Origin of the sequence: Primorskyibacter flagellatus, assembly GCF_900176485.1 — a bacterium.
Classification (GTDB): Bacteria; Pseudomonadota; Alphaproteobacteria; order Rhodobacterales; family Rhodobacteraceae; genus Primorskyibacter; species Primorskyibacter flagellatus.
The window spans coordinates 1-56513 of the sequence record NZ_FWYD01000019.1 but is presented as its reverse complement, the minus strand read 5'-3'; the positions used below and the strand labels follow the sequence as shown (position 1 = coordinate 56513).

Below are 56513 nucleotides of genomic sequence, written 5' to 3'. Positions count from 1 at the left end.
CCGGTGCGCTTGTCGCCGCCTGTTTCGGCTTCCAGTAGAGGCAATAACCGGTGGGAACATTCGTGCCGCTTTCCGCGAAACTTCCAACGGGCAGATCCCGCCATGTTCCGATGGTGTTGCCATGATCATAATGGGCGCTGGCGGGCAGAATGCAGACCAGACGGCCACCGGGTTTCAGAAACTTCACGGCATGGTCCAGATGCTTCCTGTAATGCCGCCCATAGAAGGGCGGGTTCATCACGATCACATCAAACGATGGCTCCGGCGCGACCTGGAGAAAGTTTGCGACCATCACGTGATGCCCCTTGGCGCGGGCCTGCGCGGCGCGGACGGCGTCATACTCAACGCCCGTCACGACAAGGGGTTTGCGGAACCGGTGATCTTCGGGATCATTATGCCAGTCGGCCAGCACGTCCATGATCCGACCATCGCCGCAGGACGGTTCAAGAATGCTCTCGCCACCGGACAGGTGCAGGGCGTCGATCACGGTTTGTGCGACCTTGCGCGGGGTGGGGTAGAACTGAAGGTCGCGGGCAACCTCGGTGCTTGGGCGTTTTGCCTCGGCCTCTGTCGGGGCGTCGGGCAAAACCTCGCCATAAAACTCGGCCAGCCCCCGGTTGATGTCCAAAAGCCCCGCCTTGTCGAAGATCAGATGCGCGTTGCCGTTCTTGAAGACGCGGATGATCCCGCCGCAAAAATCAGCTTCGCCATACTTCTCGGCCTCGTCCATCACGTCTTCAAACGCGCGGTAGCTGTAGCGGGCTTCGCCGCGATAGACGCGCAAGGCGTTCAACGTGTCTTTGACGCGCTCGCGGCCCCAGCTGTTCCAGCCCGTCGCATATTGAATGATGATGCGCTTGGGCAGGCCAGCCACGCCGATTTTCACCCTGGAATGGCTTTTATAGGCCGGGTCCAGATCGCAGAAACATTCGGCCAGACCTTTGAGAACGTGAAACCTGGGATCGAGCAGATACTCGCCAAACACTTCCGCGATGTTTTCCAGCGTGAAGGGCAGGGGCGTTGTCAGCTTCAATTCGAGCTGCTTGCGGTCTTTGGCCGATGCGACCGCCTCGATGTTCAGCCCCTCATAGACGTGTTTCCATGCCGACCGCAGAAGGGCAATCCGCACATCGCGCTCGTAAAGGCTCGGGGCAGTGGAAAACACGGCGCTGCCATAGGTGCCGCCGATGCAGCCGGCGGCATTGATCGCCGTTTCAGCGGCGTTGAAGGTCTGGATCGCGGCCGGGATGGCTTCGGACTTCGCGTCATATTCCGCCACGATCTCGGACAGGCTGCGGCGCAGGGCAGGGGCGCAATGCGCCTCCTGCTCGGGAGTGTTGCCGATCTGGGCAAAGGTGCTGTCGTGTTTCATGCCGCGACCTCGCCGGTTTTGCTGTCGCGTTCGGCGCGATAAAGCTGGTGGGCTGCCTTGTCGTTCAGACCAAAGGAAAGCCCGTTCTGGTCGGCAAAGTGGCGCAGATCGCACAGGGCATAAATCAGCAGAGACCGCGCGTCTTCGGTGTCGTCATAGACGGCCGCCAAGGCGTCCTTGATCCGGTCACTCTGGCGTTCGGCCAGCTGGCGGGCTTCGGTCGTGCCGTAGGTCTCGGCCTCGGGCGCGATATGCTGGATCGTGACGCCGCAACAGGCGACGCCGGTGGTGCTGTCTGCATCCAGCAGGCGCGTCAGATCGGCGTGGATCATGTCGCTTTGCTCGGTCAAAGCCGCGTCCATCGGGCAATCGTAGATCAGTTGAGCGGTGACGGTGATTTCTTCTCGCATGGTGTCGGTCCTGCAAAATATAGGGGGGATAATCGGCGCGGCGTCAGATCAGGCCAGCCAGAATAAGGGCGGATTTCATGCTGTTTTCGGAGCAGATTTCGCACCAGCCGCGATCTTGGTCAGGCTCAAGATTGCTCGTGTAGCCACAGCCTGGGTTGGTGCAGATGGCAGGGCACAGGCTGTCGAAAACGCTGTCTTCGAGCAGGGCGTCGGTGGTGGTGTAGCCTTCGGTCTCGGCCAGTGTTTCGAGCAAATGCGCGTCGCTCATACGGATCTCCTTCGTGGCGATGCCCGGTTCGGTCTTTGCCGAAAATCGGGGCGGGGTTTCTGGCGAGGAAGCGCTGTGCGCGCCCCTCTCCTGAAAGCCTGCCTACCGGCGAGGGCAGGGGGGGAACCGCCGCAATGCTGAAATCAAACCCAAAGGGGAGGGGGATCACCCGGCCTGCACGAAGCCCCAGGCGCAGGAAGGTCGGGGAAACCCCTTTGGGTGCAGGTGTTCAGGGTTGCGGTGGGGGACCGGCGGTCCCCAGACGCACGGGCCATAGCCCGTGCCACAAAGGATCGGGGCGTTCGGAGCTTGCGACGAAACCCCCGCGCCCCATGCGACCGTCACCCGAATGGGCCGCTCACAAACCCGCAGCCGACCATGAGACAAACTGCGCGCCCTGGCTCGGATGAGACAGGGCCCGGGCTATTGGATCAGGGAGGATGGGGCCGAAGGGTGCGGGTCGAAGGCCAGCCATGCTGGCCGCAGACTAGGGCGCGGTGACATGATCGAGGATCATGGCAGGGGCAGCATTTTGATCCTCGAAGCAATCGCTCATCACATCGAGCGAAACACTATTTTGGGTCAAAAAAGGTTGAAACTGGTCGCGGAGAAAACTGTCCCTTCACTCCATGACCTAGCAATTCTGAGGCAGATATATTCACAACAAATCCGTCTATTTTCCCTCCCAGGCGTTCCAGAACGAACAGCAAGTTGCCGGTAAGGTACGAAATGTCTATTGCAGTTTTTTTGAGACTTTCCTTTTCTAATAGCATTGACTTTCCTCGCCCCTTTCGAGCCGGTTCAACTACATACGGAACATTATTTCCAATCATATCGCCGGTACAATATTCCAACCCTGGTCGGTATAGTCCGTGAGCAAGCTGGCAACGTACATCGTAGGCAGCGATAGCATCTTGCGACACCTTTTTCACAAGCCCACACACTTCGGGAGCCTTCTTAGTGGCACAGAACAAAAGAGCTTTTTCGGACAATTTTCTGCGTTCATTGAAGCTTTTCATTTTCCATTTTTTGGGAGCTGGAAAAGACGTTTGCGAAACGATTTCGTGGGTAAAATTGTCCATCAATTGTTCGAAGTATCCCCAACTAGCCATGATCTGTCCGACGCGGAACAAAACGTCCTTCTCCACGGCCAAAGGCATGAAATATTGACCTTTACGCAGGTCATCGACGTGCATAGCGTCCCCGTAGGTCAGCCCCACAGTCAAGTTTTCGGTGTCATCCACGAATAATGCCCTCACGGTTTAATTGGATTGCTCTCAACCGACATTCCCAAAGCGGAACGCATTTGTGCCACGCTGCGGTTTTATTACTCAGCGGTCAACCAACTCGACAGTTTAGACTCACAGTGTTCGACTGGCGGCCTGAACGTGATTGTTGGTCTGGGAGACATGTTGACCTCGTGTCCGCCAATTTTGATCGCCTGAGTCTGGAGCCTTGCCCACGACTCGTCAGCCATCTTGTTTTGCAGATCAATGTTCTTGCCGAAGTACACATTGAAAGCCTTCCTTCGCCCCGCATGTTCTTCTAATGTTCTCAGATGATCCGCGAAACCTTCCTCGCCCCTCTCTACACTCTGCGCGTGGGCAGCATCGGAGCTGCGCACGCGGCCAGAGTGAGCTGCATGTGCGGGGCAGGTCCGTGGTATTTACACAGCTTTTGGCTGCGCCAGCGGTATACAGAGCATGAGTTTCTGCGCTGGATAATGGGCAGTTTGACCTGCCCTAAATGCGGCCAACGCGACTGCATGGCCTGGGTGGTGGTCGAGGCGCTTCCCGGCAGAGCGGAAGCGGAAATGCCGGGGCAGAGCAAGGATGAGTAGGGGCGGCTTGTGCCGCCCCAGGCCCGCAGGGGCTTAGGGGTGATCGTCGCCGCCTTCGCCGTCCTTCGGCTTGGACTGGAAGGCAACCAGTTCGGTCACGGCCACCGGGAAATCCAGCTTGATCGAGAGGAAGGTTTCGCCGGTTGCGGTCTTGGTGTTCTCGAACACTGCGCCGACGCGGCGGTAGGTGGTCTGCTCTTTGCCGTCTTTGGTGAATTTGACGGGAACGGTGAGGATGAAGTTGGTCATGGCCGATCTCCTTTGTTTCGATGGCTTGAAAGGAGCGGATCGTGTCAGGGCAGGGCGCAAGCTGAAATGCGGAGGGTCCGCCGAAGGTGGAAGCCGTCTTTCTGCTTGCCGAAGCGTGAGCTGAGGGCACGGCCTGGCCGCGATCCGCGATAAGGCATCAGTGAGAAACGAAGGGGGTCAGCTATGTCCGGATGCAATCTGCATTCCTGCCGCGTTTCAGGCAAAGGCCAAGAACAGACCGCATCAGGGTTTCGCGTCTCTGTGAGTTCACCATGACCGGAACCGGCGGCATTGAATCGAGCGTGATAAACTCGGGGTAAACCAAACGGCTGCTATTGCTGGACAATCAAGAAGGGGCGGTGCGACACTCACCTCCCACCGGAATGAAAGGCAGAACCATGCGGCTCCTACTCATCCTTGCTCTGCTCTGGCCTGCCATCGCCACGGCGGAAGTGATCGCCTCGTCCTCGATCTACGTGGTGGACGGCGACACGGTACGGGCCAAAGGCGACAAATTCCGGCTGGTCGGCTTCGATACACCGGAAACCTACAAGCCGCGATGCGAGTACGAGCTGGCGCTCGGCCGCGCGGCCACGAACCGATTGCGGCAACTGATGGCGAGCGTGCGAAATGTCGATCTGGTGATCTTGCCGGGACGGGACAAATACAACCGCGGGCTGGCGCGGCTCTACGTTGGCCGCAATGACGTGGCGGATATTTTGGTCAGCGAAGGACTCGCAAGGCGATACAATGGTGGGCGCAGACAAAGCTGGTGTGGTTGATCGACCCATGCCGCGAAAGCGGCTGCCGCGCGCATAGCGCGGGGCCGGGCGGACCTGGGCGCGGCCCTGGGCCGAGCGGCCAAATCTGAATCCTCGTTCAGATCGAAACAGCCAAAAAGAAGCCCCGCCGAAGCGGGGCCAGTGTTTTTCTTCACCACAAAGAAAACTGTTATTCACATAGTAGCAGACCAGCGCATGTCTTACCAGTTTGGACCGGCCAAAATTCCGTCAAACGCACGGCGCGAGCGTGATGCGGCATCCATGCTGATCTGTCGGCACAAGAGCGAAAGGCAGGGCATCGAGCGTGATCCGCCCGGTGCTGTAGCTGTGTAGAAAGTCCAGAAGATAGACCGGATCGGCGGGGTAAGGCGCGCAATCCCATGCGCGGCGCAGCACTGCCCTTTCGTTTGCGGACAGGGCGGCGAGGCGGGCGCGGGCTTCAAGCCATTTGCGGGCGCGGCGGCTGCGATCTCGGGCCTCTTGGGTTGTCCATTGATCGGCACGGGCGCGCATCACATCATCCTCGGACGGTTGCGCCTCGGCCACCAGGTCAGCCAGAAGGGGCAGAGCCTCGCGTTCAAGGCGCTGCTTTCGGCGCAGCGCGGCACGCTTGCGGGACGTGTCGGTGAACGGGTGGCGGGGCCAGCGTTTGTGTCTCATGGCGCATCATCCAACTGCGCGGCGTGGGCATCGAGCCGCCCCATCAAAGCTGCGATGAGGTCGCGCAAGGATGCTCGGTCGGCCAGATGCAGGGCGGCGCGTTCGCCAGCCGTCAAAGCACTGGTCGCCGGTGCTGGCGCGGCGGCCGGCATATCGGCGGCAAGGCCAAGCCCGGCCAGCTCGCCTGTCAGCGGGCGCAACATCGCAACAATCTCGTGATCCTCGGCGCGGTTCGCCTGTGCGGATTTCAGGATCAGGTGCAAGCTGTCGACCATCTTGATCACGCGGCCTTTGTTTGTCTCGTTCTGGAATGCCATGTCTCAACCTCCTGCGAAGTAGGGGCAGGGCGCGAACGCCCCGCCTGCGATTTCATTCCATGCCTTCGGGCAACCAAGCGTCGATCCGCGCGGCCTGCTCGTCGGTGATGCCAAGGGCGCTGCGCATGGACGCATCGCCAAACAGGCTTTCCAGCTTCTCGGCCTTCTCGCCTTTTTTCAGCTTGGCAAAGGTGGTGGCGGTGGGGTGATCTTCGGCAAGGTCCAGAAGATCGCACCACAGATCGTTGAGATAGGGGCCACCCACGCGCTTGAAAAAGTTCTCGGCGGTGGGCGTCCAGACCTCGCGGATGCTCGGCTTGGTTTCCTTGTCCACCAATGCGGCCAGCTTCTCGTCGCCGCCCCGGTATTGCGCGGCAAGGAACCGGGTCAACTCGCCGCGCACATGCTCGGCTCCCTTCTTGCGGAAAGCCCGGAACGACGCGGCAAGGTCTTTGGTCTGCCACATATCGCGCGGCGGGTTGCTGGTCAGCCTTTCGTCCAAGCCGTAGCCTTCGGCCTCGGTGGTGGGCCAGTTCGGAACATCCGTAAGCGACACGCCAAGCGGGTTGTTCCAACGCAGATCGTGGCTCAACTGATAGGCCAGAAGGTCGAGCAACAGATCAGGATTACGCAAAACCGCGTGTTGCCGCGCGCCCTTGGCGATGCGGGACAGATCGTCGGCCAGTTTGGCGGAGATAGGCGATTTCGGCGCGGCCTCGGTCTTGTGGGCCGATGTTCTCAGAAATCCGGCCTCAATCGCGGCGGGCCTATCTTCGCGGGTAATAAGCCCCTCGATGGTCTGCACGCTGCCGCTCTGATCGACATGGATCACAACGCCGGAAACGGCCTTCTGCTCGTCGCTGAACGCGCCTGCCAGAATGTTTTCCAGAGCGGCAAACTCGGCTTGGCCTGCCTCGTCCAGAACATCCGCCTCCATCATTTCGGCCAGTTCGTCATACCGTTCGGCCTCGGCTTCGGTCAGGTCGCCTTCCTCGGCATAGATGCGGTCCAGCTTGCGATCTTCAATGAAGTTCCAGCCGATATAGGTAATGTCCGACGCCTCGGCCCATTTCCAGCCTACGGCGGTCAGGGCCTGGGCCTCGGCGTCCAGCTTGGCCGCGAACAACTCGTCCAGAAGGGCCACATCGTCCAGAAAGGTCTGCTCGGCAAACAGGTCACTGATCATGCGACCGCCTGCGGCCTCGTAAGCGTCCAGCCCGACAAAGACAGCGCGGCGGTCGGTCTGCCGCACGGCGTTGGGTTTGAGCATGTCCTTGATGCGGTGTTCGCTGTAGTTCTGACCGCGCACCTGTTCCAGCACGGCCAGCGTGTTCGCCTCGTCCTCGCTGATGGTGAAGGCGGCGGCATTGGAGAGGCTGATGTCTCCGGCTTTCAGCGCGTCCAGCACGGGCGCGGGAAGGCTTGCCAGTTTGAGCCTGCGGTAAACATGCGGCTCGGTCACGCCGTAGGCCACGGCGATTGCGGGCACGGTGACGCCGCGCCGCTCCATCGCGCCAAAGTCGCGGATTTCATCTGCCGGGTGCAGGGCTTCGCGTTGCGCGTTCTCGCTGGTGGCCCAAAACGCGGCGGTATCAAAATCGGGGGCCATGCGGACGGTCACGGTCTGAAACCGGGGATCGTCCTGCAACAAGGCAAGCGCGCGAAACCGCCGGCCACCTGCCACGATGCCAACCTTGCCTGTCTCGTCGCGCAAGCCTGCGGGGTTCTGGATCAAGCCAAGCTGGCGGATGTTCTCGGCAAGGGCTTCGATCGCGTCCTCGCTCACGATGCTGCGCGGGTTCATGTCGTGCAGATAGAGGTCTGCAAAGGGGATTTGCTCGTCGGTGGCGGCAATGATTTTGCTTTGGTCTGTCATGGGTCTGTTCCTTGGTCTGTGGTGAAGGGGTGGGGTGCCGCACCTTGTCCGGTGCGGCGGGTCCGCTTGTGCGGCGCTAGTATTCGTGGCGTTGCAGAATGGTCAGAACGCGGCGGGTTTCAGAGGTATCCGCCGGGGCCTCGCTGCCGTATTTGTAAGCGCGGTCGTAGAGGTCGATCTTCCAGAACAGCTTGACGGTTTCGCCTGCGCATTCGATTTCAAACGCGCCAAAGCTGTGATCGCCGTAAGGGTCATTGTCCTCGGTGAAGGTGTCGAATGCCTGCACGGCCCGCATGATCTGAACCTGTGCGCCTGCGGACAGGCAGGCCACGCTTTGGGTCACGACGATCTTGCCGGGGATGGTAAAGTCAGCGCCCCAGGTCTTGCGGAATTGATCGTTCTGCTTGGCAATCACCTGCGCTTCGGCCTCGGCCTCTGTCAGTTCAACAGCGTCGGTCATGCTGCCTCTCCCGTGTGCAAAGTGACGTTTTCCACGCGGCCTTCGTGGAACAGGCGCGATGCCTTGCGAAACGACGCGGCATAGTCGTTCTGAGGCGGGGTGAGCATGTTGAGAATGGCAATGGGGCAACGCTCGTTGTTCGGACCCATCGTTTCGTCAACGAATTTCCAGCCGACTTCGCTGTCGGTGCGGTGCTGCAATACGGTCATGCAGATCACGTCGCGGCGGTCGTTCTCGACAACCTCGACAGCGGCATAGGTGACAAAGCCGTAGCCATGCCCGATCACATGCCTGTCGGTCGAGAAGGCCAGCACCTTGATACCAGCGCGTTCAACTTCCTTGAGCGCATACCGTGCCGCTTCGGCGTCGGTTCTCACGTGATGATAGGCGGTCGTGTAACCCATTGGGCAACTCCTTCGTGGTGGTGCCACGTTTCCGGTCTTTGCCGAAAATCGGGGCGGGGTTTCTGGCGAGGAAGCGCGAAGCGCGCCCCTCTCCTGAAAGCCTGCCTCCCGGCGAGGGCAGGGGGGGAACCGCTGCAACTCTGAAATCAAAGCCAAAGGGGAGGGGGATCACCCGGCCTGCACGAAGCCGCAGGCGCAGGAAGGTCGGGGAAACCCCTTTGGGTGCAGGTTTTCAGGGTTGCGGTGGGGGACCGGCGGTCCCCTTACGGACGCGCGGAACGCGCGGCCCAGGATGCAGGGGCGTTCGGAGCGTGCGACGAAACCCCCTGCTTATGTGATCTGCGCTGGCGCGGATCTCCGATCCAGCATTCGTCAGAGCTTTCCAGCCCGCCCCGGACAAGGGGACGGGGCAGGGTCTTGCAGGCGACGAGCTGGACGCGCCAACATAAAGCGAAGGATGGCGAGGCGACTTGTGGGAAGGTCTGACGCCGCCCCATGCGACCGGCACCCGAAAGGGCCGCTCACAAGGCCGCAGCCGACCATGAGAAAAAGCCCGCGCCCTGGCTCGGATGAGACAGGGCGCGGGCTATTGGATCAGGGAGGATGGGGCTGAAGGGTGCGGGGCGAAAGCCGAATGCCGGCTGTAGCCTAGAGCGCGGTGACATGATCGAGGATCATGGCAGGGGCCACGGCCCAACTCTATGTTTTGGTACAATTCTCAATCGGATGTTGTATTATCAGCCTTGCAGGTTCGCGCGCCTTCCCGCGCCGCCTGAACTCAAATCCAGCAGAGGCGCAGATCAATGACAGCAAAGGCTTTTCAGCATCGCGGCGAGCAATACGAGACAGTATTCAAGCCCGGAACCTACGGCGATTACTTTGAAACGACAGATAGCGCGGGCAAGCACATCGAAAGCGTCTTGGCGGAGGCGGAGGGCGACATAGATGGCGCGATCACCGCGCTCAGGCGCCGGTTGGACGAAGGGAAAATCAGTTATCTGCGCGAAGCTCTGCGCGTGACAGCAGCGGCATATAAAGAAACTCAGACGCTCAACAAGGATGAGGGAAGATGAAAGACAATGTTATCTCACTCGATCAATGGCGCGACCTGTCAGATCTGGTCGGCGGTGACTTGTTTCGTGATCCCTTTAAACTGGAAGCAATGCGGTTGGTTCATCGGCAGTGCGGATCGGATGTGACTTGGGACAGATTTTGCTATCTGGTGCACACAGAAATCAGAGGTGAGCTGGCCGTCGCGCCCACGGGGAAGGGTAAAGGTTTGCCGAGCGGATCAATACCATTCCAAACTCCCAGATAGACGCTTTATGGCACGCCGGGCTCACTGGTCAGTGGTCCAATTTCTGCTATCGCCCAAGAAGCGTTCGTATCTCTGTGCGGTGATCTGCATTTCCTCGAAGATGCGCGTTCGTTCGGCATCGAGGCAGGCGGTGTATCGGGAAGCATCGCGAAAATACTGATTGAACTCGTCTTTGAACTCTTCGCGGTATTCCTGCGCCAGCTCCGGCGTGGTCAGCTCCGGTGCTATCGGCGGATTGCACCATTCGGCGGTGGCGGCGCCTGGGCCGAAGGCGGCGATCGCCGCGACGATGACGGGAAAAGCCTTCACGGGTTGATTGTCCCGTCTTTGACCGCCTGTCCGTGGACGGCCCGTTTCGCCGCAAAAACGCTTGCGCCGTAGGTCTTCCGGATCTCAGAAACGCGCCGGTCATAGGCGTCATTCCCGATCGCTTTTCGCAGGTTGTGCTCGTGGAAATCCTTGTTGGCGTGGGGCGCGGGCTGCGCCATGAGGATCAGCGGATCGGGACAGGCCGGGGCAGGGGCCTCCGCTTTTCGTTGCGGTTTCTCTGCCGCCTGAAACTTCGGTTTCGCCTTGCGGACAAAGGCGATCAGCCAAGACAGCGGCGCGTAAGCATGGCGGTTCCGGGTGTTGAGCATGTGGAAACCGGCCCACAAGAACTGCGTGTCCATGCTTTCGGCTTCTGTGCCTTTCTTCGCCGTCTCGATCACGGTTGCGAACGGCGTCTGGTAAACCGACCCAGCCCCTTCTGAAATCTGAATTGTCGAAGGCGTATGATTATTACTTTTTGTTCTACTATAAGGAGAAGGCGGAACTGTGGTTCCGGTTACTCGTTTTTCCGCAGGAATCTCGGCCTGTTCCGAGGCCACGGATTCCGCGGCTTCTGACGCGTTATCCTCGGGGTCATAGACCTTGGTGAAGGCGAACAGATGGCGGGCGTGATGCCGACGTTGGATGGTCAGGCCGAAAAGGCGCGTCAGCTCGTCCAGGGCGTGCCGGACCGCGCGGTCACTGAGATCCGTCATGGCCTGCAATTCTTTCATGGTGAAGGCGGCAAAGCCTTTCGGCGCGCCGCGAAACACTCCGTCATAGCTGATGTAGCCGGCCAGGGTATTGGCGATGCGCAGCGCCGCCCCTGTCATGGGGGTGCGCGCGAAAAGGCGCATGAAATCCCCGCTATGGGGGATGGTTGATGTGGTCACTGGTCTTGTCCTCGCTTGTTAAAGCGAGACGGTGACGGGCAAATTTTTCTTGTTCGCACAGGTGCGGTTTTTTCTTGCTCGTCATGTAGGGAGAGGTTAGAACAAGACCTGAGAAGTTATGGTCGATCCCGGGACGGCAATCCCTCGGCTCTTAAAACCCCCCCCCGCAGGTTTCCGCCTCGCGGGGGTTTTCATTTGTTCTGTGCTGACTGCTCCGATCTTTTTGATTCTGGATTATCGGTTAGAAACTTTCATACAGCTTGTTGATGCGTGTCGCAATTATAGTTGTCGGCCAAAACCTGCGCACAAGGGCTAGTAGTTGACCTGCTCCTTGTCATAATTGCCCTGATAATCGCGCCATTCGACCAGGACGCCCCGCAGGTTTCGGGGGCAGCGACGGTCGCGGCCCTCAAATGCGGCCGGAACTACTTCGGAATCGCGCCACGAAAACCGGCCTTGGCTGTCATAGGTCCCGATGCGTATGTCTTTGTAGGAGTGGCATTCCTCGCCCCACTCTCTGACGCGTACCTGGCTCACCCGGATCGAGCGGATGAAATCGAACGCGGGGCCGGACACGTCAATGTCGGCAGATTGAACGGGATGAACCATGGTGCTGTCCGAAAACGGCAGGTTGTCCGTCTCGCGGTAGACGGCGGGTTGAGGTTTCAACGTGAAGCCCTCTGGCGCGGGCGCAGGAAAGGATTGCTGCGGCACGCTTTCGTCCATGAGAATTTCGTAGATGCGGTCGGCTGTGAGGGTGGAGGGATCTACCTCGAACGACGCGCCCATCGGACAACGCCAGATTTGCAGCGGAGGCTCGATCGGAAAGGGCGTGATCCGGCGGATGAATGTGGCGCGGGCCGCAGAGCATTCGGGCGAGCTGGGCCAGCCACCGGCGAGGCAAAGCAGGATCGCGCAGTCAATGGGATATGCTTCGGCTGGCGCAGGGGCGGCAATCGTAGCGGAGACTGAGATGGCTGCGGTGAGCGCAGTCGATCTTAAAAAGGTCAGCATAGTTTTCCCTCGTCACATGACTCTATAGTAACGATATTAACTCTATAGAGTTATGTAGCGCAAAAACCAACGCTTTGGCAACGCAAGAACTGTGGTCCTTTGCAGGACGGGGCGAAATGACACTGCAAGCCGCGTGAGCTATGAGGCTGTGTGAGAAGTGGCCATTTTGGCATCGAAGCGTATGCTCTTCTCCAGAAATGGGAGGGAGATCATGGCGCGCGTTGGCTATCCTACAGACCTTACCGATGAACAATGGGCGCTGATTGCGCCGCATCTGCCGCTTCCCCGTCCTGGCGGCAGACCTCGGCGAACGGATTTGCGGGCCGTGGTCGATGGGATCCTTTATCTGCTGCGCACAGGATGCCAGTGGCGTCTTCTTCCGCTCGATTTCCCGCCTTGGGGTACGGTCTGGTCATATTTCCGGCAGTGGCGGATCGATGGTGTATGGGGCCGTTTGCATCGGGCGCTCTACCGTGCCGCCCGGAAAAAATCGGGCCGGCGCCCTGATCCCACAGTTGTCATCATGGACAGTCAATCGGTGAAGACGACAGAAAAGGGGGCGTTCGTGGCTTTGATGGGCATAAGATGGTCAAGGGGCGAAAGCGACAGATGCTCGTTGATACACAGGGCTTTCTTATTGCCTGCCGCGTCGAGCCTGCGGGCATGTCGGATCGTCGGGCAGCCCGTTTCCTGGCTGGCGGGTTATCCCCGCTATGGCCGACAGTCCATACTGTGATCGCAGACGCTGGCTACGAGAGCAAAGGGCTGTCACAAGACCTGAAGGATCGAAACGGATGGAAGCTGACGATCGTCAAACGCAAGGAGCAAGCGTTTAAGATCGCCGGACTTAACTGGATCGTTGAACGCAGTTTCGCCTGGCTTGGCCGGCACCGTCGACTGTCAAAGGATTACGAATATCGGGTACAGACGTCCGAGACGCTCATCACGATTGCCGCATGCGCCCAGATGGTCCGCCGGATCGCACCGCGTTGACTTCTCACACAGCCTCTCAGTTGTGGAGCTTGTCTACTGGAACAGGCGTGAGGCTGCGTGGGTGTTACCGCAGTTGACGGGATAGACAAAAACGGTGGTTTTTGCCGATGACAGAAAGGGTTGAGTTTTGGCGCATCCTGCGCTGCGGAGAAGGTCTGGAGTGAGCCCTTTTTGCAGTTCACTGCACATAGCGCGAAGGGGCGCAGTCCATCTTGGTTCACTTCACGGCGATTCTGAATCGGACAACTCAGTCTCAGACCGTTTCGTCCGCATGTCCGCAAGAATTTGAACGCGCGGTTCATGCCGCTTGCGATACAGAAACCGTGCCCAGAGGGCGAAGGCCCATGACATCCAGCCCGCGTCGATTTCAATGACGTCGCGCAGCCTGGACCCTGACTGCTGTGGTTCCACGGTCAGAGTGTGACGCCACGATTTGACGCCTGCGCCCTTTTCAGACGACCGCAAAATCATTGCTTCGTCGTCGCATTCCAGGACTTCCATGAAATACGGCTGAGGCGGTAACTTCCCGAAAAGCGACACCTGCACGGTAATTTTCTGGCCTTGGTATACGCGACCGCTCGGCAACCCTTCGAAGCTGACAACCCCATCCATGATGTCCTTGAGTGCATCGAGGTCCGTTGCCACCGCCCAGACCTCCTTCGCCGGTGAGGCGTATTCGTGTTCGAGGATGACGGTCTTCACAGTCGCTCCTGTGGTTCAAAAAGCTATCCCTGCTTGATTGACCTAAACCGGACATCTGCGCAACCGCAGCGAAAGCCATCTCTGTCCCGCACACCGGACACAAACCCAGTGACAGAACCTGCACGCCAAAAACGGTTCTCTGATTGCGGCCTTGTCAAGCGGGTGAGCGGTTTGTCCGTCCGGGGTCATGGTTCTCTCCGAGGTCGCGGATGCGCCTCATGATGGTGTTCGGTGGTGGATCGTCTCCAATGTCGTTTGCGGGGTGAGCAGGCGAGCCTGCATCCCAACCGTTTTTACGAGATCGATCAACCTCCGTCCCGTCGGGACTTCGCTTCCCGCCTTCGGGGCGGGAACTCAGATCAGGCAGTGGCCTCCTTTGTCCATTGATAGTCGGTTTCGTTCTTCCACAGCGTCAGCATCAGCACGGCGATCTTGCGCGCGGTGGCGACCGCCGCCTTGCGGAATCCGCGCCGTCCGGCCAGTCGGACAGACCAACTCTTGAGCGGCGAGAAGCGTTTGACCTGGCGGATCAGGCAGGAAGCGGCCTCGAACAGCAGACCGCGCATGGCGCCATCACCGCATTTCGACACGCGCCCGGACCAGTCGATTTCACCGGATTGATGGCGTTTCGGCGTGAGCCCGAGGAAAGCACCGACATCGGATGCTCGGCTAAAACGGTTAGGGTCATCGATCAGGGCGATGAAGCTTAGCGCGTTGACCGGGCCGACGCCGGGGATCGTCATCAGGCGGCGCGCGACAGGATGGGCTTCGGCCCTCCCTTTCACGACTTTGTCCAAGTCATCTGCTGCTTGGCACAGCGTTGCATGTGCGGCGATAAACCCATCAGAAATTGCGCGCAGAACCGTATCACTCTCCCCAGCTGCCGCGAGCTGATCCCGGAACGCCTGCCTCTGCCGCCCCTGGCCGATGCCGGTCATGCGGATGCCGAAGGTCTTCAGGACGCCGCGGATGTGCCCTTCGAGGTCTTTTCGCAGTCGGATCAACCGTTCCCGCGCTCCGACCAGACAGCGCAGTCGATCGGCGTCTTCGCTTCGGATGTGCACCGGAGTGAACCAGCCGGTCCGTGCGAGCTGCGCCAGTCCTTCCGCGTCCGCAGCGTCTGACTTGTTCAGTCGCGCCGAGAGGCTTTTGTGCGCCTTGCGCGCATCGATGCAGGTTGCCGGCAACCCCAGCCGAGCCATCCCTCGCTGCAACCAGATCGAGAGCATGCCGCTCTCATGTGCGATGCGTCGAGGTTCGAGATCGCGGTTGCGAAACCAGCCTGCGACGCCTTCGGGGTCGGCAGGACAGGCCCCGCGCGCTACGATCGCTCCATCCTCATCCACGACACAGATCGAAATCTCTTTCAGCGACACGTCCAAACCGGCATAGTGTTCCATAGGTCGTTCTCCTCACGGCTTTTTTCCATGAGGCCAACATACCGGACCTCGTTCGCCTCCGGAGAGCGACCGCCGCAATCACACCATGTCGTTATTGCCGATGACAGAAAGGGTTGAGTTTTGGCGCATCCTGCGCTGCGGAGAAGGTCTGGAGTGAGCCCATACTGTGAATCTGGTTTTCATGCTGCGCGCGCTCGCAGCGCGCCGATCCGCTGCACTGCCGAATTTCTCTCGCTGCATGGCCGAGGAGAATGCAGCCATGAACTTCGTTCCGGTTCCCGGACACCGGGGTAAAGTACCCCTGTCCAAGAAAGGAGCATGGAATGGGACAATCGAGACGAACGTTCACAGATGAATTCAAAGCCGCAGCTGTTGGTCGGCTTTATAAGCCTGGTGCCACACAAACCGGCGTGGCCAGGGAGCTGGGTGTGACGAGCGAGCAGTTGCAGTATTTTGCGGCAGCAGCGAGATCGTGCGAGAAAGACCGGCTCCTTCCTGCCATTCACCTTATACGCCAGCCGGTTCGCCCACCATCAGACAGCGAGCCACGCGCCTTCTGAGGACGGCGCTCTGGAAGCGATGGGCCGGTTATCATGTCCGCTGCAGCACTGAAACGCGGAAGAATTGCCCTGGCGTTTTGAACCAGCAGCCTGATGCGTGGACGCGGAAGGCTTCAGGCGGTGTCAACTCACGCAGCAGGCCCTCGTAGCCTGTCTGCATGCCAGTTAACGTGCTCTTCGGCAAAGCTGGCGACAAAGTAATAGCTGTGATTGTAGCCGCTATGCGCCCTGTAGGAGAGCGGCACTGAAACGTCTTTCGCAGCTTCCACAAGTTCCTGCGGGCGCAGCAGATCGAGAAACTGATCCTCGCCGCCCTGGTCAACGAGGATATCCTGCTGCCAGCCTTTGCTGCGAAGCAGTCGGCTGGCGTCATAGTCCCGCCACATGGTTTCATCCGTGCCGATGTATGCCGCCAATTGCTTGCGCCCCCAATCCGACTTGGTGGGGTTGGTAATCGGAGCAAAGGCCGAAACTGAGCGGAATTGCTCGGGGTTTTGAATGGCCAGGGTCAGCGCGCCATGACCGCCCATGGAATGGCCTGTGATCCCCTGCTTCTCAGTGACCGGAAACGCGCCGCACACCAGCGCATAAAGCTCCCGGGTAACATAGTCGTACATGCGGAAATGCGGTGCCCACGGTCTTTGGGTCGCGTTTACATAAAAGCCCGCACCCTGCCCCAGATCATAGGCTTCGTCATCGGCCACGTCTTCGCCGCGCGGCGACGTATCCGGAAAGACCAGCGCCAAGCCGCGTTTGGCGGCATATTGCTGCAATCCCGCCTTGGACATGGCGTTTTCATGGGTGCAGGTCAGGCCGGAGAGATACCACAGGACCGGAACCGATGTGGTTTCCGCTTGCGGCGGCAGGTAGATACCAAAGGTCATGTCGCAGCCACAGGCATCTGAGCGATGCCTGTAGACTGCATTTTTGCCGCCGAAACATGTGGTGTTTTCGATCAGCTCCATCGATCAGAATTCCACCACTGCACGGATGCTTTCACCCTTGTGCATCAGCTCGAAGCCTTCGTTGATCTGGTCCAAAGTCAGCTTGTGGGTGATCATCGGGTCGATCTCGATCTTGCCGTCCATGTACCAATCAACGATCTTTGGCACGTCAGTGCGGCCGGCTGCGCCGCCGAACGCTGTACCACGCCAGCTGCGGCCAGTGACCAGCTGGAACGGGCGGGTGGAGATCTCGGCCCCGGCCGGCGCCACACCGATGATGATCGATTCACCCCAGCCCTTGTGCGCCGCTTCCAACGCGGTGCGCATCACGTTCACATTGCCGGTGGCGTCAAAGGTATAGTCGGCGCCGCCGCCGGTCAGCTCGACCAGATGCGCCACCAGATCGCCCTCGATTTCGGCCGGGTTCACGAAATCGGTCATGCCAAAATGCGTGGCCATTTCAACCTTTCCCGGGTTCAGGTCAACACCGACGATCTGGTCGGCACCGGCCATCCGCAGGCCCTGGATCACGTTGAGGCCGATACCGCCGAGGCCGAAAACCACCGCGCGGGAGCCGATTTCCACCTTGGCGGTGTTGATCACAGCACCAATGCCTGTGGTGACGCCGCAGCCGATGTAGCAGACCTTGTCGAACGGCGCGTCCTCACGGATCTTTGCCAGCGCGATCTCCGGTACCACGGTGTGGTTGGCAAAGGTCGAGCAGCCCATGTAGTGGTGGATCGGGGTGCCGTCCAGCATCGAAAACCGGGTGGTGCCGTCCGGCAGCAGGCCGGCGCCTTGCGTCGAGCGGATCGATTGACACAGGTTTGTTTTGGGGTTGAGGCAGTACTCGCACTCGCGGCACTCTGGCGTGTAAAGCGGAATGACGTGGTCGCCCGGCTTCAGGCTGGTCACGCCTTCGCCGACCTCGACCACAACGCCTGCGCCCTCATGGCCCAGGATCGCCGGAAAGATGCCTTCTGGGTCGTCGCCGGAGCGGGTGAATTCGTCGGTGTGGCACAGGCCAGTTGCCTTGATTTCCACCAGAACCTCGCCCGCCATCGGGCCTTCCAGGTTCACTTCCATGATTTCCAGCGGTTTGCCGGGGGCAACCGCAACGGCCGCACGGGTCTTGATCATCAGTTTTCTCCAGTTGTGAAGGGATCAGCCCGCATGAGCATTGCAGGCTGCTTTTTTGCAGTTTTTTGTGTTCTAGAACTTCAGGGCAACAAACGCTGAGATGGAGTTATCATCTACGCCGGTGACGCCGAACTTGTTGCGGAAGTAGGTGTATTCCAGACCAATGGATGCTCCACCTTCCTGGCCCACATCCCAAACCAGCTGGGGTGAAGCAACAATTTGATCGTCCACACCAGATCCTTGGTCGCCAATGAAGTCAGTGAAGCCGCGAAAGCTCATGTTTGCATTGCCCAGAGTGAATGGTGCGTTCCAAACGAGTGTTGCCTGATAGGTCATATCCAAGTCTCGATTGAACGGGTCGACGAGATTGTCATAGGCGTAGAGGCCGAATGTGAAGACATTGAAGCCCGGCACATTGAAGTCCGCTCGCACCCCCGGAGCGGCAACCAAAAAGTCGGTACCATGGAACAACCCAAAATCAAGGCCGACATCCTTGACAAAGCCATCTTCCCTGAAGTTGATGCCGAAGTTGCCCCCATTCAGGTGAGCGTAAATCTCAGCGTAATGATCAACTTCGCGGCCTGTTCCTTCATGGTCTTGAAAAAGATCAACAAAATAGAACAGGTCACCCCAGTTAAATAGCGTGAACTGCTCCACGGTCAGTGTCGTTCGGCTGGTTGTGTCGAATCCATTTGCCCCCAGGTGGTAGCCGTCTCCGTAGTGAAGCTGAACTTCGCCAGTTGAAAACAGTATCTCCGCGCCGGCAGCCGCCGGCATTGCAACTCCGGCAAGCCCCGAAAAAGCCGCCACCGAAAGCGCTTTCAGACCCTCATTCCTTGATTTCATTTTCTTCTCCCTGTGAGTGGTTGGTGAGGCCCGTGTTGAAGAGGACGGGCACGTTCTCTCCTTAAGCCAAGGCTTTTTCAGGTCTTCCGGCCTGTCACATTGGATGGAATTGGAGATTCCTGGCGGGGAGCTAGTTCCACCACCGGCTGTTGGATTGTTTGAATTGCGCCAAATGAGGTAAACTCAGGTTTGCCAGAGAAAAGCCCTCTATGCCCATGCGCTTTGGAAAGGCGGGCGCCCGATGGGAGGTAGCAAGCAATCACCGGGCGCCCAGGATAGCCGGACAGGATGGGCCGGCTAGGGGAGAGGGTTAGCGCTCAGGCAACTGCTTTTGAGCTGTCTTTCGCGGCTGGCCCTGCAGGGAAGACGCCCGACATCACGGTAAAGCCCGGGATGCGCTTGAAACGGTCACTCCAGCGGCGGATTGCCGGGTAATCGATGCGTGGAATGCCGCCTTCCTCGGAAAGCATGATGTAAGGGAAGCAGGCAATGTCAGCGATGGTGGGGTGGTCGCCAGGGCAGATCCAGTCCTGACCCGCCTCTTCCGCAAAGAAGAGATGTTCATCCAGCACCCGGAACAACCGGTGTGCTCCAGCCCTCGCGGCCTCGACGTCGATGTGGTTGTAGAACAGCGCGTCATGCAAGCGGGCTGCCGAGGCCGTTCCGGTGATCCCGTCAGCAAAAGCCAGCCATTGCGAGATCTGCCCCAGCATCTCCGGATTGTCCCGAGGGTACCATTTGCACGACGGGTCATATTTCGAGGCCAGGTAGACCAGGATCGCCTGGGCATCGCGCAGCACAAGGCCGTTGTCGTCGATGACCGGCAGTTGCCCGAGAGGGTTAATCTGGCGGAATTCCGGGGATTTGTGCTGGTTGCCCGGATAGAAGTCGATCAGCTCTGATTTGTACTCGACCCCCAGGAATGAGAGCAGAAGGCGCAGCTTGTAGCAATTGCCGGAGAGTTCGTAGTCGTAGAGTTTCAGCATGCTGGCACCTCAGATATCCAGGATGAGACGGTCGGACGCTGCGCGCGACACGCAGGTCATGATGGATTTGCCTTCGGCTTTCTCAGCGTTGCTCAGGTAAACATCCTGATGGATCACTTCACCCTCGATCACGCCGCAACGGCAGGTGCCGCAGGCGCCCTGCTCGCAGGAGCTCGGCATGTCGATGCCGTGTTCACGCAGCACCTCCAGAATTGTCTTGCCTGCGGGCACCTGCAAGGTCAGCGCCGAGCGGGCAAGATCGACCTCGAATGCGGTGCTGTCATCCACCTCGGCGGTATTGGCAAAATACTCGAAATGCACGGCTTCATCCGTCCAGCCCTGACTTGCCGCGATCCCGCGGGTCGCCTCCAGCATCGGGCCGGGGCCGCAGATATAGACGTGGCGGGCGAAACCAGGCTCCGCTAGAACCTCCTTCAGTTTGGCACCGGTTGCCTCTGGGCTCAGACCTTTATGAATGGTCAGAGCGCGTTCGAATTCGCCGATCTGCTGTTTGAAGGCCACGTGGTCGTCCGACTGCACGAAGTAGTGGAATTCGAAGCTCAGGCCCTGGGCATTCAGCGCCCGTGCCATGGCGATCATCGGGGTAACGCCAATGCCGCCGGCGATGAACACGGTGTGCTCGGCATCGCGGCGCAGCGGGAAGTTGTTGCGCGGTGCGGAGATCGCCAGCACATCGCCTTCCTGCAGGCTGTCATGCACCGCCGCCGAACCGCCGCGGCCGTCCCCTTCGCGCTTGACGCCGATGGTGTAGTGATCGGTCTCGCCCGGCCCGTTGGTGATCGAGTACTGCCGCACCAGACCGTTGGGCAGATGCACGTCGATGTGCGCGCCGGGCTGGAAGGTCGGCAACTGGCCCTTGATCGGTTCCAGGCGCAGGCTGACGATGCCCTCGGCGGTCATTTCTTTCTTGACCAGTTGCACCCGCAGTTCGGCCTTGCGTCCGTCGGTGCCGAGCGCCGGGATGTCGACCAGGTCTTCGGAGACCTTGGCTATGACCGGCTCATATGGAGCAGGGGCCTCCTGTTTGGCGGCCAGCACCTCGACACGGTCACGCAGTTCCTGCATCAGCCAGCTATGGGTCTGCAGCAGCTCGGCCCGCCCAGCACCGGCAGGCGCCTGGTTGACCAGGCCGCGCATCACCGAGTGGTTGCTGTCCATCGGCTGCACAAAGATGCGGACGGCGGTGCCGTCGCCGGCGGTCACAGTGACCGAGCCGTCATCGTTGGCCGCGCCCTTGCAGCTGTCGTCCCAGCCGTAGCCCAGCAGCGCTTCGGCAACCATATTCATCGGCGCAAAGACCGGCACCGCCCGCAGCACGGTTGCGCTGTCAAAGCCATCCAGCGAAAGCAGATCGCCAGAGGCTTCTTCGCCGGACCAGACCAGCCCGTGGGATTCGATTGCCGGGTAGGTGTTGTTGCAGATGGTGCGGGCCGGCGCATCCGCCGGGTGCGCCGGAATGTAAGTGCAGCCGGCGGTGCGGTTGGCATAACGCCAGCCGTGGTACTGGCACTTCAGCTCGGTGCCGTTGTTAATACCAATCGAAAGCCGCACGCCGCGGTGCAGACAACGGTTCTCCCAGACATTGACGTGGCCGTCGTCGGCGCGCCAGACGGCGAATTCCCTCCCCAGAAGCTGCGCTTGGTATACATGGCGTTTCGGCAGATCCGAGCTTGAGGCGATCGGATACCAGTTGCTGTGCAGGTCGGACATCATTTTAGATTTCCCTGTTGGTTTTCTTGGTCACGCAGCCGGGGGGATCACGCCATAGGTGATCCCTTTCCCGGACAGCCACCTGCGGTAGGCGATTGCGGATTTATCCGCGCGAATGGGCGTTTCTGCCCTTGGGTCCAGCGGCAGGCGCTTGGGGTACTGGTTTTCCAGGATTGGCTTATCCTGGCCAAAGATGGTCTGCTGAAACAGCCGGATATCCGTGTCGTTGTTGGCGTCGTCCAGCAAAGAGAGAAGCATATGCACCCTAACCTGTTCCTGGTTGAACGGCTGGATGAAGATCGCAATCACGTCTTTTCGGCTCTCATCCAAGGGGCTGGATTTGTAGAGCACCGAGCAGAACGGGTGCGGCACCCGGTAGATGTAGTCCACGTCGGCACCGCCGCTGGAGGCCGCAGCCGCCATCGGCTGCCAGAACTTGCAGTTCGACGCGATGATTTCGTCACGCTCTTCCGATACTTCGACGAAATACTCTTTCACCTCGGTATGCGGCTCTGCGCCGAGGATGTCGGTGTGGACAAAGGGAAAGTGTCCCATATCCAGGAAATTCTCGACCAGCCGCGGAGCCGAAACATTCACGCCAAATGTTGCAGCATGAATGTTGCGGCGGTCTGCTTCAGCATACTCTGGAATTGGGAATATATCGCTATTTGGCGAGCCCAGCGTTGTCCAGACATAGCCGTAGCGCTCCTGTACCGGCAAAGTGTTCTGCTCCGGAACACCGCCCGGCACACCTTCATGTGCCCAGACGACCACTTCTCCCGCAGCGTTTCGCGCATAGGCGATCTGCTGCTCCAGCAGGATTGTTTGCTGTGCTCCCGGCTCTTCTAATTCCGCGATCGGTGCAATCGTGTACCAAAGGTTCAAAGCCACTTGGTCTTCGCATTTCGGTTTGGACACGGATTTTCCTCCTGTCATGCTTCGGTTGCCGGGATGGCGCCATAACTCACAGAGTGATCTCGCAGCCAACGGCGGTACAGGATCGCAACCTTGTCTGCCCGGATCGGTGTTTCGGCGCGCGGGTCCAGCGGCAGCCGCCGCGGAATCTGGTTTTCCAGGATTGGTTTGTCCTGGGCAAAGATCAGCTGCATGAACCAGCGGATATCGGGTTCCTTCATGCCTTCCTTTATGTAGCAGAGCATGTTGTGAACCACGCATTCCTCCGGCCCGACTGGCTGGATGAACAGGACGATGTAGTCCTTGCGGTCCGGGTAAAGCGGGTTGGTCTTGTAGAGCGCCACGATGTAGGGGCGGTAGACCCTGTACTTGTACTCGACCTCGATCCCGCCTTCGGCAGTGGGGGATGCCACCGGCTGATGAAAGTAGCACTCTGTCGCGATGATCTCGTTATCTTCAGTCAGCTCCACTTCATAGGGAGCAACCTCGGTATGCGGCTCTTCACCCAACCAGCCGTTGTGGACAAAGGGAAAGTGCCCCATGTCCAGGAAATTCTCGACCACCCGCAAACCCGACACTTTAACTGGGAATGAGCCGCCGCTGATGATGTAACGGTCGTCTTCGAATGCTTCGGGTATGTGAATGGTCTCTCGTTCCGGAGATCCAAGGCTGGTCCACACAAACCCGTATTTGATCTGACAAGGCAGTTGCTGCTTCCCGTCAGCAAGCGTTACGGCCACTTGACCGTCCCGACCTGCGGTAACGGCAACTTCAACACCCAATAGGTATGTCTTGCAGGAACCGGCCTGCAGAAGCTGATCGAGATCGGCAACGACGTGCCAGTCGTCGATCAATATCCTGTCGTTGCATGTCATTACGCAGCTCCCTGATTATTCGTCTTGCGGTGGCTTGCCAGTAACGGTAGTCAAAAAGGTGCAGATTGCATATCAATTTTAACAGAACAGACTTTCAATAATATCCTGATAGTCTTTCAATCATGAAAAGATTATAAATCAATGTATGTCCAGCGCAGGCGGCGCTGGACGTGTCGACACACAGGCTTTTGCCAACAGAGATATGATCAGGAAGGTCGTGCCATCGCCATGGGGAACCGTTCAGATGAGATATCCAAGATTGTCACTCGGGCAATCATTCACAAACAACTGCTGCCCGGCTGCAAGCTGAGCGAGCAGACATTGGCGGACATTTTCAGCGTCAGCCGCGCCGTCGTGCGGCAAGCGCTGATCCGCCTCAGCGAAGACGGGCTGGTCACAATGGAGCGCAATCGCGGAGCGTTCGTGTCCAAGCCAACCTACAGAGAGGCTGTAGAGATATACGATGCGCTCACCATACTTGAGCAGGGCGTCGCAGCTCAGCTTTCCGGCAGGCTGGGTGCGCAGGGCTGGGCTGAACTGCGCCACCACGTGGAACTGCAGCATAAAGCGGTCGAGGAAAAAAACGACCAGTTGTCCGATCAGCTGGGATCAGGGTTTCATGAAGTTCTGGTCCGTTTGTCGCGCAACACAGTCATACAGCAGATGCATGCTCAGCTTATCCGCCGGACTGCCCTGCTGCGCTCACTGGTCAGTTCCCGCTTCGACTATTGCGGCTTGCTGCACGACCACGGGGTGCTGATTGACCTGCTGGAGCAAGGCAAGATCGCCGAAGCCCAGGAGCTGATCGCAGTCCACCATCATAACGTGGTCAAGGGGTATCTCATGGATGATGAGCCCCAGCCGGAAATCGACACACGGGAGGCACTCTCCCGCTACGTGTCCCAAGAAGCATAGGCCTGAGACGGCTCCAACAAACGAAAAACCAAAACTGGAACGTCTCACAACAGAAAGGCCGCTTGCGAAATTTAAGTCATCAACCTCAACAGGGAGAAAACGATGAAACGCGCAACAAGAAGAGACATTCTGAAGTATGGAGCGTCAGCTGGCCTCGCCGCCGGCCTGGCCGGGCTGCCGGCAATCAGCCGGGCGAGCGAAACGCTGAAAGTTGGGGCCGTCTACGTCTCACCTGTATCTGACATCGGGTGGACCAAGCAGCACAGCCTAGGGGTAGAGGCGATCAAGGCCGAGTTCGGTGAAAATGTTGAGATCACCGTCATCGACAATATTTTCCGGCCGCAGGATGCGGAACGGGTGTTCCGTGAACTTGCGGGTTCGGGCAACGATCTGATTTTCGGCACCAGCTTTTCGCATGGCACGCCGATGCAAAAGGTGGCTCCCCGCTTCCCCGAGACAGTCTTTGAACACTGCTCGGGCATCAAGCACCTCAAGAACCTGGGCACGTTTGAAGCCAAGTATTTTGAGGGCACTTACGTTGCAGGCGTCGCCGCTGGTCACGTCAGCAAATCAGCGAAGATCGGCTTTATCGGCGGTTTCCCGATCCCGGATATCGTCGGCCCGGCCAACGCGCTGCTGCGCGGCGCTCAAAGCGTCAACCCGGACATCACCTGCAACGTCATCTTCCTGAACTCCTGGTTCGACCCCGGCAAGGAAAAGGAAGCTGCCAAGACGCTGATTGCGCAGGGGTGCGATGTGATTTGTTCGATGACGGATACCGCCACCGGTGTTCAGGTGGCCGGGGAAAGCGGCGCCTGGTCCGTCGGCTATGCGAGCGACATGGCCGCATTCGGCCACGGCAAGCACCTGACAGCCTTCACACTGAATTGGGCGCCAGTCTATGTGCAGGCGGCCAAGGATGTAGCCAACGGCACTTGGAACTCAACCGAGCGCTGGCTGGGCCTGGCAGACGACGTGGTGCAAATGTCACCCTACAACGCCGACCTCCCGGCAGAAGCCATTGAAGCTGCAGAGAACGCGCGCGCCGAAATCGCTTCCGGGGGGCTGCACCCCTTTGCAGGCGAACTGAGGGATCAAGGCGGAGCAATGCGGGTAGAGGCGGGGCAAGTCCTGCCGGTGGCCGGCATCCGTGGCATCAACTGGTTTGTCGAGGGGATGATCGGCAGGCTGGGCTGACCGCTTCCCGATACCCCCAAAAGGAAGGATTGCCTGCCGCACTCTGCCTGGCGGGCAACCCACCGGAACAAAGGTAAAACGCGCAATGACACCACGATTGGAACTCCGTGGCATCAGCAAGTCATACCCTGGTGTGCTTGCCAATGATGACATCTCGCTGTCCGTTCTCCCCGGCGAAATTCACGCCGTGCTGGGCGAAAACGGTGCCGGGAAAAGCACGCTCATGAAAATCATCTACGGGGCTACCCCGGCGGATGCAGGGCAAATCTACTGTGACGGCAAGGCTGTGCCCGAGCATGGCCCCGCGGTTTCGCGGGAACTGGGAATCGAAATGGTCTACCAGCATTTCGCCCTGTTTGAATCAATCACGGTGGTTGAAAACATCGCCCTGTCGATGCCCGGCAAGATGGACCTAAAGGGACTTGCTCTCCGGATCCGCGAAGTCTCGGAACGCTACGGGCTGCCAATTGATCCTGACCGCCTGGTGCTTTCGCTGTCGGTCGGGGAACGGCAGAGGGTGGAGATTGTCCGCTGCCTGCTGCGCCAGCCCAAGCTGCTGATCCTGGATGAGCCGACTTCGGTTCTCACCCCGCAGGCGGTGCGGAAGCTGTTTGAGACGCTGCGCCAGCTCTCTGACGAAGGCTGCAGCATTCTCTACATCAGCCACAAGCTGGACGAGGTGCGCGAGCTTTGCCACAGCGCCACCGTGCTGCGCGGAGGCAAAGTCACCGGCGAGACCGACCCGCGTCAGGCGACCTCTGCCGAGCTGGCCCGCATGATGGTGGGCAAGGACCTGCCGGAAATGATGGTGGAGCCATCGGAACTCAGCCACATGCCGCTCTTGTCGGTGAACAACCTGAACTTGGCACCGGAAACGGTTACCGGCACATCGCTGAAAGCGGTGAGTCTTGAGGTCTTTGGCGGCGAGATCGTCGGAATCGCCGGCGTCTCGGGCAATGGCCAGGGCGAACTGGCCGCCGCCATCAGCGGCGAGAAGATCACCAGCGCTGCCGAAGACATCGTCCTTGAAGGGCGTCCGATCGGCCACCTCAATGCCGGTCGCCGCCGCGATCTGGGCCTGGGTTTCGTGCCGGAAGAACGGCTTGGCCGCGGCGCTGTGCCGCCCTATGAGCTGTCGGAAAATGCGCTGCTGACCGCCCACCGGCTGGGCATGGTCAAACACGGGATGGCCAACCGACGGAAGGCACGGGACTTCGCCGCCGACGTGATCGAAAAATACAACGTCAAGGCCAGCGGCCCCAGCGCCAAGGCGCACGGCCTGTCCGGCGGCAACCTGCAGAAGTTCATCATGGGCCGGGAAATCGAGCTTTCCCCCAAGGTGCTGCTTGTCTCGCAGCCTACATGGGGCGTGGATGTTGGCGCCGCCGCCTATGTGCGGCAGACACTGATCGACCTCAGCCGCTCCGGCCAGGCAGTTATTGTGATCTCCGAAGAGCTGGAGGAGCTGTTCGAGATCTGCGACCGGCTCTACGTCATATGCAATGGCGAGCTGACGCCGTCGCTTAACCGCGCCGATACCAACGTTGAAGAAGTCGGCCTTCTCATGACAGGCACCGGCAGCAAACCCGCTGCGCCCGATGTGCAAACGGAAAGTGTCAGATATGCTGTTTAAGATCGAAGCCCGCGCCGAACCCTCGCGCGAGATGGCTATTGCCGCCCCGTTGATCGCAACCGGGCTGACCGTTGTCATCAGCTCCCTGTTCTTCCTGTCACTGGGCTACAATCCATTCGTGACGCTCTACACCTTCTTCATCGAGCCGCTTACCACGATGAACGGGATATCCGAGTGGCTGCTGAAAGCTTCTCCGCTGATCCTGATCGCCTGCGGGCTTGCCATCGGTTTCCGCGCGAATGTCTGGAACATCGGCGCGGAGGGGCAGCTGATCATGGGGGCGGTCGCCGCCACCGGCGTCGGCCTGTTCGCGCCCTGGCAGGAAAGCCCGCTGCTGCTGCCTTCGATGGTCATTGCAGGCATGCTGGCCGGTATCGCATGGGCCGCCATACCGGCCTTCCTCAAGGATCGCATGAACACCAACGAGATCCTGGTGACGCTGATGCTCACCTATGTCGCCGCGCTGGTCCTGTCCTATCTGGTTCACGGCCCCTGGCGCGATCCGGAAGGCTTCAATTTCCCGCAGACCGCACTGTTGCCCTACAACGGCATGTTTGAGGTCTTCGACTATTCCTACCGGCTGAACACCTCAATCTTCTTCACCGGAATCGTTGTCGCCGTCACCTGGCTGTTCACCGAGCGCAGCTTCATGGGCTACAAGATGTCGGTGGGGGGCGTGGCCCCCGCGGCGGCCAAGTTTGCCGGCTTCAACGCCTCGGCCTCGATCTGGATCGGCCTGCTGGCCTCGGGTGCCGCAGCCGGACTAGCAGGAATGATGGAAGCCGCAGGCCCGCTGGGGCAGCTTTCGCCGCAAATTTCGCCCGGCTACGGCTTTGCCGCCATCATCGTGGCCTTCATCGGTCGCCTGAACGCCTTTGGCATCGTGCTGGGCGGGCTGTTGCTGTCGCTGCTCTACCTGGGTGGTGAAACGGTGCAGATGTCGCTGGGCCTGCCGTCCTCGATCGCGCTGATCTTCCAGGGGATGCTGCTGTTCTTCCTGCTGGCCAGCAACTTCCTGATCAATTTCCGCATCCGCAAAACCGCTGTGAGGGCCCACTGATGGATCTGTTCATTTCCATGTTCGCCGCGACGATCATCGCGGCAACCCCACTCATCTTCGCCGCGCTTGGCGAGCTGGTGGTCGAGAAATCGGGTGTCCTGAACCTCGGTATCGAAGGCATGATGCTGGTCGGCGCCGCTTTCGGGGTGTGGGCGCATTTTGCGGGCCTGCCGATGATCGTGGCGCTTGCTGCCGCGGTCCTGGCCGGCGCCGCCGCCTCGCTCCTGTTCGGCGTGCTGGCGCTTACGTTTATGACCAACCAATACGCGGCGGGTCTGGCGCTGGCGATTTTCGGCACCGGGGTTTCCGCCTTCATCGGCCGCGGCTTCGGCAGCACACCGGTGGATGCCATCCAGCCGATTCACTTACCCGGGCTTTCCGATATTCCGGTGATCGGGGCGATGTTCTTCCAATACGACCCGCTAGTCTATTTCTCCTTCGTGATGTTCGGCGCCGTCAGCTGGTTCCTCTACCGAACGAAAGCCGGGCTGGCTTTGCGCGCCATCGGCGAAAGCCCGGATTCCGCACATGCCATCGGCTTCGAAGTCATCAAGATCCGCTACCTTGCTGTGATGTTCGGAGGTGCCATGGCCGGGCTCGGCGGCGCCTACCTGTCGCTTGTGTATACGCCGCTTTGGGTGGAAAACATGACCGCAGGCCGCGGCTGGATTGCTCTGGCGCTGGTGGTTTTCGCCGCCTGGCGTCCCAAACGGGTGATCTTGGGGGCTTGGCTGTTCGGCGGTATGACAATCCTGCAGCTGCAGGGGCAGGCAATCGGATTGAAGGTTCCTTCGGAGCTTCTGTCCGCGCTGCCATATCTGGCCACTATCGCCGTCCTCGTTCTGATCTCCCGGAACCGGCAGGCTATGGCACTGGACTTCCCGGTGTCGCTGGCTCAGCCGTTTCGTCCAAAGGGGTAAGGAACGCTCTACTGCCCGCCAACGCGATGGCGGGCAGAACCTTTTGAAAACATTATGTTTCAATTTGCCTGACGGATTCAAAGAAGTGCCTCGAAGGCAATGGTTGCCGATCAAACAACTTGGCAGCGCTTCGAAGAACTTGAGTAATTGTCTGCGCCGGATCGAACGATTGAAGACAACAGTGCCGTCGGACGCAATGCCGTGAACCTGAAAAACGTCCTTGCCCAGATCTAATTCTACTGTCGTGACTTGCATGGTGGGGCTCCTTTCCTTTCAGAAGATGACATCCACAGTTTGCCGCAATGCGCGGCGATTGGGAGCAGACGCCATCCACCCCATCCGCTCCACGTTAGCCCGTCGTGGTTGCAGCGAAAGGGCGGTTCAAATATCGCGCCTCAGACTGGCATTGAATGACCGGATTGGCGACATCGGCTGCCAGGCAGCGATGAGTGTGCCGCACCTGCGAGCGGATGCTGCGTCAGCAAACACCCGGAAGGGCAACGGCTGCAAAGTCCCGCACACCGGACACAAACCCAGTGACAGAACCTGCACGCCAAAAACGGTCCTTTCCGCCGGTGACAGAAACGGTTGAGTTTTGGCACATCTTGCGGCGCGGCGAAGGTCAGAAACGAGGCTAGTGGCAAGGAGTACGCCTGTCGTGTAGTGTCACTGTTTCGGAATCTCCAGAATCTCTTCATGGACGCCGGTCGCTCCCCATCGGACGATTTCCGCTAGGATTGGAAGCAGAGCCTTGCCCCTCGGTGCGAGAGAGTATTCGACCTTCTTCGGCACAACCGGATACTCCCGCCGGTCGATCAGGCCCAGCTCAGTCATGTCCTTCAATTCTCGGCTCAGAATGCGCGGTGTCACTGGTTTGCCCAAGCCGCCCTTGACCAATGAGCGTCCGATCTCGCCGAACCGCTGCGGCCCACGATGGAGGACGCACAGGATGTGTAGCTTGTAGCGCCCTCCCACGATCTTGTTGAACGCGATGGCCGGGCAGAGCGAGATGTGGGTCATGTCGAGACCGGTCAGAAGGGACACGCTTGGCCCCTTATGGGTGTCGCTATCAAGCGCCATAGGAAATCCCATACTATCCTTTTTGTCCATATTTACGAAACCGTACTACCACTTGTAGTCTGCAATCAATGTCGAAAAGGAGAATGAACATGGCAGATGCCGATGCACCCGACGCTCAAGATGAGGTGAGGGCTACAACAGACCCGAAGACAGGCGAAATCGAAGCTTCTGGAGTTTTCGAAACCTCGCCTGAGCGCCTGTTCCGAGCGCTCACAACCAAGGAGATCTGCAACTGGTGGGTCCGACCGGGCGTATTCAACACTCAGGAATGGAGCGGCGATGTCCGGGAAGGCGGCCGTTGGGCTGCCGCAGGCGTCGGTGGAGGTCAACCTTACCAGCTTGAAGGAGAGTTCGTGGTCTTCGAAGAGCCAAACAGGCTCGTGCAGACCTGGAAGGCTGTCGGCGCTCCCTTTGAACCCGCGATGCTGACCTACGAGCTGGAGCCGCGATCAGACGGTGTGCAACTAACGCTACGGCATAGCGGACTGCCAAACGCTGAAGTATGCGAGAAAACCCGCGCCGGTTGGGAAACCAGCCTGATGCGGCTTCAAGAAATCATCGCAGCCGAGAAACGTTGAAGCTGCGCATGGCCTATGATGAAGCCCTTGCTGCCCGTGTCCGGAACGCTTTGTCAGACGCGGGCGAGCTGCGCGAGCAGAAGATGATGGGGGCGCTGTGCTTCATGATCGGCGATCATATGTGCTGCGGAGTGACCGGCAATGCGCTCATGGTCCGAGTGGGGCGGGATGGTTATGATACGGCCTTGGCGGAAGAGCATGTTCGCCCCATGGAGATGACCGGCGGGCGAAGACCGCGTGGTTTCGTGCTTGTCGATCCTCCCGGCATCGGCACCGATGAGGCACTACATCGGTGGATCAGGCGCGGTCGAACCTTCGTATCCACGCTTCCCGCGAAGTAGCCCGCTGGCTGAACTGTTCTGTCGTTTGCAATAGCGGTCAACGCAAGGTCTGTCCCGCTCGCCGGACACAAACCCCCTGACAGAACCTATGCGCCAAAAACGGTCGATTTTGTCCCGGCTTGTCAATCGTCGAGAGTTGTTGGAAATCTTTGTGACACAAACCCTTGGCGAAACCCGCTAAGGTTTTGACAGGTTTTTGTCGACACCAAAAGCTGATCCCTGTCTCGACCATCTTTCATGCGAGCCTCCTTGAAACCGCCCATGTCCCACTGTCCTGTTCGGGCTACTTTTCAATCGCAGTTCTGTTCATGACAAGACTGGCACTCGGCTCGATCAGTCTTCGGTTCAGGGGCACCGAAGAACGCGCCCGTTCGGTCAGCAACACGTGCCCAGCGGGCGCCTTTGCCCTAACCATCCCCAAACCCTTCAAAATGAGCCGCAATTTCAGAAATAATTCGCTGACGAACCCTTGGTGTCTCCAGCAACAGCGCATGCTTGGCGCCGGAAATCATCTCGAAGCGTCCGTCGGGCCAATCATTTAAGCGATCTCGAATAGCATTGATATCGACAAGCCCATCGTGATCTCCACAGAAAGCCACGCACGGGACATTTGGCGAGCGAGCTTTGGTAAGGCGACCGCACTCCGATAGACTTTGATGAAGCCACCGCATACTTGAACCAGCCGTTTGCAGACATGGTTGCAAACGAGCTTGGCGGACCCAGTAGCCGTACTGATCCGGGTCGTTGGTGATCCTGTTGCCTTCGAATGGATTGCTCAGAGCATAGTTTTCCCCATTATGCCCAGGTATGTAGCTTTCTCCTCTTCCGAACGCCTGAGCCGCCCATGAAACCGGCCGTGCGATCAGACGCTGAACTTTTGACATCTTGAGACCCCACATAGGTGCCGTAAATGCGCATGCTGATACAGGCATGCCGTTGAGCAACGCCCTCAAACCAATACATCCACCCATGGAGTTCCCAAGCAAGAACCAAGGTTTTGGCATTTCCAGTTCTGACGCTGTTGCGATCATTGCAGCAACATCTAGCTGATAGTCAGAAAAGCGGTCCACATGGAGGGTGTTGGGGTCAGCAATGACGCGATCAGAGAGACCGTGCCCCCGCCAATCGATTATGATTGTCGAGAAACCGAAATTCGCGAACGCTTTCGCTGTGCGACCATGCATTTCAATATACTCGGTGCGTCCGGGAAACAGAAGTATCGTACCCTTCTCCGGACCCGGCACCCTCCATGATCCAACCCTCAGGCGGAAGCCGTCTGCAGTTTCAACCCAATAGGACGCACCATTACCCGGACCTTCCGCTATCTCGGGAAAGAAAGGAGCTGCCTTCAACATCGTCATCTTCAGGGTGCTCCTTCCTGGCCCAAATGATCAGAACCACGATGAAAAACGCTCAAGAATACCAGAAGGATACTGGCCCAAAGCAGAATCGAAAAACCGGTAAACTGGCCCAGAAACCCAAAATTTACCGCCATCATGACGATCACCGCATTGTACTTCCACCAGGGAATTCTTGTGTGGACCGTGGATGCATGAGAGCCGAGCAGATGTAGCGCACCGCGAATTCGTAAGGCGCAGATAACGTACACGAAGCATGGAATGAACAAGACAAAGAAGCTCGTGATGGAGGCCGACGGAGTTTTGTCGAACCAGCCCCAGTCGCTCGTTCCCAAGCCGAGCGCGGCGTATGTATCTTCAAGCAGCCAAGAAACGATGTTGCTGGCGTCGGTCATGAGATAAACCGCGACCAGTTTGATCTGAGTGGCAATCAAAACGGCCAACACGGTGTAGTCGTGGAGGCCTCTCGCTATTTTCGCTCCAATAACAGACGCATGACGCACAGCCTCGTCATTGTCAGAGCCAACCTGCTCTCGGCAAATCTCACCGAAGTCGCACGCGAGAACGTATATCAGCAACAGCCCAGCAAACAGGAACCAGTAGGCGACACCGGAGGTAAGGTTGGCAAAGGCGGAGAGATATACGGCTTCTGAAAAAGAGATAACATCCGGCCGCTCGATCGCAACAAGAATCCAGTCGACGACGCGGTCCCCCACGTCATCCTGTAGTAATGGCCGCAAGTACGCCCCATACCATTGAACCAGAAACACGATTATCAGGCTGACGAGTAAAACGGCCCAGAAGGCTGTCGAATGTGCTTGGAGCTTGCGCTCCCACGCGATCTTTGAACCCGAGCGATCTTGTTGAGGCAATAGTGACGAGCGCCATTCCCCGCGCCAGTCCTGTATCAGAGCCGATACCAAAATGATCATGATCGGCAACCAGATCAGCCTGTCCAAAATCCAGTTTGGGGACCAGAAGAGACCCACTTGCTTGGAAACACCTTCGACCGGATTGTACGTAACGATGTGCGTTCCAACGATATAGCTCGCAAAAATCAGAAAGGCCTGACCACCCCACAGCAGCACAATCGCACTGAATGGGTTGCCTCCCAGGAACATGGATTCCGACAGATTTGCGACAGTGTTTCTTGTTGATTTTTCGGGCGCGCTCAGATCGCATGGTGGAGACGGGCGGTCCGTGATGTCGCTGGTCTGTACAGCGTGCCGAATTTTGCTTCGTTTCCGCCTATCGGCGACCAGTTTGGCCTGAGAAGCACTCAACGCCGCCTGCCATCGACTAGTCTTTTCCGGATCTCCGCATCCGAATATTCGGGCCAGCCAACGAATATTGGACGTACTGATGCCTTTCACGTTGTCCTGAAACCAAAGCTGCACAGTGCGTAGCTCGATGCCTGCGCGGTTAGCTTCAATTCGGGAGATTGCCTCGGCGAGTAGTTCGGCTGTCCACGGGCCAAGAGGGAAACCGTTCTCATCAACAGGCCGACCCACGCCACCGGATGCAGCTTGCTTGAATAGTGCCTTGAAGTCTCTGTCCTCGCCATCTGGGGGGATGAAAAACTTACCATTAATTACCAAAGGCTTATCACCCTCCGTTTCGTTCTGTTTCGTTTGGATTCACTTAATTCCGCGATTTTGTCTGTTCGATTACAACCTCCCCGGAAAATTTTTTTCTAGCAAAAACAATGTTCTGCGGGGTTAGATTTCGTTCTGTTTCGTTCTGTTTCGTATCATTACGTGACCTTAGTTTCTAAAGCGGATCAACCCTTACGTGCATCATACTGCAAAACACAACGTTTGGCGGAAATCCGCGCATCAACGTCCTTGGAGGGCAGAAAATGGGAAAACAGCTCAGCAGTGACGCGTTCGCTGAAAACGATCTGACCGCACTGAGAGGTCAAAGGGTGCATGCAACGCCCATCAAGCGCGTCCTGGATGCAAACACCCGGCAAGTTGTCGGTTGGCTGTATCGGTGGAACACAGGCCACCTATCTGTGATGTGGAAGGGCGAGAGGTGTGAGAATTTCGTCTACGAGTGACCACTCAGTGCGGTCAGTTCGGGTCCATTGAAAAATTGACAAGGTGCTGTTGTGCGGCTCTGCAACGTCTGGCGCGAAGTGAAACGGACGTTGCAGAGCCGCACCGCTATAGCCCGGATGATGAATACTCGACACATATTAGCGCCCCTCGACAGGGCAACTTTGCTTTATTTTCAAGCAAGGCGGTCGTATCAGTTGGTCGATCGAAAAAAGAATTGCCGCGATGACAATATAGGGTTGCGTGGTGATAGTATAATGTCATAGGAATGAGGTGCCCGTGAAGGGTGCCTCAGTCCTGCTGCTTGGAGGACTAGAGGCTGGATAGGGACCTGCAAAAAGAGACGCCGAATGTGGCCTCAGAATCAATGTTCCGCGAGTTGTTGCCGAAAGGCTACCAAGCTGAAATCGTTTGCCGGGAAGAGGCATATCGGAAGGCGTCAGTTTGGTATGGCGAATGGGTCGTTCGCCTGGTTAATCGCGACCGCACCTATGAAAAGATACTGTGCACGACCCCTCGATGGGGCGCTACGGTCGACGAATTCAAGGTCAGGACATTCCGAACAATCAACGGTTTATCATCCTTCATGCACGACCTTGGCTTCACCCACATGGATGTTCCATTCGTTGCCGGTGGACGGTCTGTTCAATCGCTTCCTGACGAGGCCCTCGAAGACTCTCGCTGATCTGCTCGCTAAATTTGCGCTGGCTGACACCTGCCGTGGCGAGATCGGCGGCGCTCTATGACTCCCCGTATCACCATAATGTTTATTATCGGAGGTCTGTTTGCGGCCTCTTCGGCGGCGGCTGAACCCTTCGTTATCAACTTCAATACCGGTGGTTCCAAGCCCCGCAACCTGGTGGCTTTCACCGCCCCGGATGAGCCTCAGCGCGACGAACAGACCGCATCGCTGGCAGCCCCTGCGCCAATGCCAGCCCGCGCGCACGCCAAGCCCGAAGTCGTAGAAATGATCCGGCGTGTCGGGCAACGGTATGCGTCGCACCCGGCGCTTCGCGCGGCCGGAATAAGCGGCCTCGACTGGCTTCACCTGTTCCAAGCCAATATCGAGATCGAGTCCGCCTACAAGATAAGCGCGCGCTCCCATGTGGGTGCGATCGGCCTGGGCCAGCTGATGCCTGCGACGGCACGGGATCTCGGCGTGAACCCGCGTGACCCTGAACAGAACCTTGATGGGTCCGCGCGGTATCTTCTGTCGATGCTCAACAAATTCGGAACACCAGCACTGGCGCTCGCGGCCTATAACGCCGGGCCGGATGCGGTGTCGCGACATGGCGGCATCCCGCCCTTTCGCGAAACCCAAGGCCACGTCCGAAAGGTTCTGGGCGTCTGGTCCAGACTTCGCAGCTAAAACCGAGAGGAAAACCATATGGAACAAAACAAGATCAAACTTGCCAGCTTGTGCCTTCTGGCCTGTCTGGTGGCGGCCCCTGCCTATGCGCAGGCCATCGATACATCGGGGCTGAACAATTTCTTCGTGTCCGTGATCAACGCGCTGACGGGCCTGACGGGTCGTCTGTTCATGACCATCGTGGCGGTGGGCGCGCTGATCGCCGGGGCGGTCAACGTCCTCGATTGGGGGCGCGTCATTGGCATTCTGGTCATCATCGTCCTGATCGGCGGCATCCCCACAATCGTCGACTCGATCTGGCTCGGAACAACCGTGTCCGCAACCGCCACCCCGTAAACGGGCACCTTTGGAAATGAACGGAGCTTTCAGATGAGATCGGAAGGACGCAACACGCTCTACCTTGCGCTGACCAAATCGCCCCGGCTGCTTGGCCTGCCCTATGGCTACGGCATCTTGTTGCTCGTGGTTTGCGTCCTTCCCCTCATCTGGCTTTCGAGCCTTTGGACGCTTGGCTGGTGTGCCCTTTGGTATATCGGCCTGCGCATCGCCTCTGAACAGGACGACAAGGCGATTGAAGCCTTCCTGAAAGGCACGGCGGCTGTGCCGCCCACGCAAAGCAAACGGATCTTCGGAGGCGACAGCTATGGCCCTTAATCTCTCGCCCTCCCTGCTCAGCTTCGTGGCAAGTGACAAGCTGGTGCCTGCGGGCATGATGCACCTGCCTTATGTATCGCTGATAGACGACACCACAATCCGGCTGCGCGACAACGGCATCCTGCAATGCCTGCGCGTCGAAGGGCTGGACTCCCTGACGACCAGGACAAACGAGCTTGAAGTGGTGCGCGATGCCATCGCGGCGGTGTTGGGTCAGATCCCCGCCGGGTTTGCCATCTATGTCCACAAGATCAGCCGAGCCCTGGCGGCGAATGATCTTGTGGCGCCCATCATGAGCGGCGGCATGGCCGAAGAGATCGACCGGCGCTGGCGGGGCCACCTCACTGCGCGCGGCCTGCGCGACCGCAGCCTGACCATATCGGTGATGAAGCACCCCACAGCGTCCAGCATTCGCGCAGCGGTGGGAGGACTGTCGAGAAAGAACACGTCGGACACGCGGGCAAAAGACGCGAGGTCCATCGAGCAAGTCTCAGAAATCATACGCTTCTTCCGCGCAGCCCTTGGCGATATGTCAACACGGGTTCTCAGCGAACAATCCGGCGAGCTGCTGGGGTTTCTGAACTCGATCCAGACCGGCGTCGAGACGCCCATCCGTCACCCCCGGAACCTCTCGGTGCTGGCCGATGTGGTCTTCAACGAGCGGGTGACGTTTGAAGCCGATCACTTCAAGCTCTTCGATGGCGTCCACGGCACGCGCTACGGCGATCTGCGCGCGATCAAGGATTACAGCCCGGAAACCTGGGTGACGATGTTCGATGAGTTCGCGCTGCCCTGCGATTATGTCATTTCGCAGAGTTTTTCGCCTCTTTCCAGGAACAAGGCGGCCGACCTTGTATCGCGGCAACGCAAGATCATGCGATCGACAGATGACGCGCGGGTCTCGCTGGCCGAACAGGCCGCACGGCTGGAAGAGGATGTTCTGACCGGCTCACAAGGGCTTGGCGAACATCACGCAACAGTTTCACTGATCTCTCCAAGCTTGCAGAAACTAAAGGAAACCCTGTCCCTGATGGACGGGGTTGCGGCAGGCGCGGGCGTCAAGCTGATCCGCGACAGCTGGCTGCTCAAGGCGCATTACTTCTCGCAATGGCCGGGCAATGGCTGGATGCGGGCGCGCACGGCCGTCACGACCAACACCAACATGGCCGACTTTTGCTCGCTGCACCGCTCCAACCTTGGCGCGGGCGCGGGCGACGTTCCATGGGCCTCACCCGTCGCCCTCTTCCCCACCGTCGATGGATCTCTGCGCCAGTTCAACTTCCATGAGAACGGCTCACCAAGCGGCGCTCCAACGGCAGGCCACTCGATCATCATCGGCAAGACAGGCACCGGCAAATCGCTTCTGGCCGGGTTTCTCATGGCGCAGCTGGCCCGTGTGGACGCGCGGATTTTCGTCTTCGATTACCGGCGCGGTCTGGAAATGGCCACGCGCGGCCTTCGCGGGTCTTACTCGACAATCCTTGCAGGCGAGCCAACCGGGCTCAATCCGCTCTCGGTCGAGGTGGACGAAGAGGGCGTGGGATGGCTGGCCGACTGGCTGTCGCGGATCATCAATCCGAACGGCACCATGACCCCTACTCAGAACCGGCGGATCATTGAAGTGTGCCAGGCCAATGCGGACGCGCCTGCAGGCTTGCGAAACTGGACCGACTTTGCCAAGCAGTTCAACATGACCGACGACGACGGGGCGCTGTCGATGCTGGTGCAGGAATGGCAGCACGGCGGGCGGTATGGCTGGGTCTTCGGGTCTGGCCGTCCGGACAGCTTTTCCCTGCAGGGCGATATTGTCGGCTTCGATCTGACGCAAATCATGGATGCCGATAGCGAACGCGAACGCATGGCGGTGCTGAGCTACATCTTCCGCCGCGTCGAACGCCAGCTGCGCGACGGACGCCGGACGGTCGTTCTGATTGATGAAGCCTGGAAGGCCGTGGACAACCCCTATTTTGCCGCACGCATCAAAGGCTGGCTGGTCAGTCTCAGAAAGCAAAACTGCGTCGTCGTCATGATGGCGCAAAACCCAAGGCAATTGTCAGACAGCAAGGTCGGCTCGGATATTTTCTCCAGCTTTTCCACGCAGGTTCTGCTGCCGAACCCGCAGGCCAATGCCGAGGATTTCGCCGATCTGCGGCTGACCGACAAAGAGCTCTCCTTCTGCATGAACAAGTCGCTGACCAGATCCTGCCTCGTCAGGGATCAGATCACCTCGACCCTCTGCGACATAGACCTCTCGTCCCTTGGAAACCTGCTGCACGTGCTTGGCGGCGGTCGGGCCGGCCAGGACGTTGTTGGCGAGGATTACCGGGAACATCCAAGATTTTGGGAGAAAGCCCTATGAAGATGAAAGCCGTTTTTCTGACCGCAGGGTTGCTCCTGGTGTCCGCCTGTGTCGGTCCCCCGCAAGAAGCGCGCTGCAAGTGCTTCACCAAAGACGGGACGCTGACCGGGAATTGCGACTTCGAACGCCTGCCGCCCGAACAACCCACCTTCAAATTTGTGAGTAGCGGCACGGCTCCCCAGATCTGCGGGTCTTCCGCGTCCTTCGGGGCGGGTCAGCCTGCCGCGCAGGATACGGCCCTGATCGAATTGGGGGAAGATGGCGCGCTGAAACTGACGGAGGCGCTGTCGCGCGTCCTCAAGTCGGACGGCACAATCAAAGCTGGCGGGGGATGACCGGCCATGATGCGCAACGCCCTCATTGTTGTCTGTTCGGCCCTGGCCCTGCAAACGCAGGCGCAGGGCGTGCCGGTCATGGACACGCGGGCGGTGCAGCTGGAAGCGTCGAAGCTGACGAGCCGCGTTGAGGATATTGCGCTTCAGGAAAACAAGCTGGTCGGTCGCGACCGCATTCGCCAATACGAGGAACAGCAACTTCAGACGATAGATGAGATCCTGGCCGCTTTTGAGGGCGTGTCCAGCTATGACGGCACGTTCATGGTGGGCGACAGCACAAACGGCGCAGCCCCGCTGGAGGACGTCTACGGGCCGGTCGCAAACCCCGCAGGACGTCACCTTTTCGGTGACGCAAGAGAAACCATCGAGCAAATCATCATAAGGGGGGCGGCAGACACCTACCATCTGGCAGGCGTGGGGGCCGCTGGCCTGTCGCGCGTCCAGTGGCGGTGTCTGCTGCAAGCCCTCATCAAACAGGAAAGCGCGTTTCAGATCGGGGCGCGATCGCCTGCGGCCGCCTTTGGCCTCACGCAGATCATCCCGTCAACGGCGCAATATCTCGGCGTCTACCCTGGGTATTATGAAGACCCCTATCTGCAAGTCACCGGCGGGGCGCGCTACCTGGCCGAACAGTTGCAAAACTTCGGGGGCAACATCATCCATGCCCTTGCGGCCTATAATGCAGGCCCGGGTGCCGTCACCAAATATGGCGGCGTTCCTCCCTACGCCGAGACGCAAGGCTATGTGGCCCGCATTCCCCGGTTCTATAACGAGTATCTGGCGAAGGTCGGTGGCGCGGATGCCTTGGGCACGATCGACCCGGCTTATTACGCTCTGGCCGAGTATTCCTATGTCGGCAACAGCTCGATCTATTACGGCCAGTATCAGATCGCCACAGCGCGCGAGGCGCTGCTGCGTATCCGCGCCCTGATCACCCAGATCAGCGGCACCAGCGACCCCAAAGACGCCTATGACCTCAACACCATGATGAAGGCCGAAGCGACGCTGATCGGCTCTGCCCTGCTCAAGCTGCGCGCCGCCAGGACGATCCCGCTCTCTGCCGATCAACAGGCGCGCATGGCCGAGCAACGTCTCGCGGAAGCGTTCATGGCCGATATGACCCCGGCCCGCATTTCCATCCCATCCACGACCATCCCATCAGGAGGTTAGAATGTTGCCAAAGATCAAGATTGCCGCTGCGGTTTCCATCTCAATCCTGGCCTCGCCTGTCTCTGCTCAGGGCGTGCCGACCTTTGACAGCCAGTCGATCCTCAAGGAGATCGCGCAACTGGACCAGATGTTGCAGGATTTCGGCATCCAGAATGACCAGCTGGCCGAATTGCAAAACCAGCTTCAGGTTCTGCAAGACCAGTATGACAGGCTGCAAGAAATCCAGGCGGCGCTGCAAGATCCGACCTCGCTGATGAATCTCGTCATGGGCGACGGGCTTGACGGTGTGATCGAGACGGATTTCGACACCTCGTTTCTGGACGTCATTCAATCGGTGCAATCGGGCGACTTCACCGGCGTCGCCTCAACCATCCGCGACGCCGTGAAAGCGGATGTTGAGGACGCCTATACCCGCGCGGGCACCTCGGCGAGCGAAGTGGAAGCCCTGTCCACATCGACCAATCCGATTGCGCAGCGCAACGCGCAAGTCACAGCCTCGGGCGCGGTCACGTCGGCGGCTGCGCAAGTGGCCCACGCAGAGGCCGGACAGATTGTCGAGCGCGTGCGCGCCCTCGTGGACGACACGTCCAACATGACCGACCTGAAAGACAGCGTCGATCACAACACCCGCGTCACCGCCGAGATGGCAATCGCGCTGGCCGCGCTGATGCAACTGGAATCCGTCCAGACCATGAATGTTGGCGTGGCGGGCGTGGCAGACGCCGCCACGCTGGCCGATGTGCAGGGCTTCATGAGTGATTTCACGGTCCCCACCATCTCGATCCCCAAGAAGTGAGGCAGCGTTTGTTATGGATAGTCACGAAACGGTAGAAGACGAGGTGATCTTTGGCGCTCTGCGCCGGGAGCGGCAGTGGAAAATCGCGGCCGCCAGCATGGCGCTCATGGCGGCCTGCTCGATGGCCGTCGCCGGGGCTGTGACGCTTTACCATCAACCAAGCCCTCCGGTTCTGGTGCCCTATGATCCGGCAACCGGCGTGGCAATCCCCAACGCCTCGGTCAAAGCCGTCACGCTCACCGAAAAACGCGCGGTCGTTGAAGCCGCGATTTATCGCTATGTAAAGGACCGCGAGACCTACAACCAGATCGACAATGACGTGCGGATCAACAGGGCGTTGAAACAGTCCTCAAACCGCGCGCTGGCAAGCCTGAACAGATCCTGGGACAGCCGGGGCGAGAGCTACATCCCCGCCAGATACGGGGATCGCGCAGAGATCGAGGTGAACATCCTCTCGATCAGCCAGATCACCAATGATCGCGCGCAGGTCCGCCTGGTCAAACGCCTCATCAATCAAAGCGGCATGTCCGAAGGCGCGTTCACGGTCGTTCTTGGATATGCGTTCCGGCCAGAACAGGAAAAGTCGCTCGAAGATCTTTGGGACAACCCGTTCGGCTTCACCGTGACCGACTACACCGTCACCGCAGACAAGAGGGATTTCTGATGCTCCGCTTCGCAACAGCTCTTCTTGCAATCCTTGTCTTCGCGGATACCGCCCTCGCTGAATCGACGCCGCGCGCCAGCAGTCTCGACCGGCGTGTCAGGATGGCCCGCTACGTGGATGGGCAGGTCTTCAATATCATCGTGAGCCTGACCCGCGCCACGACCGTAGAGTTCGAGCCCGGCGAACAGATCGTGTCGATCGTCGCGGGCGACACGGACAGTTTCAAATTCGAAGGCATCCCCGGGGGCCGCGTCTTTGCAATCAAGCCAACCGCGCGAGGCGAGCAAACCAACCTGACGGTCTATACCAATCAGCGCAGCTACTATTTCCACCTCGCCGAAGGCCGCGCGCCTTTCTACGTGCTGCGCTTCGACTATCCCCGTCGCCAGCAGGACGCCTCGCGCCGCGTGAGAGCCGGGCGCTGGAATGACAGCTACGGCGTGTCGGCGCGCACCGAGATCACGCCCATGACGGTGTGGGACAACGGCACCTACACGTATTTCAGGTTCTCCCCCTCCGCCCCGATCCCGGCAATCTTCAAAGTCACGGGCAATACCGAGCGATCCGTCAATTCGGTGCGTTTGCAGGGCCATGTGATGCGCGTGTCCGGCACGTCCCGGCAATGGGCGCTGCGCCTGGGTGAACAGGAAGTTTGCATTGTGGAGATGACCAATGGCGGGTGAACAAGATGAAAACCTCCGCGAAAGACTGAACGCCATTGGCGGGCAGGCCAACAAGGCGCGCAATCGCGGCAAGACGGGCAAGCTGGTGCTGGCCTCGGCAGCCGCGGCGGCGCTGGTCGGCGGCGGCTTCTACATCTCGACATTGCTGCCCGATGAGACGCGGGAGACGACAATCCCGGTGGGAAGCGTGGACGAGTTTCCCGATGATGATGCGGGGTTTGGCAATGTTGTCGTCCCGGTCGCGCAGCCCGTTCCTGCGCCTGTCCAGCCCGACAACAGGTCCGATGAACTGCTCAAATCCTTGCAGGCGCAGATCGAGACGCTGAACGCCGAACAAGCGGCGAAGCTGGCGCAAAGCCAGCAGGAAAGAGAGGCAGAGATCGAGGCGCTGCGCAGCGCGATGGAAGCGGATCTGGGCAGTCTGCGCGAAGTTTATGAGACTGCACAGAAGGACGCGCAGGACCGCGAGGCGAAACTGCTCGAAGACCTGCGCAATGCCGCCACAGAGGCGGAACGTCGCGAGTTGCAATTCCAGTCAGACATGCAGCAAAAACTGGAGTTGGAACGCCAACGGGCGCAGCTGCGCATTGACGAGCTGACTGCAGAGTTGAACCGCGCAAATTCCGCCCCCCCTGCCCCGGCCACAGATCCCGACGAGCTGCTGCGGCTTCAGCGCGAAAAGGAGCGCAGGGAACAGCTCGAAGCGGCCCGCGCTTTGGCGGAAGAACAGCGCCTGCGGCGAATCAATTCCGGAATGATCGCGTTTTCCGGACAGGGGGCCGAAGCGGGGTCCGACAACGGCAATGAATATGAACTCTCGGCCGACGAAGCGTTTGTGCAAAGGCAGATCAAGGCCGTTCCCGTCTCGACCTCTCAGCGCATTGCCCGCCCCGATATTACGATCATTCAGGGCACCATCATTCAGGCGGCGCTGGAAACCGCGATCGACAGCAGCCTGCCGGGCGTGGTCCGCGCCGTGGTCTCGGAAGACGTTCACAGCTTTGACGGGTCGAACATCCTGGTGCCCAGAGGCTCGAAGATCTTCGGTGACTACCGCTCCACACTCAGCCTGAACCAAAGCCGTGTGCTGATCGTCTGGACCCGCATCGTCACCCCGGAAGGCCGCTCGGCGCAGATTGCGTCTTATGGCGCGGACGCCCTGGGGCGGTCGGGATCGACCGGCCATGTCGACAAACATTTCATGACCCGCTTCGGATCGGCCGCCGCGATCTCGCTCATCGGTGCGATCCCGGGCGCCGTGGCCGCGCAGACGGGCGATGAGACGACCAGCGACATGCTGGAACAGGTCTCGGACGATCTCGCCAGCAACAGTGAAAGCGCAATCGAGGACTATCTGACCATCCCGCCGACCGTCTACATTCATCAGGGATCGCAGGTGTCCGTCTTTCTTGACAGGGATCTGCAACTCCCATGAGCAGCTATCTCTCACAGGCCATGTCCTGCCTGCGCCCCCTTCTGACCGACGATCTGGTCGAGATTGTCATCAACCAGGATCTCGGTGTCTGGGTCGAGCGGCGCGGCGACGTCCATATGGCGCGGGCCGAGGGGCTTGGGATGACGCCTGCGGACCTGAAGCACCTTGTGACGCAGATTGCCAATGAGGCCAGCATTCGGTTTTCCGAACAGAAACCCGTCTTTTCGGTCTCGTTTGATTTCGAGCAATGGCGGATACGGGCGCAGGTGGTGGCAGCACCCGCGTTGGAGAGCGGCTATGCCGTGGCGCTGCGCTTTTTCAGCCCGCAGGCAGAGATCATCAAGCCCAGGTTTCTGCATGGCAAGCCCATCAGCTCCGATGCGCAGCGCGCCGAGAGAAACCGCGAGATGAAAGAGCTGGCCCAGGCCAATTCTCTGGATGCGGCCCTGCGGTTCTGTGTTGAGCACAAGCTGAACCTGATCGTGTCGGGCGGCACGTCTTCGGGCAAGACAATGGTGGCGCGGCACCTTCAGGCCATGATCTCGGATGCCGAACGCATCATCACCATCGAGGACGCCCCGGACCTGCTGCCACAACAGCCCAACAAACTCATGCTGGTCTCGCTGGAAAACGATGCCTACCGCAGTTCTGAAAAGCTGCTGCAAGCCTGTCTCAGACTGCGGCCCGACCGGATCATCCTGAGCGAAGTGCGCAACCGGGACGCCTATACCTTCCTCAAGGCGATCAATACCGGGCATGGCGGCTCGATCACCACGCTGCACGCCGATACGGCGCGGCTGGCGGTCTCGCGCCTGGCGCAAGCCGCGCTCGAAGCCACCCCCGGCATGACCTATTCGGAGATGGTGTCATACATCGGGCAGTCGATTGATGTTATCGTTCATACCGCTAAAGTTGCAGGGCAACGCGGTATCATAGAGTTTTTCTTGCCTGGACAGGAGATCAGCGAATGAAACAGGTCCTTCTGGCACTCTTCATCGGCCTTGGCGGCACCGCGCAGGCTGCGGACATGACACAGGCGGAGCTGGACAAGCTGCGTGCGGAGTACGTCGATCCGGCGCAGCGCAAGTTCTGCAAGTCCCAAGAGCACCGGCCAGGATGGCTGGCGGTGCAACAACGCGATGAATATTGGAAAGAGCAGATTGGCATGGCGCTTTACAACATGGAGAGAGCCAAGAAAATCGCAGCGGTCGAGGTCTGTACCTGCGATGATCTCTTCCCATCGTATGAGCCCATCAGGGAAGAGTTCCTGGAAATCACGGAGCCGGTTACATCCTATTCGGACGGGATGGCGATGGTCTCCGAGTATCGGCGCCGGGCGGCAGACGTCTTCACCCCTGCTTTGCACCTAAAATGCATTCACCTCAGATCGCAGGAGTGATGGGCGATGGTTGAAACCTATTATGACGCGGTGGTCAGCTTTCTGAATGCGGTGGGGCAAAGCCAGTTCGGCGCAGTCTCCGCCGCCCTTGGTCTGTTCGGGCAGTTGATGGCAACCTTTCTGGCACTCCTAGTGGTCATGAACGCCGCAATGCAGGTCCAGCCTGTCCTCTGGTCGGACGCCATTCGCATGTGCGTCAAGCTGATCCTGATCGCCCTCTTCTTCCAAGACTGGACGCAGTTCAATTCCGTTGCCAACACGGTTTTTACATTCCTCGAAACCGTTGGCGGCGCCCTGATCGCTACCGTCAATGGCGCGTCGCCAGCGCAAGTAGCTGGAAATTCATCAGTCGGATATGGCAGTTTTGCAGCTGAGTTCGATATCCTGACCGAGTCTCTCGGAGAGTTTTCAGGGAATGCGGCCAGAAACCTGGGGGTTGTTGGCGGTCCCGTGTTCAACGCTCTCTTCCTGTTTCTCATGGGTCTGTTCTCAGCCGTGGCGACGGCGCTTCTGATCGCGTCCCGTGTCGCCTTGACGGTCCTCATCGGCATCGCGCCCATGATGATCCTCTTGTCGATGTTCGACTTCACCAAGTCACATTTTGAGCGTTGGCTGTCGGCGATGTTCACCTTCGCCCTGTTCCCTGTCGTGATCTCCGGGGTTTTTGCAACGATCATCGGGCTGATCAAATCTGCGATATCGTCGCTGGGAGATCCCACTGGCATATCCTCGCTGGGGGAGCTGGTGCCGGTCATCATGGCGATTTTGCTGTGTACGTTGTTGCTGACTGTGACACCCATTTTGGTGGCCGCAATTACCGGGAATTTCTACGTAAAGGAGCAGGCGATCGAAAAGGTCGGCGGGTACGCTCAACGCCAAACTTTCCGTGGGATTGCAGGTGGGGCCCAGACGGTAAAACAGACGGTCGTGAACCCCGTCCAGACCGCACAGCAAAGCAAGGCCGCCATGGCGGCCCACGCGGCCAGGATCAACACGATCGCAAGCAGATTTGCGCAAAGGAAATGACGATGGACTGGTATGAAGAATACGAACGCCAAGAGGCAGAGAGGGCCGATGCGACAATGAAACTGTTTGTCGCCGCGATCCCTGTCGTAACCATTTTCGTCTTTGCCGTGTACGCCTTCAACGTCATCAAGGCCGCGATGTTCTAAGCTGTCGTGGTCAGACACATGGCGGAGCGTCCTTTGGGCTGACCGCCAGACGAGGCGCCTGCCCTATCCCGGCCGTAACCAGACCCGAGGAGGCACCGATGCCGCGCTATAAAAAGACCCCCGATCCGCGCCATGATCTGCCGACACGCCGCCTGGCCGAAACCCGGAAAATCACCACGCCCGAAGGCCATACCATCCACCTGTCCATCGGCTACGATCCCGATGAGCCCGAAAGGCCCCGCGAGGTCTTCTACTCGGCAGGGTTCAAATCAGGCTCGCAGCTCGAGTTTCAAATCCAGGACGCCTGCGTCATGATTTCTCTGTTGCTCCAACACGGCCTGCGTCCCGAGGACGTCGCCAAGTCGCTGTCCAGGGTCGAGCAACCCGATGGCACAATGGCCTATGCCAGCATCGTCGGATTGATCGCGGCAGAGCTGGTGCGGTGACCTACCATGACTGGCAACAAGCAGAAGCAAAACAGCTATCGTAGAGCACCCCAACGTCTTGGCTAGACCTGCCCGCCAACACCTTTGAATTTTTCGACAAAAGCTGCAATCTTCTCGAAGACCATCGCCTTCTTGGTCCGAAACTGCGAATTTAGCGGGCTCATTTTGGGGAGTATGGCATTTAGGTCAGCACCGTTTTCACTTGCAAATTCGCGTTTTATGGAAGCAGAAATATAGCGCCTTGCTGCATCAGAATTTAGATCTTCCGATCTGATAAGCTCTTCTACCTCTTTGCGCTGCTCTGCCTGAGCAAAAGAGAAAAATGCATCGATCACGCCTGCCTTATCATCAATCTGATCAAGATCAGTCTGGTTGATAAAGTCCACAATCAGGCTCTCTTTGGCTCGATTTCCAAGGCTACCGCGAATGACGCGGCGAGCATCCTCAATCAGATCCCCTTTGCTCTTCACTTTTTTGTTTTTCTCAAAGATGAGCTCGAGGATGTAGTCGAGGTTAATCTCCTGTGATTTCAGAAGGTCCACTTCGAAAACGACATCATCCCACTCGATGTTGCTTTGTTCTTGCTCTGCCGAAGACTTTTCCCGGCGCAGCCAATCGCGAATGTCGTTGTATGTTGATCTATAGTCTTGAACTGCTCGGTCTGAAGGCAGTTCTATTGCCTCTAGGTCGCGTAGATCCTCGTCGCGCAAATAGTGCTTTTGCTTGAACTCCTCAACGGCAGCGGCATCTGCTAAATCTAGGCCCTGGTAGGCTTTCAATGCTGAAAACTCGTCGTAATTTCTGAGCACATTCTCAACTCTCAGATACTCACCAAAGAGCTTCGCAAACTCCTTTTTATCTACTTCTTTGACAATCTCGTCTGGCTTTGGAAAGCGCTCGGTCAACTCCTTCACAACATCAATGAACCCGCGTCGCGCCGCGCCGGTTTCCTGATCAACGAAACCATTCATGTACTCGTCGTAGCTCTTCTCAAGCACGACGTTCTTTGTGTTCTTGTCACCGAACAGCGTGATCGCATCAACGGTCGCTTGCTCAAGGTCCCTGAACGCCACGATATTGCCGAAGGTCTTGGTCGCATCGTAAATCCGGTTGGTTCTGGAAAACGCCTGCATCAAGCCATGGAAGCGAAGGTTTTTGTCGACAAACAAGGTGTTTAGCGTTGGCGCGTCAAAGCCTGTAAGGAACATGCCGACGACAATCAGTAAGTCGATTTCTTTCGAGCGAACCTGGCTGGCAAGATCGCGGTAGTAGTTTTGAAAGCCACTGCTATCGACACCAAAGTTCGTTTTGAAAAAGGAATTGTAATCTTTGACTGCGGCACTCAGGAACTCCTTGGCGCTGCTATTCATCGCTGACACATCGAAGCTCTCGTCTTGAATGTCACCGATCGCATCTTGCTGTTCGTTGGCCGCAAACGAGAAGATCGTGGCGATCTTCAGCGGCTTTTCACTGCCCGCCTGCAGATCGTTCAAGGTTTCATAGTAGAGCTTCGCGGCATCCACACTGCTGACAGCAAACATGGCATTGAACCCACTGCTACCCGCTTGCATCCGGTGGGTTTTTTGACGGAAGTTGTTCAGAATATACTGAGAGACTTCCCGAATACGTTCTGGATGAAGTAGCGCTTGCTTGTTTTCAGCCGCGCTGAGCTTCTTTTCGTCTTGCTCAGTCTCGATGGCTTTGAACCGGGGACGCACATCATTGTAGTCGACCTTGAACTTCAGAACCTTTTCGTCGCGAATAGCATCGGTGATCACATAAGAATGCAGCTCGCGCCCAAACACCCCCGCGGTCGTTTCAGCCCCTAGCGCATTCTCAGGAAAGATCGGCGTTCCGGTAAAGCCAAACTGGTAAAACCGTTTGAACTTCTTCTTCAGATTCTTCTGCGCCTCGCCAAACTGGCTGCGATGACACTCATCGAAAATGAAGACCACCTGCTGGTCATATACCGGCAGGTCACCCTCTGACTTCATCAGGTTGTTCAGCTTTTGGATCGTCGTGACGATGATTTTGTTATCGTCCTTGCCTAAGTTGCGCTTCAACCCGGCCGTGCTGTCGGAACCGTTGACACTGTCAGGGGAAAACCTCTGGTATTCCTTCATGGTCTGGTAGTCGAGGTCCTTACGGTCCACGACGAAGAAGACTTTGTCGATGAAATCCAGCTCGGTTGCCAACCGTGCCGCCTTGAAACTCGTCAACGTTTTGCCGGAACCCGTGGTGTGCCAGATGAAACCACCGCCCTCAGGCTTCCTCCAGTTTTTGGCTTCATATGAGCTTTTGATCTTCCAAAGGATGCGTTCAGTCGCTGCAATCTGGTAAGGCCGCATGATCAGCAAAGTGTCGCTGACATCGAAAACAGAATACTGCAACAGAACGTTCAGCAGCGTACGCTTCTGAAGGAAAGTTGCGGTGAAATCCTTGAGATCTTTGATCAGCTCATTGTCGGACTTCGCCCAGTTCATGGTGAAGTCGAAGCTGTTCTTGTTACGCTTGGTCGTGTTGGCGAAATACCGGGTGTCGGTGCCGTTTGAAATCACGAAGAGCTGCAGAAACTTGAACAGGGAATTGTCGCTGTTGAAGCTTTCCTTGCTGTATCGGTGAATCTGATTGAAGGCCTCCCGGATCGCCACGCCGCGCTTCTTCAGCTCGATCTGCACCAATGGTAACCCGTTGACCAGGATCGTCACGTCATAACGATTGGCGTGCGTGCCGACCTGCTCGAACTGCTTAATCACCTGCAACTTGTTGCGGGCCATGTTCTTCTTGTCGAAGAGGTAGATGTTCTGGATACGCCCGTCGTCGAAGACAAAATCGTGGATGTAGTCGTCGTGAATCTTGCGGGTTTTGTCGACGATGTTGTCGCTCGGCTTGTCGAGGTATGTCTCGACAAAACGCTTCCATTCATCGCCCGAAAACGTGACGTTGTTCAGCCGCTCCAGCTGCGACCGGACGTTGGTCATCATGGCATCTGGGGTGGTAAGGGAGGGCAGAAATTCATAGCCTTGATTGACCAGATCCTGCACCAGCTCGCGTTCCAAATCGTCTTCGCTCTGGTAGCGATCGGCGGCGTCCCACTCCTTGGTGTACTTGTCGAGGACGATGAAATTCTTCGTTTCCGCGATGGTTTTTGTCTGCTCAACCATTTTGTTCGCCCTGTTTCCAATAGCCGTAATTGTTAATCAAATTGTCCAGCAAGACCGCCACGTCTTCCTTTTGCTTCTCCGTCGGGTCTGCGACTTCTTCGAAGGCAAGCTCGCGGTGACTATAGTGGTTTGTCAGCTTCTTGAGGTAATCAGCTCGACCTTCCGGCGCGGTTGAAAGAAGTTTTGTCCAATGCTCGTAACCCAGAAAATTCGCGGTCTTCTCATAGAGATTTCGTAACAGATTGAAGTGGTACTTCTGGACAACGTCCTGATCGATGGCATCTCGAAGAATACTGATCAGATGATGATGGTAAGAAAAGCTCTTATTGGCCGCCCCGTTCTTCGGCTCAAGAAGGAATTGACCAGCCACGTTGCGCTTCAAGAGGTAGCGCGCCGCTCCACTCAGCTCCTTACACAATACGTTAAAGAACAGTGGGTTGTGGGTGGTGACAATGTACCTAACACCTTCGCCATTCTCAAATCGGCTGGACGAGATCAAGCCCGCCAAGTCAATCGCCAGTTCGATCAAGTGATTTTCGTCCAGCGAACTCACTGGATCATCAATGAACACATACTCTAGATCATCATATTCGTTGTCATCACGTTGAGAGGGATCATGCTCTTTTCTGAGCGCAATAACCTCCTGCAACAATGTATAGAAAACGCTCCAGATAAGGTTGTTTTCCTCCCCCTTGGAGATTTTGACGTTGTTCTCGATGTTGTCTCCACCAGTGTACGCAAACCGAATTTCGGGGAAGGTCAAAACGTTGGTTCGTCTTCCCTCAATTTCTCTGACAACCGTTTCAGGGGGGAAGGATGGCGTGATACTGCGGCTAGTGTAGTGCTGAAAGTTGTTGATGATGTTTAACTCTTGCCCTCTATCCCTCAAGATCCAATCGACAAACGTGTTTGGCTGAATGCGGATTTTTCGGTCTTCGTCGCCTTCGGTATCATTGTCCCAGACGAACAAATCCTCGGTGAAAGCGCTGTAGTATAGGAACTTTCGCCTTGCCGGGGCGGGTTCATCATCCTCCGGATTCTTCGGGGCGATCTCGTTCTTCATTACGCGAGACAGTCGGGTCTTTCCGGTGCCGTTGAAGGCATAGATCAACTGCACCTTCTTATCGGCTGCATGCAGCTGTTGTGCGATCTCCTCGAGGGTCTGGCTCATCTACGCGGCCTCCTCGGGTTTGGGAAAGCTCAAGAGCAGGTCGCGGTAGTATTCATACTGCTGCTGGCGCAACTTGATTTCACGCGGCAGGCCTTCGCTGAGCGAGGTGGTCAACGTGTCGAATTTGTCCAGGATAGCAACGATGCGCGCTTGCTCCTCAAGGGACTTTTCGGGGTCGTCTGGATAAGGCACAGCGATCAAGGTCTTCTTGATGTTGTCATTGTATAACCGCTTGATCACACCGCCGTCGGACACGTGCCATTTTGCAATCTGGTAGAAGTAAAACAGGTACTTGTTCAGAACCTTGCTTTCATCATTTTCGAGCCAAACGATGTTGCTATCTTGGAAATAGGCTTCTTCCCCATCGAAGACCACGGACCGGCCGATCGTCCCACTAGCGGAAATCAGAACTTCGCCCACCTTTGGGTAACTGTATTTTCCTTTGAACTCCTCGAACAGCTCTCTGGAGATGAAAGCATTTGGTTCTTTGCCAAAAGTGCCGATTTTGAAGAAAGGGATATCTCCGTCGGCCGATGTTTGGTTCTTCATCACCCGCTTACACATGCGCACTTCTCCAACCCAGCCCAGCGGCTTCCAGGCCATGTTTCCAGAAGGATGGCTTAGAAGTTCGTCTCGGTAGTGGTTGTATTGTTGCTTGCGGGCGCTAAGCTCGGCTGTCAGCTCGGCTGTCAGCTCGGCTGTCAGCTCGGTAAAACTTTCCAAAATTCGAACGATCTCAGCTTGTATCTCACGTGACTTTTTCGGGTCTTCTGGGCATGGGATGGGCACCGGATATTGAATAATCTGTGGCTTGCTGCCGCGAGGCATCTTTGCCCCTTTGGAGTGCTGAATATTGTACTCAAAGAACTTTTCATCTGTGAGGACCTGATACAGATAGCGCGGGTTCACAACGTCGTCCGTTGGATGGATGACCAAAACGTCACCGTTGGTTCCGCCTGTCCGGTCGGCAAGCCAGATCTTCCTAAGGTAGGGGCGAATATTTCCGATAAGAATGTCACCCGCTCGAAACTCAGTCAGATTACCAGAAGTGGGCACATAGTTTGAGTCCACCCTTCCAGCTCGGTTCTGCAGAAGGTTATCCACGCCCACATAGTTTGTCTTGTCGAGGTCCTTGGAACTGATCCGCGTCTTGGAATACTGTGCGATATCGCCCAATGGCTTCCACGCCACCGAGGCCCCATTCAGCAGCTTTTCCAGAAAGCCCCGATCGCTCATGCCTCGATCTCCGCGACGATGGCGTCAATTTCTGCGCGAAGCTGGTCGATTTTGGCGACAGTGGTCACCAGCTTCGCGTTCAACTCCTCGATATTGACAACTTCGCGGTTGTCCTTGGGTTCAACATGGGCACTGACCGACAGGTTATAGTCTTTCTCGACAATCGTATCGTAGGGGACGGTTTCAGCCACATGAGGCACGTTCTCTTTGCTATCAAACATCTTCATGATCTCGGCGATGTGCCGGTCCTCCATGAAGTTGTTGTTCGTGCCTTTGCGGAAGAACTCTTCCCCCGTGGCATCGATGAACTGAACGGCTGTGTCGGTCTTGTTCTTTGCCAGCACAAGAATGTTCACCGCGATGGTCGTGCCGAAGAATAGATTTGGCGCGAGGGCGATCACCGTTTCAACGAAGTTGTTGTCGACCAGATACTTGCGGATCTTCTGCTCTGCCCCGCCACGATAGAAAATTCCGGGAAAGCAAACGATCGCGGCGCGCCCCTTGGCCGACAGGTAGTGCAGCGCATGAAGAACAAAGGCAAAATCGGCCTTCGACTTCGGGGCCAGAACCCCTGCGGGCGCAAAGCGGTCATCGTTGATCAGTGTCGGGTCATCCGCACCCTTCCATTTCACCGAATAGGGCGGGTTCGACACGATGGCGTCAAACGGCTTGTCATCCTGGAAGTGCGGGTCCTCCAGCGTGTTGCCATACTGGATGTTGAACTTGTCGTAGTTGATGTTGTGCAGGAACATGTTCATGCGGGCGAGGTTGTAGGTGGTATAGTTGATTTCCTGCCCGAAGAAGCCGTCTTCGATGATATGTTTCTCAAACTCTTCCTTGGCCTGCAAAAGCAGCGACCCAGACCCTGCGGCCGGATCGTAGATCTTGTTGACGCTGGTCTGCTTGTGCATGGCCAGTTTGGCGATGAGTTTGGACACATGGGTCGGCGTAAAGAATTCACCGCCGGATTTGCCCGCGTTGGCCGCGTAGTTTGAGATCAGGAATTCATAGGCATCGCCGAACAGGTCGCCTTCGTTGTCATCGAACTTCAACGGCAAGCCAGCCACGCCCTTGAGGACCTCAGCCAGTCTTTCGTTCTTCTGCTTGACCGTGCTGCCCAGCCGGTTGCTGGTGGTGTCGAAATCGGCAAAGAGGCCATTGATGTCTTGCTCGGACGGGTAGCCACTCGCCGACGCCTCGATCGCCGAAAAGATCTCGGCAAGGTCAGTGTTTAAACTGTCGTTCTTGCTCGCGGTTTTCACCACGTTTTGAAATAGTTGGCTGGGATATATGAAGTAGCCCTTGGTTTTGACTGCATCGACTTTGGCTTCATCTGGGATGTCTGCGTCGGACATGTCCGCATAGTTAATGCTGTCGTCGCCACCTTCGATGTAGTTGGTGAAGTTCTCGCTGATGAAACGATAGAACAACGCGCCCAGGACAAACTGCTTGAAGTCCCAGCCGTCGACGGCACCACGTACACGGTTTGCGATGCTCCAGATTTCGCGGCGCAATGCTTCTGCCTGTTGTTGCCCCGTCATTTTTACTCCCCTTCTCGTTTTTGTTCCTGCTCGGTAATCCAGCGGTCGATCCCGCTTTTGCGAAATCGCCATGCGCTTCCCACCTTGAACCCGGGAACCTTGCCCTCAGATGCGAACCGATATGCCGTTTTCTCAGCGATCTTGAGATACTCAGCGAGCTCTTTCACGGTCAAAATGTCTTCGTTGGGCATTTCGAAAATGTCCTCTATGAGGGATATGGGTTGAAAATAGTTGAAAGGAGAAGAAGCGGCAAGCTTGGCTTGGTTGAGCTCGTCGAGTTCAGCGTGAAGCAACTCCCTGGCTGCGCACCAGGGCAGTTAGCCCGCCCTGGTATTGAGATCACTCGGTGACCGGTTCTTCATCGCGGCGTAGGAAAGCGCTGGCGCAGGGGAATTTTCTTGTTGAAGCGGTGATTGCACCGCGTCTGGCACGGCTGAGTGTCACACAGATTTCCCCTGAGGGTCGTCGCCCGGGTCTGTTTCTTGGTCCACGTCGTTGTCTGGGTCTGCTTCGTCAGACGCGACATTTTGTGGTTCCAAGTTCGGCAACGCAAACTGAAACTGGCCGGGTTGGACCTTTGGCTTCAGGGCGGCTCTGGTCTGGCTCACAGGTTGCGGCTCTACCTTCTCACCGGCCTGAATAACGTCCCTCAGATTCTCGACCTGCTTTTCCGCCGCCACTGCCGCTTCCTTCAACAGCTGCAGATATTTGTCCAGGTTTGCGCGCTGCTGGTCGGTGCCCGGGGCCGCTTCTTCGGCGGGCTTCTCAACCCTGTAAGCCTGTCGGCCAGCTTCCAGATCGTCGAGGCGGTCGGCGGTGGCATCGCGCTCGGGATAGGGTCCGGACTGGTCCTTGTAGAGCTTGTTGAGATACGGGTCGTCGTAATAGACAATGGCCTTGGATTTCACCGGCATGTCACCGTCGATGACCAGCACAACATCATCCTTGTCCATCCGCCGCGCGTCGTCCTGGGTCAGCAAGGGGACTTCTTCTGTCCGCTCGGTCATGGTCGTGCGCTCGAAAAAGCCCACCTGCCGGGATTTCTGCACCCGCCGCTTCGTTGTCATTCCGCAAGCGTCTGACAGGTTCTCGATGGTCAACTCCTCCGAGGGCGTCATGTAGGACTTGATCCCTGCCCCGCCCTCAAGGCTGAGCCGTTCGTTGCGGCCATAGATTTCGTCGAGCTTTGGAATGGTCTGCGTGATGATCGCCAGCCGCCCGCCATAGGAGCGCAGCGTCGTGATCCCATCGGCCACGATCGGCATTTTCCCGAGCTTGTGAAACTCGTCCATGATGATCATGACCGGCCATGGCTCTGTTTCCGGGTCGGGTTCGTGATGCTCCAGCGTGGCAATCAGATCCGAGAAGAACAGACGGATGAGGCCCGCCAGGGGTTCTATGTCCTGGCTTCTGATCGTCAGGTAGATGGAATGCGGCTCCTTGCGCAGCGCATCGAAGTCGAAATCGCTGGTGTTTGTCATCCGGTCGAAATGCGCGTTCTTCCACGGATCGAGGCCGGAATTGTTGAGCAAGGAGATGAAACTGGACAGGGTCTTTTCGTTCATCTTGCTCAGCGACGTCCAGATGAGCTGCACCGCCTTGTGTTTGGCTTCAAGCGCGTAGAGCGCATATTGCGGACCAAACTCATTCCCGCCGCCATTCACGATCCGGTAGATCTCTCCCATCGTGGGCGTGCCGCGCTGAAAGGCCAGCATTCCGGCCGCGATGAAGGCGGTGATCCCGCCCCTGAGCAGGCTTTGGTTGGCGGGGTTTTCGGTTTGCAGAAACAGGTTCGCCATCTTGTCCAGCTCGAACATCCGCTGGTCTTCGTTGGGCATCTGGTAGATCCGCAGGAGCGGGTTGTAGCGATGCGACCTGACCTTGAAGTTTGTCGGCGCAAAGCGGAACACCTTGTCGCCCATTGCCACGCGGCGACGGGCGGTCTTTTCGAAATTCTCGCCCTTCACGTCGAGCGTCACGGTCGAGCCTTTGAAGGTCAGCAGATTGGGGATCACGAACCCCCTGCCCTTCCCCCGGCCGGTCGGTGCGACGATCATGCAATGCGGATATTGCTTGGAACAGATGAAGGGCGCGTTCGAGGTCTTGCCTGCGGTTTTTGCCAGAAGGAAGCCACTGCCCGGCGTCTCCAGCATCTTGTTTTTCCGCAGCTCCGCTTTGCTCTGCCAATGCGTGACGCCAAAGGTTGACAGAGACTCGCTCACCACTGCCAGCGCAAGCCCCAGCCCCGCGATGACCCCGCCGCCCAGAATGACGAAGGACATATCGGCCGCGGCCGGGAAGTTGGCGCGCAGCCACCAGAAATGCTGGACGAAGAAGAGATGGTCAACGTCCTGATCGAACACCCAGGCCAGATAGACACCCACCATGAGGTAGGCCAGAGACAAGCCCACAAGAGAAAACAGCATGTATCCCATAAACAGCCGTTTCATGACACCTTCCTCCTATTCGTGCACGTAGTCGTCTTCTTCACGTCCCCGGAACCGGTCTTCGACAAC

General features: G+C 58.1%; 58 protein-coding genes and 1 pseudogene (1 of these 59 running past the window's edge). 28 read left to right on the top strand and 31 right to left on the bottom strand.

What is annotated here, in order from left to right:
• From B8991_RS16895 to B8991_RS16870, 5 genes are all read right to left on the bottom strand, one after another.
• A protein-coding gene (locus B8991_RS16895; RefSeq protein WP_084354116.1) for a DUF4942 domain-containing protein crosses the window boundary here: on the bottom strand, positions 1-1372 show its 5' portion. 5 nt of this gene lie to the left of the window's left edge; the window shows 1372 of its 1377 coding nt (coding positions 1-1372); it begins with the start codon at positions 1370-1372; the stop codon falls past the left edge of the window.
• A complete protein-coding gene (locus B8991_RS16890; RefSeq protein ID WP_084354115.1) occupies positions 1369-1782 on the bottom strand; it encodes a hypothetical protein in 414 nt (137 codons plus the stop codon). Before B8991_RS16890 ends, B8991_RS16895 begins: the two co-directional genes overlap by 4 nt.
• Before the next feature lie 43 nt (positions 1783-1825).
• On the bottom strand, positions 1826-2050 hold the full coding sequence (locus B8991_RS16885) for a hypothetical protein (RefSeq protein WP_084354114.1): 225 nt from the start codon (positions 2048-2050) through the stop codon (positions 1826-1828).
• A gap of 572 nt (positions 2051-2622) precedes the next feature.
• Positions 2623-3294, bottom strand: a complete 672-nt coding sequence (locus B8991_RS16880) for a hypothetical protein (protein ID WP_143514645.1) — start codon at positions 3292-3294, stop codon at positions 2623-2625.
• A gap of 629 nt (positions 3295-3923) precedes the next feature.
• Positions 3924-4139 carry a hypothetical protein gene (locus B8991_RS16870; RefSeq protein WP_084354111.1) on the bottom strand — a complete coding sequence of 72 codons (216 nt, stop codon included), beginning with the start codon at positions 4137-4139 and terminating at the stop codon, positions 3924-3926.
• 398 nt (positions 4140-4537) lie between these two features.
• Here B8991_RS16870 and B8991_RS16865 point away from each other — a divergent pair, with 398 nt between their 5' ends.
• Positions 4538-4921 carry a thermonuclease family protein gene (locus tag B8991_RS16865; RefSeq protein WP_179141526.1) on the top strand — a complete coding sequence of 128 codons (384 nt, stop codon included), beginning with the start codon at positions 4538-4540 and terminating at the stop codon, positions 4919-4921.
• 228 nt (positions 4922-5149) lie between these two features.
• On the opposite strand, the gene B8991_RS16860 is transcribed toward B8991_RS16865, so the two are convergent.
• The 5 genes from B8991_RS16860 to B8991_RS16840 all read right to left on the bottom strand — a co-directional run bounded on the left by B8991_RS16860 (position 5150) and on the right by B8991_RS16840 (position 8638).
• The gene (locus B8991_RS16860; protein ID WP_084354109.1) at positions 5150-5581 is read right to left on the bottom strand and encodes a hypothetical protein; all 432 of its coding nucleotides are present in this window, start codon (positions 5579-5581) and stop codon (positions 5150-5152) included.
• Entirely contained in the window at positions 5578-5898 is a 321-nt protein-coding gene (locus tag B8991_RS16855) for a hypothetical protein (RefSeq protein WP_084354108.1), read from the bottom strand. The genes B8991_RS16860 and B8991_RS16855 overlap by 4 nt, the downstream gene beginning before the upstream one ends.
• Before the next feature lie 52 nt (positions 5899-5950).
• Positions 5951-7774: a ParB/RepB/Spo0J family partition protein gene (locus B8991_RS16850; protein WP_084354107.1), complete on the bottom strand. Its 1824-nt coding sequence runs from the start codon at positions 7772-7774 to the stop codon at positions 5951-5953.
• 76 nt (positions 7775-7850) lie between these two features.
• Positions 7851-8234 carry a DUF3768 domain-containing protein gene (locus B8991_RS16845; RefSeq protein WP_084354106.1) on the bottom strand — a complete coding sequence of 128 codons (384 nt, stop codon included), beginning with the start codon at positions 8232-8234 and terminating at the stop codon, positions 7851-7853.
• On the bottom strand, positions 8231-8638 hold the full coding sequence (locus B8991_RS16840) for a hypothetical protein (protein ID WP_084354105.1): 408 nt from the start codon (positions 8636-8638) through the stop codon (positions 8231-8233). Before B8991_RS16840 ends, B8991_RS16845 begins: the two co-directional genes overlap by 4 nt.
• 803 nt (positions 8639-9441) lie before the next feature.
• Between B8991_RS16840 and B8991_RS16835 the strand changes: the two genes are divergently transcribed.
• Complete coding sequence (locus B8991_RS16835) at positions 9442-9711, top strand: hypothetical protein (protein WP_084354104.1); 270 nt, start codon at positions 9442-9444, stop codon at positions 9709-9711.
• Between the two features lie 266 nt (positions 9712-9977).
• On the opposite strand, the gene B8991_RS16830 is transcribed toward B8991_RS16835, so the two are convergent.
• From B8991_RS16830 to B8991_RS16820, 3 genes are all read right to left on the bottom strand, one after another.
• Complete coding sequence (locus tag B8991_RS16830; protein WP_084354103.1) at positions 9978-10265, bottom strand: hypothetical protein; 288 nt, start codon at positions 10263-10265, stop codon at positions 9978-9980.
• The gene (locus tag B8991_RS16825) at positions 10262-11158 is read right to left on the bottom strand and encodes a hypothetical protein (protein WP_143514644.1); all 897 of its coding nucleotides are present in this window, start codon (positions 11156-11158) and stop codon (positions 10262-10264) included. The genes B8991_RS16830 and B8991_RS16825 overlap by 4 nt, the downstream gene beginning before the upstream one ends.
• Before the next feature lie 312 nt (positions 11159-11470).
• A complete protein-coding gene (locus tag B8991_RS16820; RefSeq protein WP_084354101.1) occupies positions 11471-12172 on the bottom strand; it encodes a hypothetical protein in 702 nt (233 codons plus the stop codon).
• A gap of 181 nt (positions 12173-12353) precedes the next feature.
• Here B8991_RS16820 and B8991_RS22010 point away from each other — a divergent pair.
• A pseudogene (locus B8991_RS22010) lies at positions 12354-12719 on the top strand (IS5 family transposase); the annotation flags it as partial.
• Positions 12720-12757: 38 nt separating this feature from the next.
• Positions 12758-13165, top strand: coding sequence for a transposase (locus tag B8991_RS21560; protein WP_084354099.1), 408 nt, complete (start codon positions 12758-12760; stop codon positions 13163-13165).
• Positions 13166-13387: 222 nt separating this feature from the next.
• On the opposite strand, the gene B8991_RS16805 is transcribed toward B8991_RS21560, so the two are convergent.
• Entirely contained in the window at positions 13388-13867 is a 480-nt protein-coding gene (locus tag B8991_RS16805) for an SRPBCC family protein (RefSeq protein WP_084354098.1), read from the bottom strand.
• A 359-nt stretch (positions 13868-14226) separates the two neighbouring features.
• Complete coding sequence (locus B8991_RS16800) at positions 14227-15267, bottom strand: IS110 family RNA-guided transposase (protein WP_084354097.1); 1041 nt, start codon at positions 15265-15267, stop codon at positions 14227-14229.
• Positions 15268-15590: 323 nt separating this feature from the next.
• Between B8991_RS16800 and B8991_RS16795 the strand changes: the two genes are divergently transcribed.
• The gene (locus tag B8991_RS16795) at positions 15591-15827 is read left to right on the top strand and encodes a transposase (protein WP_084354096.1); all 237 of its coding nucleotides are present in this window, start codon (positions 15591-15593) and stop codon (positions 15825-15827) included.
• Positions 15828-15955: 128 nt separating this feature from the next.
• On the opposite strand, the gene fghA is transcribed toward B8991_RS16795, so the two are convergent.
• From fghA to B8991_RS16760, 7 genes are all read right to left on the bottom strand, one after another.
• A complete protein-coding gene (gene fghA / locus B8991_RS16790; RefSeq protein ID WP_084354095.1) occupies positions 15956-16792 on the bottom strand; it encodes an S-formylglutathione hydrolase in 837 nt (278 codons plus the stop codon).
• A gap of 3 nt (positions 16793-16795) precedes the next feature.
• A complete protein-coding gene (locus B8991_RS16785) occupies positions 16796-17908 on the bottom strand; it encodes an S-(hydroxymethyl)glutathione dehydrogenase/class III alcohol dehydrogenase (protein WP_084354135.1) in 1113 nt (370 codons plus the stop codon).
• Positions 17909-17983: 75 nt separating this feature from the next.
• The gene (locus B8991_RS16780) at positions 17984-18757 is read right to left on the bottom strand and encodes a DUF5020 family protein (protein ID WP_084354094.1); all 774 of its coding nucleotides are present in this window, start codon (positions 18755-18757) and stop codon (positions 17984-17986) included.
• A gap of 317 nt (positions 18758-19074) precedes the next feature.
• Complete coding sequence (locus tag B8991_RS16775; RefSeq protein WP_084354093.1) at positions 19075-19743, bottom strand: glutathione S-transferase family protein; 669 nt, start codon at positions 19741-19743, stop codon at positions 19075-19077.
• 9 nt (positions 19744-19752) lie between these two features.
• Positions 19753-21477, bottom strand: a complete 1725-nt coding sequence (locus B8991_RS16770; RefSeq protein WP_084354092.1) for a Rieske 2Fe-2S domain-containing protein — start codon at positions 21475-21477, stop codon at positions 19753-19755.
• A 27-nt stretch (positions 21478-21504) separates the two neighbouring features.
• A complete protein-coding gene (locus B8991_RS16765) occupies positions 21505-22392 on the bottom strand; it encodes an aromatic ring-hydroxylating oxygenase subunit alpha (protein ID WP_084354134.1) in 888 nt (295 codons plus the stop codon).
• A gap of 14 nt (positions 22393-22406) precedes the next feature.
• Positions 22407-23243: an aromatic ring-hydroxylating oxygenase subunit alpha gene (locus B8991_RS16760; RefSeq protein ID WP_218673240.1), complete on the bottom strand. Its 837-nt coding sequence runs from the start codon at positions 23241-23243 to the stop codon at positions 22407-22409.
• A 162-nt stretch (positions 23244-23405) separates the two neighbouring features.
• Here B8991_RS16760 and B8991_RS16755 point away from each other — a divergent pair, with 162 nt between their 5' ends.
• The 5 genes from B8991_RS16755 to B8991_RS16735 all read left to right on the top strand — a co-directional run bounded on the left by B8991_RS16755 (position 23406) and on the right by B8991_RS16735 (position 28989).
• Entirely contained in the window at positions 23406-24179 is a 774-nt protein-coding gene (locus tag B8991_RS16755; RefSeq protein WP_218673239.1) for a GntR family transcriptional regulator, read from the top strand.
• Between the two features lie 102 nt (positions 24180-24281).
• The gene (locus B8991_RS16750) at positions 24282-25376 is read left to right on the top strand and encodes a BMP family ABC transporter substrate-binding protein (RefSeq protein WP_084354089.1); all 1095 of its coding nucleotides are present in this window, start codon (positions 24282-24284) and stop codon (positions 25374-25376) included.
• 85 nt (positions 25377-25461) lie between these two features.
• Positions 25462-27009: an ABC transporter ATP-binding protein gene (locus B8991_RS16745; protein WP_084354088.1), complete on the top strand. Its 1548-nt coding sequence runs from the start codon at positions 25462-25464 to the stop codon at positions 27007-27009.
• Positions 26999-28069: an ABC transporter permease gene (locus B8991_RS16740; protein WP_084354087.1), complete on the top strand. Its 1071-nt coding sequence runs from the start codon at positions 26999-27001 to the stop codon at positions 28067-28069. The genes B8991_RS16745 and B8991_RS16740 overlap by 11 nt, the downstream gene beginning before the upstream one ends.
• Positions 28069-28989: an ABC transporter permease gene (locus tag B8991_RS16735; RefSeq protein WP_084354086.1), complete on the top strand. Its 921-nt coding sequence runs from the start codon at positions 28069-28071 to the stop codon at positions 28987-28989. Before B8991_RS16740 ends, B8991_RS16735 begins: the two co-directional genes overlap by 1 nt.
• Before the next feature lie 666 nt (positions 28990-29655).
• On the opposite strand, the gene B8991_RS16730 is transcribed toward B8991_RS16735, so the two are convergent.
• Positions 29656-30081: a winged helix-turn-helix transcriptional regulator gene (locus B8991_RS16730; RefSeq protein WP_218673238.1), complete on the bottom strand. Its 426-nt coding sequence runs from the start codon at positions 30079-30081 to the stop codon at positions 29656-29658.
• Positions 30082-30158: 77 nt separating this feature from the next.
• Between B8991_RS16730 and B8991_RS16725 the strand changes: the two genes are divergently transcribed.
• Both B8991_RS16725 and B8991_RS16720 read left to right on the top strand, forming a co-directional pair.
• Positions 30159-30647: an SRPBCC family protein gene (locus tag B8991_RS16725; RefSeq protein ID WP_179141525.1), complete on the top strand. Its 489-nt coding sequence runs from the start codon at positions 30159-30161 to the stop codon at positions 30645-30647.
• 8 nt (positions 30648-30655) lie between these two features.
• Entirely contained in the window at positions 30656-30988 is a 333-nt protein-coding gene (locus tag B8991_RS16720) for a TfoX/Sxy family protein (protein ID WP_084354084.1), read from the top strand.
• 407 nt (positions 30989-31395) lie between these two features.
• Here the strand turns inward: B8991_RS16720 and B8991_RS16715 are convergent, their stop codons facing one another.
• Together B8991_RS16715 and B8991_RS16710 are read right to left on the bottom strand one after the other, a co-directional pair.
• Positions 31396-32349: an alpha/beta hydrolase gene (locus B8991_RS16715; RefSeq protein ID WP_084354083.1), complete on the bottom strand. Its 954-nt coding sequence runs from the start codon at positions 32347-32349 to the stop codon at positions 31396-31398.
• A gap of 2 nt (positions 32350-32351) precedes the next feature.
• Positions 32352-33944, bottom strand: a complete 1593-nt coding sequence (locus tag B8991_RS16710) for an RcgA family putative transporter (RefSeq protein ID WP_084354082.1) — start codon at positions 33942-33944, stop codon at positions 32352-32354.
• An 826-nt stretch (positions 33945-34770) separates the two neighbouring features.
• Here B8991_RS16710 and B8991_RS16700 point away from each other — a divergent pair.
• The 16 genes from B8991_RS16700 (at position 34771) to B8991_RS16630 (ending at position 46885) form a co-directional block, all read left to right on the top strand.
• Positions 34771-35088, top strand: coding sequence for a hypothetical protein (locus B8991_RS16700; protein WP_084354080.1), 318 nt, complete (start codon positions 34771-34773; stop codon positions 35086-35088).
• A gap of 78 nt (positions 35089-35166) precedes the next feature.
• Entirely contained in the window at positions 35167-35772 is a 606-nt protein-coding gene (locus B8991_RS16695) for a lytic transglycosylase domain-containing protein (protein ID WP_143514642.1), read from the top strand.
• 18 nt (positions 35773-35790) lie between these two features.
• Complete coding sequence (locus B8991_RS16690; RefSeq protein WP_084354078.1) at positions 35791-36108, top strand: TrbC/VirB2 family protein; 318 nt, start codon at positions 35791-35793, stop codon at positions 36106-36108.
• A 33-nt stretch (positions 36109-36141) separates the two neighbouring features.
• Positions 36142-36426 (top strand): VirB3 family type IV secretion system protein, encoded by a 285-nt coding sequence (locus B8991_RS16685; RefSeq protein ID WP_084354077.1) that lies wholly within the window; start codon positions 36142-36144, stop codon positions 36424-36426.
• Positions 36416-38785, top strand: coding sequence for a VirB4 family type IV secretion/conjugal transfer ATPase (locus tag B8991_RS16680; RefSeq protein ID WP_084354076.1), 2370 nt, complete (start codon positions 36416-36418; stop codon positions 38783-38785). The genes B8991_RS16685 and B8991_RS16680 overlap by 11 nt, the downstream gene beginning before the upstream one ends.
• Entirely contained in the window at positions 38782-39120 is a 339-nt protein-coding gene (locus B8991_RS16675; RefSeq protein WP_084354075.1) for a hypothetical protein, read from the top strand. The genes B8991_RS16680 and B8991_RS16675 overlap by 4 nt, the downstream gene beginning before the upstream one ends.
• Positions 39121-39126: 6 nt before the next feature.
• On the top strand, positions 39127-40290 hold the full coding sequence (locus B8991_RS16670; protein ID WP_143514641.1) for a lytic transglycosylase domain-containing protein: 1164 nt from the start codon (positions 39127-39129) through the stop codon (positions 40288-40290).
• A 1-nt stretch (position 40291) separates the two neighbouring features.
• Positions 40292-41086 (top strand): type IV secretion system protein, encoded by a 795-nt coding sequence (locus tag B8991_RS16665; protein WP_084354074.1) that lies wholly within the window; start codon positions 40292-40294, stop codon positions 41084-41086.
• Positions 41087-41099: 13 nt separating this feature from the next.
• Positions 41100-41750 carry a VirB8 family type IV secretion system protein gene (locus tag B8991_RS16660; protein WP_084354073.1) on the top strand — a complete coding sequence of 217 codons (651 nt, stop codon included), beginning with the start codon at positions 41100-41102 and terminating at the stop codon, positions 41748-41750.
• Positions 41750-42433, top strand: coding sequence for a TrbG/VirB9 family P-type conjugative transfer protein (locus B8991_RS16655; protein ID WP_084354072.1), 684 nt, complete (start codon positions 41750-41752; stop codon positions 42431-42433). Before B8991_RS16660 ends, B8991_RS16655 begins: the two co-directional genes overlap by 1 nt.
• Positions 42423-43868 (top strand): TraB/TrbI/VirB10 family type IV secretion system protein, encoded by a 1446-nt coding sequence (locus tag B8991_RS16650; protein WP_084354071.1) that lies wholly within the window; start codon positions 42423-42425, stop codon positions 43866-43868. Before B8991_RS16655 ends, B8991_RS16650 begins: the two co-directional genes overlap by 11 nt.
• Positions 43865-44839, top strand: a complete 975-nt coding sequence (locus B8991_RS16645; RefSeq protein WP_084354070.1) for an ATPase, T2SS/T4P/T4SS family — start codon at positions 43865-43867, stop codon at positions 44837-44839. The genes B8991_RS16650 and B8991_RS16645 overlap by 4 nt, the downstream gene beginning before the upstream one ends.
• On the top strand, positions 44836-45267 hold the full coding sequence (locus tag B8991_RS16640; protein ID WP_084354069.1) for a hypothetical protein: 432 nt from the start codon (positions 44836-44838) through the stop codon (positions 45265-45267). The genes B8991_RS16645 and B8991_RS16640 overlap by 4 nt, the downstream gene beginning before the upstream one ends.
• A gap of 6 nt (positions 45268-45273) precedes the next feature.
• Positions 45274-46293 carry a TrbL/VirB6 family protein gene (locus B8991_RS16635; RefSeq protein WP_084354068.1) on the top strand — a complete coding sequence of 340 codons (1020 nt, stop codon included), beginning with the start codon at positions 45274-45276 and terminating at the stop codon, positions 46291-46293.
• 2 nt (positions 46294-46295) lie between these two features.
• Positions 46296-46439, top strand: coding sequence for a hypothetical protein (locus B8991_RS21555; protein WP_179141524.1), 144 nt, complete (start codon positions 46296-46298; stop codon positions 46437-46439).
• A gap of 98 nt (positions 46440-46537) precedes the next feature.
• A complete protein-coding gene (locus B8991_RS16630) occupies positions 46538-46885 on the top strand; it encodes a TSCPD domain-containing protein (protein WP_084354067.1) in 348 nt (115 codons plus the stop codon).
• 62 nt (positions 46886-46947) lie between these two features.
• Here the strand turns inward: B8991_RS16630 and B8991_RS16625 are convergent, their stop codons facing one another.
• The 6 genes from B8991_RS16625 to B8991_RS16600 form a co-directional block, all read right to left on the bottom strand.
• Complete coding sequence (locus B8991_RS16625) at positions 46948-50049, bottom strand: HsdR family type I site-specific deoxyribonuclease (RefSeq protein WP_084354066.1); 3102 nt, start codon at positions 50047-50049, stop codon at positions 46948-46950.
• Entirely contained in the window at positions 50042-51220 is a 1179-nt protein-coding gene (locus B8991_RS16620; RefSeq protein WP_084354065.1) for an ATP-binding protein, read from the bottom strand. The genes B8991_RS16625 and B8991_RS16620 overlap by 8 nt, the downstream gene beginning before the upstream one ends.
• Positions 51221-52456: a restriction endonuclease subunit S gene (locus tag B8991_RS16615; protein WP_084354064.1), complete on the bottom strand. Its 1236-nt coding sequence runs from the start codon at positions 52454-52456 to the stop codon at positions 51221-51223. It lies immediately after the preceding gene.
• Entirely contained in the window at positions 52453-53997 is a 1545-nt protein-coding gene (locus tag B8991_RS16610; RefSeq protein WP_084354063.1) for a type I restriction-modification system subunit M, read from the bottom strand. The genes B8991_RS16615 and B8991_RS16610 overlap by 4 nt, the downstream gene beginning before the upstream one ends.
• Before the next feature lie 2 nt (positions 53998-53999).
• On the bottom strand, positions 54000-54188 hold the full coding sequence (locus tag B8991_RS16605; protein ID WP_084354131.1) for a helix-turn-helix domain-containing protein: 189 nt from the start codon (positions 54186-54188) through the stop codon (positions 54000-54002).
• Between the two features lie 249 nt (positions 54189-54437).
• Positions 54438-56447 carry a type IV secretory system conjugative DNA transfer family protein gene (locus B8991_RS16600; RefSeq protein WP_084354062.1) on the bottom strand — a complete coding sequence of 670 codons (2010 nt, stop codon included), beginning with the start codon at positions 56445-56447 and terminating at the stop codon, positions 54438-54440.
• Positions 56448-56513 lie beyond the last annotated feature (66 nt).

Excerpts from the sequence above, each read along its gene's own strand:
- B8991_RS16645 (WP_084354070.1), top strand. The coding sequence starts at position 43,865 with ATGAGCAGCTATCTCTCACAGGCCATGTCCTGCCTGCGCCCCCTTCTG.
- B8991_RS16840 (WP_084354105.1), bottom strand. The coding sequence starts at position 8,638 with ATGGGTTACACGACCGCCTATCATCACGTGAGAACCGACGCCGAAGCG.
- B8991_RS16660 (WP_084354073.1), top strand. The coding sequence starts at position 41,100 with ATGGATAGTCACGAAACGGTAGAAGACGAGGTGATCTTTGGCGCTCTG.
- fghA (WP_084354095.1), bottom strand. The coding sequence starts at position 16,792 with ATGGAGCTGATCGAAAACACCACATGTTTCGGCGGCAAAAATGCAGTC.
- B8991_RS16730 (WP_218673238.1), bottom strand. The coding sequence starts at position 30,081 with ATGGGATTTCCTATGGCGCTTGATAGCGACACCCATAAGGGGCCAAGC.
- B8991_RS16700 (WP_084354080.1), top strand. The coding sequence starts at position 34,771 with ATGTTCCGCGAGTTGTTGCCGAAAGGCTACCAAGCTGAAATCGTTTGC.
- B8991_RS16820 (WP_084354101.1), bottom strand. The coding sequence starts at position 12,172 with ATGCTGACCTTTTTAAGATCGACTGCGCTCACCGCAGCCATCTCAGTC.
- B8991_RS21560 (WP_084354099.1), top strand. The coding sequence starts at position 12,758 with ATGGTCAAGGGGCGAAAGCGACAGATGCTCGTTGATACACAGGGCTTT.
- B8991_RS16680 (WP_084354076.1), top strand. The coding sequence starts at position 36,416 with ATGGCCCTTAATCTCTCGCCCTCCCTGCTCAGCTTCGTGGCAAGTGAC.
- B8991_RS16870 (WP_084354111.1), bottom strand. The coding sequence starts at position 4,139 with ATGACCAACTTCATCCTCACCGTTCCCGTCAAATTCACCAAAGACGGC.
- B8991_RS16855 (WP_084354108.1), bottom strand. The coding sequence starts at position 5,898 with ATGGCATTCCAGAACGAGACAAACAAAGGCCGCGTGATCAAGATGGTC.
- B8991_RS16795 (WP_084354096.1), top strand. The coding sequence starts at position 15,591 with ATGGGACAATCGAGACGAACGTTCACAGATGAATTCAAAGCCGCAGCT.
- B8991_RS16770 (WP_084354092.1), bottom strand. The coding sequence starts at position 21,477 with ATGATGTCCGACCTGCACAGCAACTGGTATCCGATCGCCTCAAGCTCG.
- B8991_RS16695 (WP_143514642.1), top strand. The coding sequence starts at position 35,167 with ATGTTTATTATCGGAGGTCTGTTTGCGGCCTCTTCGGCGGCGGCTGAA.
- B8991_RS16740 (WP_084354087.1), top strand. The coding sequence starts at position 26,999 with ATGCTGTTTAAGATCGAAGCCCGCGCCGAACCCTCGCGCGAGATGGCT.
- B8991_RS16715 (WP_084354083.1), bottom strand. The coding sequence starts at position 32,349 with ATGACGATGTTGAAGGCAGCTCCTTTCTTTCCCGAGATAGCGGAAGGT.
- B8991_RS21555 (WP_179141524.1), top strand. The coding sequence starts at position 46,296 with ATGGACTGGTATGAAGAATACGAACGCCAAGAGGCAGAGAGGGCCGAT.
- B8991_RS16640 (WP_084354069.1), top strand. The coding sequence starts at position 44,836 with ATGAAACAGGTCCTTCTGGCACTCTTCATCGGCCTTGGCGGCACCGCG.
- B8991_RS16725 (WP_179141525.1), top strand. The coding sequence starts at position 30,159 with ATGGCAGATGCCGATGCACCCGACGCTCAAGATGAGGTGAGGGCTACA.
- B8991_RS16670 (WP_143514641.1), top strand. The coding sequence starts at position 39,127 with ATGATGCGCAACGCCCTCATTGTTGTCTGTTCGGCCCTGGCCCTGCAA.
- B8991_RS16650 (WP_084354071.1), top strand. The coding sequence starts at position 42,423 with ATGGCGGGTGAACAAGATGAAAACCTCCGCGAAAGACTGAACGCCATT.
- B8991_RS16655 (WP_084354072.1), top strand. The coding sequence starts at position 41,750 with ATGCTCCGCTTCGCAACAGCTCTTCTTGCAATCCTTGTCTTCGCGGAT.
- B8991_RS16775 (WP_084354093.1), bottom strand. The coding sequence starts at position 19,743 with ATGCTGAAACTCTACGACTACGAACTCTCCGGCAATTGCTACAAGCTG.
- B8991_RS16800 (WP_084354097.1), bottom strand. The coding sequence starts at position 15,267 with ATGGAACACTATGCCGGTTTGGACGTGTCGCTGAAAGAGATTTCGATC.
- B8991_RS16615 (WP_084354064.1), bottom strand. The coding sequence starts at position 52,456 with ATGAGCGATCGGGGCTTTCTGGAAAAGCTGCTGAATGGGGCCTCGGTG.
- B8991_RS16690 (WP_084354078.1), top strand. The coding sequence starts at position 35,791 with ATGGAACAAAACAAGATCAAACTTGCCAGCTTGTGCCTTCTGGCCTGT.
- B8991_RS16735 (WP_084354086.1), top strand. The coding sequence starts at position 28,069 with ATGGATCTGTTCATTTCCATGTTCGCCGCGACGATCATCGCGGCAACC.
- B8991_RS16890 (WP_084354115.1), bottom strand. The coding sequence starts at position 1,782 with ATGCGAGAAGAAATCACCGTCACCGCTCAACTGATCTACGATTGCCCG.
- B8991_RS16850 (WP_084354107.1), bottom strand. The coding sequence starts at position 7,774 with ATGACAGACCAAAGCAAAATCATTGCCGCCACCGACGAGCAAATCCCC.
- B8991_RS16860 (WP_084354109.1), bottom strand. The coding sequence starts at position 5,581 with ATGAGACACAAACGCTGGCCCCGCCACCCGTTCACCGACACGTCCCGC.
- B8991_RS16745 (WP_084354088.1), top strand. The coding sequence starts at position 25,462 with ATGACACCACGATTGGAACTCCGTGGCATCAGCAAGTCATACCCTGGT.
- B8991_RS16620 (WP_084354065.1), bottom strand. The coding sequence starts at position 51,220 with ATGAGCCAGACCCTCGAGGAGATCGCACAACAGCTGCATGCAGCCGAT.
- B8991_RS16635 (WP_084354068.1), top strand. The coding sequence starts at position 45,274 with ATGGTTGAAACCTATTATGACGCGGTGGTCAGCTTTCTGAATGCGGTG.
- B8991_RS16600 (WP_084354062.1), bottom strand. The coding sequence starts at position 56,447 with ATGAAACGGCTGTTTATGGGATACATGCTGTTTTCTCTTGTGGGCTTG.
- B8991_RS16675 (WP_084354075.1), top strand. The coding sequence starts at position 38,782 with ATGAAGATGAAAGCCGTTTTTCTGACCGCAGGGTTGCTCCTGGTGTCC.
- B8991_RS16720 (WP_084354084.1), top strand. The coding sequence starts at position 30,656 with ATGGCCTATGATGAAGCCCTTGCTGCCCGTGTCCGGAACGCTTTGTCA.
- B8991_RS16865 (WP_179141526.1), top strand. The coding sequence starts at position 4,538 with ATGCGGCTCCTACTCATCCTTGCTCTGCTCTGGCCTGCCATCGCCACG.
- B8991_RS16780 (WP_084354094.1), bottom strand. The coding sequence starts at position 18,757 with ATGAAATCAAGGAATGAGGGTCTGAAAGCGCTTTCGGTGGCGGCTTTT.
- B8991_RS16610 (WP_084354063.1), bottom strand. The coding sequence starts at position 53,997 with ATGACGGGGCAACAACAGGCAGAAGCATTGCGCCGCGAAATCTGGAGC.
- B8991_RS16835 (WP_084354104.1), top strand. The coding sequence starts at position 9,442 with ATGACAGCAAAGGCTTTTCAGCATCGCGGCGAGCAATACGAGACAGTA.
- B8991_RS16685 (WP_084354077.1), top strand. The coding sequence starts at position 36,142 with ATGAGATCGGAAGGACGCAACACGCTCTACCTTGCGCTGACCAAATCG.
- B8991_RS16605 (WP_084354131.1), bottom strand. The coding sequence starts at position 54,188 with ATGCCCAACGAAGACATTTTGACCGTGAAAGAGCTCGCTGAGTATCTC.
- B8991_RS16755 (WP_218673239.1), top strand. The coding sequence starts at position 23,406 with ATGTATGTCCAGCGCAGGCGGCGCTGGACGTGTCGACACACAGGCTTT.
- B8991_RS16845 (WP_084354106.1), bottom strand. The coding sequence starts at position 8,234 with ATGACCGACGCTGTTGAACTGACAGAGGCCGAGGCCGAAGCGCAGGTG.
- B8991_RS16665 (WP_084354074.1), top strand. The coding sequence starts at position 40,292 with ATGTTGCCAAAGATCAAGATTGCCGCTGCGGTTTCCATCTCAATCCTG.
- B8991_RS16750 (WP_084354089.1), top strand. The coding sequence starts at position 24,282 with ATGAAACGCGCAACAAGAAGAGACATTCTGAAGTATGGAGCGTCAGCT.
- B8991_RS16885 (WP_084354114.1), bottom strand. The coding sequence starts at position 2,050 with ATGAGCGACGCGCATTTGCTCGAAACACTGGCCGAGACCGAAGGCTAC.
- B8991_RS16625 (WP_084354066.1), bottom strand. The coding sequence starts at position 50,049 with ATGGTTGAGCAGACAAAAACCATCGCGGAAACGAAGAATTTCATCGTC.
- B8991_RS16630 (WP_084354067.1), top strand. The coding sequence starts at position 46,538 with ATGCCGCGCTATAAAAAGACCCCCGATCCGCGCCATGATCTGCCGACA.